This window comes from Streptomyces sp. NPDC055243, from assembly GCF_044544025.1.
Classification (GTDB): Bacteria; Actinomycetota; Actinomycetes; order Streptomycetales; family Streptomycetaceae; genus Streptomyces.
In genome coordinates, this window is the sequence record NZ_JBITWR010000004.1 from 536,010 (window position 1) to 592,285 (window position 56,276).

Here is a 56,276-nt window from a genome sequence, read left to right on the forward strand (position 1 = left end):
GATCGTTTCCGCACGCCCGCCGAGACCGGCCTGACCGGCGACCAGTTCCGGCTCTACGAGCTGATCTGGAAGCGGACCGTCGCCTCCCAGATGAAGGACGCGGTCGGCAACTCCGTCACGGTCAAGATCGGTGGCACGGCCGCCGACGGCCGCGACGCAGAGTTCAACGCGTCCGGCAAGACCATCACCTTCCACGGCTTCATGAAGGCCTACGTAGAGGGCGCGGACGACCCGAACGCCGAGCTCGACGACCGTGAGCGCAGGCTCCCGCAGGTCAGCGAGGGCGACGCGCTGTCCGCCGACGAGATCTCGGTCGACGGCCACGCGACCAAGCCGCCGGCCCGCTACACCGAGGCCTCGCTGGTCAAGGAGCTCGAAGAGCGCGAGATCGGCCGCCCGTCGACGTACGCGTCGATCCTCGGCACGATCCTCGACCGCGGCTACGTCTTCAAGAAGGGCACGGCCCTGGTGCCCTCCTTCTTGTCCTTCGCCGTGGTCAACCTCCTGGAGACGCACTTCGGGCGGCTCGTCGACTACGACTTCACCGCACGCATGGAGGACGACCTCGACCGCATCGCGCGGGGCGAGGCCCAGGCCGTGCCGTGGCTGCGGCGCTTCTACTTCGGCGAGGGCGACGACGCGGGTGCCGCCTCCAACGCGGGCAACGGCGACGGCGACCACCTCGGCGGGCTCAAGGAACTGGTGACCGACCTGGGCGCGATCGACGCCCGGGAGATCTCCTCCTTCCCCGTCGGTGACGGCATCGTGCTGCGGGTCGGCCGCTACGGCCCGTACATCGAGCGCGGCGAGAAGGACGCGGAGGGCCACCAGCGCGCCGACGTGCCCGACGACATGCCGCCGGACGAGCTGACCGTCGAGTACGCCGAGGAGCTGCTCGCCAAGCCGAGCGGCGACTTCGCGCTCGGCACCGACCCCGCGTCGGGCCACGAGATCATCGCCAGGGACGGCCGCTACGGCCCGTACGTCACCGAGGTGCTCCCCGAGGGCACCCCGAAGACCGGCAAGAACGCGGTCAAGCCGCGGACGGCCTCGCTCTTCAAGTCCATGTCACTCGACACGGTGACGCTCGAGGACGCCCTGAAGCTGATGTCCCTGCCGCGCGTGGTCGGGACGGACGCCGAGGGCGTGGAGATCACCGCGCAGAACGGCCGCTACGGCCCGTATCTGAAGAAGGGCACGGACTCGCGGTCCATCGAGACCGAGGAGCAGCTCTTCAACATCACGTTGGACGAGGCCCTCGCGATCTACGCCCAGCCCAAGCAGCGCGGGCGGGCCGCCGCCAAGCCGCCGCTGAAGGAGCTCGGCGAGGACCCGGTCAGCGGAAAGCCGGTCGTCGTCAAGGACGGCCGCTTCGGGGCGTACGTCACGGACGGCGAGACGAACGCGACGCTGCGGGCGGCCGACAGCGTCGAGGACATCACCGCCGAGCGGGGCTACGAACTGCTCGCCGAGAAGCGGGCGAAGGGTCCGGCCAAGAAGACCGCCAAGAAGGCGGCCAAGAAGGCTCCCGCCAAGAAGACGGCAGCGAAGAAGACGGCCGCCAAGAAGACGACGGCCGCGAAGAAGACCACTACGAAGACGGCCGCCGCCAAGAAGACCGCGGCTTCGGCCGCGCAGGCGTCCGACGCCGAGTAGGCAGTCGGCCGTACAGGCAGTCGCGCGGCTGCGTACGTCACCTGGTGACGGCGCTGTGAAGGTGTGAACCGAAGGGGCGCCCGTTTGTTCGGGCGCCCCTTCGGAGTGTCACACCGTGCGGATAGGCTGGACGGATGACGCGTGCCGAGCAGCCACAGGCCGGAAACCCGGCCCCCGACGACGCCCTGGTCGCAGATTCCCGAGAGCGTGCTGTCCGCGCCTTGCTGCGCGTGCCGCAGCTGAAGCGCCTCTGGAGCGCTCAGCTCGTCGGCGGTGTCGGCGATGCCCTCGCCCTCCTTGTCCTGGTGGTGCTCGCGCTGCAAGCGGCCATCGCCGAGGGGGCGTTCGGGGGCGGCTATCGGGGGGTGGCGTTCGCCGTCACCGCCGTCTTCGGAGCACGCGTTCTCGCGACGCTGCTCTTCGGGGCGGTACTTCTGGGACCACTGAGTTCGATCACCTCGCCGGACGGTCCGCTCGACCGGCGCTGGACGATGGTCGTCTCGGACGGCCTGCGGGTCGCGCTCCTGATCGTCGCGCCGCTGTGGATCGACTGGACGCCGGACAACGCGCTGGCGGTCCTGCTCGTCACCGCCTTCGTGATCGGCGTCGCCGAGCGCTTCTGGACGGTCTGCCGGGAGAGCGCGGCGCCCGCGCTGCTGCCCGCGCCGCCCCTGGAGGGCGCGACGGTGCGGCCGCTGCCGGACCACATGGACGCACTGCGGCGCCTGTCGCTGCGTACGGGATTCATGGCGCTGCCCATCGCGGCCGCCGCGCTCGTCGCCGTCACGCTGATTGGGAACCTGCTCGGCGCCGGACTCGACTGGTTCGAGGTTCACCAGGCAGGGCTCGGCTCGTTCGTCGCCGCGGGACTCTTCGCGGCCTCGCTGTCGATCGTCTACTTCCTCGAACTTCCCGCCACGCAGACGCCACGCGCGCGTAGCCCGCTCGAAGGGCTGCGCAGGCCGCGCACCGGAAGCGGCGCAGACAAGGGCCGCACCGGCGCGATCCCGCTCCTGGTCGCCGCCTGCGCCGCGGTCGCCGGGGCCGTCGCGGCCTCCGTGGCGGTCGCCGTGCTGCACGCCAAGGACCTGGACGGCGGGCCCGTCACGTACGGCCTGATCGTCCTCGCGCTGACCGGCGGCACCGCCGTCGGCATCCGCACCGCACCGTCCCTGCTGCCCACGCTCCCGCGCCGCCGGCTGCTCGCGCTCGCGATCGCCCTCACCGGCGTCGCGCTGCTCGCCGCGGGCCTCGTGCCCGACGTGACGACCGTGCTGCTGCTCCTGGTGCTCACCGGAGTGGCCGCGGGCGTCGCCGCGCACACCGGGCACGCGCTGCTCGACCAGGAGGTCGAGGACTACCGCAGGGCGCGCACCACGGAGCACCTCCAGGCGGTCGTACGCCTCTCCGTCGCGCTCGGCGCGCTCGTGGCCCCCGTGGTCGCGGCGGCGATCGGGCCGCACCGCTTCGTCAACGGCAAGTTCGTCTTCGACCACGGAGGCGCCGCCTTCACGCTGATGCTGGTGGGCGCGCTGCTCCTGCCGGTGGCCGCGCTGGTGCTCGCCAAGATCGACGACCGGCAGGGAGTGCCGCTGCGGCACGACCTGCGGGACGCGCTGCGCGGCGGCGACGACCCCGTGCAGGGGATTGCGGCCACGGGCTTCTTCATCGCCCTGGAGGGCGGCGACGGCGCGGGCAAGTCCACGCAGGCCGAGGCGCTCGCCGAGTGGATCAGGGCCAAGGGCCACGAGGTCGTCGTGACGCGCGAGCCGGGTGCCACGCCGGTCGGCAAGCGGCTGCGGTCGATCCTGCTCGACGTGTCGTCCGCCGGACTCTCGCACCGGGCCGAGGCACTTCTGTACGCAGCCGACCGCGCCGAGCACGTCGACACGGTCGTACGTCCCGCTCTTGAGCGAGGCGCGGTCGTCATCTCCGACCGGTACATCGACTCGTCCGTGGCCTACCAGGGCGCGGGGCGCGATCTGTCCCCGACCGAGATCGCCCGCATCTCGCGCTGGGCGACCGCGGGGCTCGTTCCGCACCTGACGGTGCTGCTCGACGTCTCCCCGGAGGCCGCCCGCGAGCGGTTCACCGAGGCGCCCGACCGTCTCGAGTCGGAGCCCGCCGAGTTCCACACGCGCGTGCGGTCCGGCTTCTTGACGCTCGCCGCGGCCGACCCGGGGCGCTATCTGGTGATCGACGCAGCCCAGGAACCGGAGGCGGTCACGACCGTCGCCCGGCACCGGCTCGACCTGATGCTGCCGCTCTCCGAGGCCGAGGTGAAGGCGCAGGAGGAGGCCCGCAAGGCGGCCGAGGAAGAGGCGCGCCGCAAGGCCGAGGAAGAGGCCGCGCGCAAGGCCGAGGAGGAGCGCGTCGAGCGCGAGCGCCAGGAACAGCTCGCCAAGCTCCTCGCCGAGGAGGAGGAGCGCAAGCGCCGCGAGCTGGAGGAGGCGCAGCGCCGCGAGGCCGAGCGGCAGGCCGAGGAGGCCAGGCAGCGCGCCGAGGAAGCCAAGCGCAAGGCCGAGGAGGAGCAGGCGCGACTGCTCGCCGAGGAGAAGGTGCGGGCGGCCGAGGAGGCGCGGCGCCGCCGGGAGGCGGAAGAGGAGGCGCGGCTTCGGGCCGAGGCCGAGGCGCGACGGGTCGAGAAGCAGCGCAAGGCCGAAGAGGCGTTGCTGCGGGCCGAGGAGGCGCGGCGGTTGGCGGCGGCTTCGGCGGCCGCGGCCGCGGCGGCTTCGACGGCGACGTCTGCTTCCGCTTCGGCTTCCGCCTCCAGGCCGACCGGCGGTTCGGTCTCCAAGCCGGCTTCCAAGCCGGTCTCGAAGCCGGCGCCTGCTTCTGCGCCTGCTTCTGCCGCCGGGGACGCCCCGGACAACGAGACGACCGTGCCTACGCCCATCGTGAAGCCCGGCGCGGCTCCGGCTTCCGGCGCGGCTCCGGCTTCCGCCGCGGACGAGACGGCGGTGCTGCCCGCGGTGCGCGATGCCTCCGCCGCGGACGAGACGGCGGTGCTGCCGCAGCCGCCGGTGCCGGGGGCTGCCGACGAGACGGCCGTGCTGCCTTCCGTGCAGGAGGACAAGGTGCCGCCGGGCTACTTCCGCGACGAGCGGCCCGCGTCATCGCCCGAGCAGGGGTCCGCGTCCTCGTCCGGTGGCGGGAACGACCAGACCCGTGAGCTGCCCCAGGTCGACGAGCACGGGACGCCTCGACAGCGGCCCCGCTCGGACTGGGCGGAGGAGACTCCGCTGGACGATCTGCCCTCTCTGGCGGACGAGTTGCTGGGCGACCGGGATGAGGACGAGGACGACCGGGGGCGGAACGGCCGCAACGGACGCAGGGGGCGCTGAGCCTGTCTGAGAGCTCTCTGCGCCTCGCTGAACCGGCTCCCGCCGCGGGTGATCACACTGCCCGCGGCGGGAGCCGGTCCGCGTTGGCAGCGGGAGCCGGTCCGCGTTGTCAGTGGTGTGCTCCACAATGAATTCGACAGGGCGACGTGCGAGGTGCGAGGTGCGACGCAGGTGCAGATGCAGGATGTGCAGCGTGTTGCGGGGCGGAGGCGGTGACCTATGACCGTATGGGACGACCTGGTGGGCCAGGAGCGGGTGAGTGAGCAGCTCGGTGCCGCGGCTCGGGACGCCGACACGCTGGTCACCGCCGTGGCCACGGGCGCTCCGCGGCCCGAGTCGTCGAAGATGACGCACGCCTGGCTGTTCACCGGCCCCCCCGGCTCCGGGCGGTCCACCGCCGCCCGCGCCTTCGGCGCCGCGCTCCAGTGCACGAGCCCGGACCGCGCGCTCGGCGGCGTCCCCGGCTGCGGCTTCTGCGACGGGTGCCACACGAGCCTGGTCGGCACGCACGCCGACGTCGAAGTGGTGCGTACGGACCTGCTGTCCATCGGCGTCAAGGAGACCCGCGAGCTGGTCAGGCGGGCCCAGTTGTCGCCCGCGGGCGGCCGCTGGCAGGTCATCGTCCTGGAGGACGCCGACCGCCTCACCGAGGGCGCGGGCAACGTCCTGCTGAAGGCCGTGGAAGAGCCCGCCCCGCGCACCGTATGGCTGCTCTGCGCGCCCTCGCTGGAGGACGTGCTGCCCACGATCCGCTCCCGCTGCCGCCATCTGACGCTGCGTACGCCTCCGGTGGACGCCGTCGCGGACGTACTCGTCCGGCGCGACGGCATCGAGCCGGACGTCGCCGCGGCCGCCGCGCGCGCCACGCAGGGGCACATCGGCCGCGCCCGCCGCCTGGCGACCGACCCGAGGGCGCGCGAGCGCCGTGCCGCCGTGCTCAAGCTGCCCATGCGGGTGCAGGACATCGGCGGCTGCCTCAAGGCCGCGCAGGAGCTGATCGACACGGCGGGCGACGACGCTAAGCAGGTCGCCGAGGACGTGGACGTCAAGGAGACCGACGACCTCAAGGCGGCGCTCGGCGCGGAGAAGGGCGGCCGGATGCCGCGCGGCACGGCGGGCATCATGAAGGACCTGGAGGACCGCCAGAAGCGCCGCAGGACCCGCACCCAGCGCGACAGCCTCGACCTCGCACTCATCGAGCTGACCGGTGTCTACCGCGACGTGCTGACCCTTCAGCTCGGCTCCCGCGTGGCGCTGGCCAACACGGAGGTGCTCGACATGCTGGAGCGCCTGGCGCGCGGCACATCGCCCGAGTCCACGCTGCGCCGCATCGAGGCGATCGGCGCCTGCCGCGTCGCGCTGGACCGCAATGTGGCGCCGCTGCTCGCGGTGGAGGCGATGGCGGTGTCGCTGCGGGCGGGCTAGCAGCTCCTGGGCTGCGGACCTGAGGGTTGACGAAGTCACCCATACGAGCACTTCGCGTCACCGCGCCAACGCATAGAGTTAGTCTCGCGTGATGCGCATCAGAGGACTCCGCACCCCCGCGACCGTGTTCTTGGCCGCCGGACTGCTCATTTCCGGCTGCTCGGCCGGGAGCTCGACGGCGGACGCGTCCATGGCCGCGCTGCCCCGCGCCACCCCGCAGGAGCTGTCCCCGTACTACGGACAGAAGCTGAACTGGCGCGAGTGCGGCGTCCCCGGCTTCGAGTGCTCCTCGATGAAGGCGCCGCTGGACTACGCGAAGCCGGACGGCGAGGCCATCGAGCTCGCCGTCTCCCGGAAGAAGGCCACGGGCCCCGGCAAGCGCCTTGGCTCGCTCCTGGTCAACCCGGGCGGACCCGGCGGCTCGGCGATCGGCTACCTCCAGTCGTACGCGGCGCTCGGCTACCCCGAAGAGGTCCGCGCCCAGTACGACATGGCCGCAGTCGACCCGCGCGGCGTGGCCCGCAGCGAGCCCGTCACCTGCCTCGACGGCAAGCAGATGGACGCGTACACGCAGACGGACGTCACCCCGGACGACGAGCGCGAGACCGCCGAACTGTCGGACTCCTTCGCGAAGTTCGCCGCGGGCTGCGAGAAGCGCTCCGGTGAGGTGCTGCCGCATGTCTCCACGGTCGAGGCGGCCCGTGACATGGACATCCTGCGCGCGGTGCTCGGCGACGAGAAGCTGAGCTACGTGGGCGCTTCGTACGGCACGTTCCTGGGGGCGACGTACGCCGGGCTCTATCCCGACCGCGTCGGGCGCCTCGTCCTGGACGGCGCGATGGACCCGTCGCTGCCGGCCCGCCGTATGAACCGTGACCAGACGGCGGGCTTCGAGACGGCGTTCGGGTCGTTCGCGAAGGACTGCGTGGGCCGGGCGGACTGCCCGCTGGGCACCAAGAGCGAGTCGGACGCGGGCAAGCGCCTCAAGTCCCTCTTCGACGACCTGGACCGCACGCCGATCCCCGCCGGCGACTCCGACGGCCGCAAGCTCGGCGAGGCGCTCGCCACGACGGGCGTGATCGCCGCGATGTACGACGAGGCGGCCTGGCCCCAGCTGCGCACGGCGCTGACGGCCGCGATCAAGGACAAGGACGGCGCGGGCCTCCTCTCCCTCTCCGACAGCTACTACGAGCGCGACGCCGACGGAACGTACGCGAACCTCATGTTCGCCAACGCCGCCGTGAACTGCCTGGACCTGCCCCCGGCCTTCGCCACGGCGGCCGAGGTGAAGAAGTCGGTCCCGGACTTCGAGAAGGCGTCGCCGGTCTTCGGCGAGGGCTTGGCCTGGTCCTCGCTGAACTGCGCGTACTGGCCGGTGAAGGCGACGGGCGAGCCGCACCGCATCGAGGCGGACGGCGCGGCCCCGATCGTCGTGGTCGGCACCACCCGCGACCCGGCGACCCCCTACCGCTGGGCCGAGTCCCTGGCCGACCAGCTCTCCTCCGGCAAGCTGCTCACGTACGAGGGAGACGGGCACACGGCGTACGGACGGGGCAGCGAGTGCGTGGACTCGGCGATCAACGAGTACCTGCTGGACGGCAAGGCCCCGGAGGACGGAAAGCGCTGCTCGCAGGGGTGACGAGGGCCCCGGGCCCGCGCCCGCCGAGGGTGTGCGGAGCACCCCCGGAAACTGTGTAGACTTGGCCCCGCTGCTGATCGCACCATAGGTGCGGGACGCGTGCCGCCTTAGCTCAGATGGCCAGAGCAACGCACTCGTAATGCGTAGGTCTCGGGTTCGAATCCCGAAGGCGGCTCTGTGGAAGCCTCAGGACTCACTCGCCGTGACCTGGGGCTTTTGCTTTTGACGGATGCGGCGACGGCGCTGGGCACGAGCCGCGCGAGTGCCGCCGGTCGTCGATCCCGGTTTCCTCGAGCAGCTCCTTGAACTCTTCGTAGTCGGCGCGAGGGTCGCGGGGGCGTCCGTCCGGCCGTGAGAAGACGGCCTCACGGGGCGAGCGCGGTTCGCTGGGCGACTGGTATTACTGGTGCATGCAGGAAGAGACCGCGCGATCCGCGATCGACACGTTCATCTCCGCGTTCAACGCCTCGGACGACAGCTATGTGACTGGGCTGCTCTCCCAGGCCCTAACCTCTGACGTGGTCTTCTGGGGACCGTTGGGCCGCAGTGAGGGGATCGAGGCGGTCGAGCGGTTCGTGCTGGACATCCGGCGCCACCCCGCGGGGACCGGCACGATGGTGCGCTGTTCGGCGGTGGACATGCCGGACGAGTGGGCCCGGTACCAGTGGGTCTTCACGACGCCGGATGGCGGCCCCCGCCTGGCGGGTACGGACGTCGTCCATCTGCGGCGGAGCCTCATCGACCAGGTCATCGTCTTCGCGGGGGAGATCGAGCCGTCCGCCTCCTGAGTTGAGACCGGGCGGCGTCGGCGAACCTGGCGGCGTCGTCCCAGGCGCCGCCACCGCCAGTGCCAAGCGCCACGTCAGGCGCACTGCACCCTTACGAGCAGCCCGGCGCCCTGGTCCGGCCGAGTGCTGGACCAGGGCGCCGAGAGTGCACAGCCGTCGGACTTACAGGTACTCAAGCAGCCAGCTGACCGGAGCGTCGTCCACCGAGTCCGTGCCGCTGGTCTTCACACGCCCAATGCTGATCTTCTGGGCGCCCGCGGGGAGCTTCTCGGCGAGGCGTCCACTGGCCGCCTTGATGTCCCAGTTCTTGACGAGGGCCCAGATCTTGCCGTCATGGACAGCCACCCGAAGCCGCACATCCGCCCAGTCGGAGCCGAAGCTCAACCAGGCGTCCCCCCAGGTATTCGCCTGGTTGGCGGCCGGGACAGCCAGGGTGACGGTGTGCTTGTAGTGGATGAGTCCACCGTCTTCGTTGAACGCGAAGCCGTGCGGGATCTCGCCGGTCTGGAAGTTGGGCATCTGTTCTCCTTGTCTGTCCGGCGATCGGCACCGCTCGGGGAGCGGCGCCGGACACCGGAGGATCGGAGGTGCGCCTGTGATCAACGTGCGCCTCCCATCATCGGGCTGCCGATGACGACGTGGATGGCTTAGGCGCTTTTCTGCTGAAAAACTGGCGCAAAGCCGCGTCGAGGCACGAAGTGGGCGCCGTCGAACCTGTGGTGACCGTGCAAGCCGGAGACTCCGTGTCGCGGGGTGGTCTGCGCGGGCTCAGTTGTGGTCCCGGTTGGCCCGCCATCCGCAGTGGTGCAGATCCGTCCGAAGGCGTCCGGTGACCTAACTGGCCTGGGCTTTCGTGGGCTCGGTGGACTGTCCCGGATGGCACAGGAACAAGATCGGACAAACTCGTGATGCGCAGGAGTCAGCGGGCGTAGGAGCCCAGGCCCACCAGGCAGTAGACGTACTCGTTGATCGTGGAGCCGTTGAGGGTGTAGCGGTAGGAGAAGGCGTACTGCGTCTTCGGGTTGTCGTTGCAGCGGCTCATTTCTGAGGTCATGGGGATCGTCTGGATCACCTTGTAGTGGGCGTCGGTTGCCGAGCAGGACACCTCTTCTACGTCGTTGACCTCTTGCGCCGTGGTGGAGTCCGGGAGTGTGCCGTTGAGGCAGGTGCCCGACTCGAAGGGGGTGGGGGGCTCGCTCGTGGGCGTGGCGATCGGGGCTGTCGCTGTGGCGTAGGGGTCGTCTGTGGCCTGATCGGCGGTGGGTGGGGCGGCTGTGTACGGGGTGCTTGTCGAGGGGGTGTACGACTCCTGGCTTGTCGTGGGGGCTGGTGCGGCGCTGTCGTCGTCGCCCTGGTTCAGCAGCAGGATGACCACGAGCACGGCGCCGATGGCGCCGAGTGATGCCAGGCAGCCGCGGGCGGTGGAGCCGGGTGCGGGGCCGGGGCGTGGCGTGGGCGGTATGGGTTCGGGCACGCGGTCAGTATGGTTCAGGGGGTTGTTTTCGTGGAGTGGTTTTCTAGAAAATCGCTCTAGAAGTGATGTGCTCTAGGCTGGGTGACACCATGAGCCCCAAGCAGCAACGCGGTGAAGAGACCGCCGACCGACTCCTGGATGCCGCGCTCCGGGTGTACGCCGAATCCGGAGAGCAGGGCGTCACCGTCGGTGCGCTCACGAAGGCCAGCGGTGTCAGTCTCGGCAGCCTCTACCACCACTTCGGCAGCGTCGACGGGCTCATGAACGCCCTGCTGTTGCGCTGGCTCGGGCGTCTTCTTGCCGAGCTCGGCGCTTCCGTGGAGCGGTCTCGTACGGCTCGGACCGGTGTCCGTGCCCTTGTGCGGGCCTATCTGAAGTTCATCAAGGAGAACCCGGACGCCGCCCGGCTCCTGCACTCCTCGTACGCCGATCGGCTCGGGATGGCGCAGGCCAGGCAGCTTCGTGACGCTCAGGAGGCGCGGCTGTCTCCCATGACCGAGTGGATGCAGCGGCATGTTGACTCGGGTGAGGTCGCTGACTTGCCCATGTCCTTGATCGAGGGGCTTGTTCTGGGGCCCGTCGTCGCCACCGCGCGGCGCTGGCTCGCCGGCTTCGACGACGTCGATCTCGATCAGGCCGCGCGGGTGCTGCCGGAGCGGATCTGGCGGTCGCTCGTTCCTTGAGTGGGCGGCCTGCGAATTTCAGTGGCGTAGTGCCTTGCCGATCTCTGCCTTGGGTGTGCCGTCGAGGGAGCGGTTGCTGCGGGCCGTGCCGGACTTCGACTGGGCGGCTTCCACGTCGGTGATGTTGAGGACTGCCGTGTCGAGGAGGTTGCCGTCCTTGTCGCGGAAGTTGACGGAGACGGTGTAGTCCGCCTTCTTGTCCGTGGCGTTGGTGGCCGTGATCTTGGCTGTGGTCCGGCTGTCCTCGGATTTGGTGGGGCCGTCTACCTTCACGTCCGCCTTCGCGTCCACGCCGTCCTTCACTTCGGCCATCTTGGAGGCGGCGGCTTCCGTGGCGGACGAGACGGCTTCGCCCGCCTTGGCCGTGGCGGAGGCGGCCCTGTCCTTGGCCTTGTCCACGTCGCTCTCCGAGCAGGCGGTGGTGGTGAGGGCCAGGAGCGCGGTGACGGCTGCGGCGGTGGCCAGGCGGGCACGGGTGCGGATGCGGATGCGGGTGCGGGTGCGGTTCATGCGGACCACCTTCGGGGTGGTGGGGCGTGTGCGCGAGGTGGGGCGGCCGTATGGGTGCGGGTTCGCGGGGCGGGCCGTCGGTAGGTGTGGGGCGTCGGTGGGTGTGGGGTGTCGGTAGGTGTGGGGCGTCGGTGCTGGCCGTCTGTGGGTGCGGTGCCGCGCCGGTATGTCCGTCCTCGCTGTCGTCCGGTGGCCGCCTTGGTGCTTCGGCGCCGGAGCGCCGGGAACCGTGCTCCGGGCGGACAGACCGGCGCGTCCCCTCGCGTCTCGCTGCCGGCTGCGGCCCGTCGGTCGTCGCTGTGGGTACTCCGGGGGGCTCCCGGTCCCGCTCGACGCAGTGCGAAGATGCCGCGATGAGTGCTGACGGTGTTGCCGCCTACGTTCGTTACGAGTCGCCCGTGCGTCATCCGCGGGGGCACTTCCCCGGGGTCTTCGTGCTGGTCAACGGGCTCGCCAAGGAGGGGAAGTTGACGCCGGAGCAGGAGAGGTTCCGGCGGGTCAACAACGACTGGTACGACGCCGCGTATCCGATCCCCTCGAAGGTCGACCCCAGCGTCTACGACCGCGATGCCATGCCCGGCGCCATGGCCTGGTTCAAGGTCACCGCCACGCATCTCATCGAGCGCGTACCCGGGTATCTGGAGATTCTGGACGCGCACGGCATCGAGTGCCGGGTCGTGCGGTCCTCGGATCCCGGGCGGATCGTCTACGAGGACGAGTTCCAGGTCGTGGTCATGCCGTACGAGGCGTAGGCGCACGCCGCCGGAGTCCGGCGGGGAGTTATGAGGATCCTGTCAGGCCGCTGTCCGGATTCCGTCAGGCCCGTGACGCCCCGCCTATGCTCCACACCATGTGCGCTTTTGTCCTGGTCGCGGAGGACGACGAGAAACAGGCCGAGCTGGTCCGCCGCTATCTGGAGCGCGAGGGCCACACGGTCGCCGTCGTCCACGACGGGCGCGCCGCGATCGACGAGGTGCGGCGCAGGCCGCCGGATCTGCTCGTGCTCGACGTGATGATGCCGCGGGTCGACGGGCTCGGTGTCACGCGTGTCCTGCGGGGCGGGAGGGGGCCGGAGGTCGGGATTCCGATCTTGATGTTGACCGCCCGTACCACCGAGGACGATCTGTTGCTCGGGCTCGATCTGGGGGCCGACGACTATCTGACGAAGCCCTACAGTCCGCGCGAGTTGATGGCCCGTGTCCGCACGCTGCTGCGGCGTTCCCAGGGCACTCATCATCCGGTCGTCGAGGGGGCCGACGCCGTCTCGCGTGTGCTGCGGGTCGGTGGGCTCTCCGTTGATCCCGTGCGGCACGAGGTGACCGTCGACGGGCGGCTCGTCGAGTGCACGCCGGGGGAGTTCGAACTGCTCGCGGCGCTGGCCGCGGAGCCCGAGCGGGTGTTCACGCGGCCTCAGCTGCTGGACCGTATCCACGGGTCGTCCGGATACATATCGGTGCGCACCGTCGACGTACACGTACTGAATCTGCGCAAGAAGATCGAGGTCGATCCGCGCAGACCCTGCCATCTGGTGACCGTCTTCGGCGTCGGGTACAAGCTCACGGGTGCGGCCTTCGGCGCGGCTCTCGGGGCGGCGGCGCGTCGTGGCGCGTGACATACCGTTCCGCAAGAGCCTGCTGCCCCGGCTGCTTGCGGTCTCCGTGCTCGTCTCCGTCGTCTCGATCGCCGCCACCGCCTGGCTCGCCGCGCAGACCACCTCCGGCGCGATCCGGCAGGAGCAGGGGCAGGTGCTCGCCGATGACGCGCGTGTCTACGACGAACTGCTCGGTCTCGGGGCCGGTGCGCCCGGGTGGCGGGGTGCCGAGAAGACCGTGCGGGAGCTGTCCCGGCAGACCGGGCGGCGCATCGCCCTGACCACCCAGAACCGTGTCGTCATCGCCGACTCGCGGAGCAAGGGCGGCAAGGGCGCGGCCGGTGTCGAACTGCCGTCCAAGGCCTCCGCCGTCGTCGATCCGCTCGCCGTCGACGGGGCGCTGACCGCCGGTGCGGGGAACGCGGACGCGGCGGGCGGCGGCCAGGACCGCATCGATCCGCGCGCTGTCGGGCCCTTCCGGCTGCCGGGGGCGGAGCGGAAGGAGCTGGCGAAGGTGGCGGCGAGTGTCGTGGGCTGCATGCACGACCTCGGGGTTTCCGCGCGGGCCGTCCAGGGGCCCAGCGGGCGGCCGCGGGTCGAGGCGCCCAACGACCCGTCCCAGTACCTCGACTCCACCTGCCGTGACTACCGTCTCGACATGCCCACCCGTACGGAGAGCAAGGCGCTCGACCGTCTCAACGAGCTGACCAACGCGTGCCTGCGGCGCGGTGACGCCCCGCCCGTCAAGGTCGGGCTCGATCTGACGTGGTGGCAGTCGGTGGGCGAGTTCGACCGGCGCTCCGGGCGCTACATCCCCACCGAGACCGAGGCGCCCACCGAGGCGGAGACGCCCACGCCCACGGAGCCGGATGCCGGGACGGGCCCCGCCGAGCCGGGTGCTCCTCCCGAGGGTGGGCGTACGCCCACCAGTACCCCCGCGGAATCGCCGGCCCCCGAGCCGTCGGGCGGTGTCAGCCGCGTCGACAGCAAGTTCGACACCAAGACCGCGGCCTGCGTGGGCAGCGCCCGGCGCGAGCAGCTCGGGTCGTACGTCTCCGCGCCCGCGCTCCTCTTCGTCACCAGCTCCGACGGTTCGCGCAGCGCGGCGGCCCGCGCGGGCGAGAACTCGGGGTTCAGCCTCTCCGGGGCCAACACCACCCGGCTCGCGGGCCTCTCGGCGGCCATCCTCGCGGTGACGGTCGCCGTGACCGCCTTCGCAGCGACCCGGCTGACCCGGCCGCTGCGGGCGCTGACCGCCGCGACCCAGCGGATGAAGACGGGCGAGGCGGCCGAACCCGTCACCGCGCGCTCGGCGGGATCGGCGGGGGAGATCCGCCAGCTCGCCGACGCCTTCAACGACATGGCCGCCCACCGCAAGGCCCTTGAGGACCAGCGCCAGGCCATGGTGAGCGACGTCGCGCACGAGCTGCGTACGCCGCTGTCGAACATCCGCGGCTGGCTGGAGGCGGCCGAGGACGGCGTGGTCGCCACCGATCCGGAGCTCGTCTCCTCGCTCCTGGAAGAGGCGCTGCTGCTCCAGCACATCGTCAACGACCTGCAGGATCTTGCCGCCGCCGACGCCGGTACGCTCCGGCTGCACCGCGAGCCCGTGCACGCGTCCGACGTCGTGGACCAGGTCGCGGCGGCGCACCAGCAGGGCGCCGAAGCGGCGGGCGTACGGCTGAGCGCGACGACGCTCGGCGACCCCTGCTTCACGGCCGATCCGCTCCGGCTGCGGCAGGCCATCGGGAACCTGGTGTCCAACGCGATCCGGCACACCCCGGAGGGCGGCAGTGTCACGATCAGCTGCCGCGCCACGCTCGACGCGGTGGTGGCGGAGGTCGCCGACACCGGTACCGGCATCGCCCCCGACGACCTGCCGCACGTCTTCGACCGCTTCTGGCGCGCGGACAAGTCGCGTACGCGGGCGACGGGTGGCAGCGGGCTCGGCCTCGCGATCGTGCGGCAGCTGGTGGAGGGGCACGGCGGGACCGTGACGGCCCGGAGCACGCCGGGGGAGGGGGCGGTGTTCACGGTGCGGGTGCCGTCGGAATGACGGACGCTGTGGGTGTTACCGGTGGATACCACGGCGGGGCGTCAGGGCGGGGCTCGTCCACGTGAGCGAATGGTGGGCGATCGGTGAGCACCTGGTGTCGGAATCCGGACTACGGCGCCGGTGACCGGCAGCGGCCGGGGTCCGCGGACCGGTGCCTCTCGCGTGGGCACGGCGACTCGCTCGCGACTGACCCGATTCCGCGAGCACCTCAACTTCTCTTCCCCGTAAGGAAGTTGAGGATGCCTCGCAGGAACTGATCGGGCCCGGCCGCAACGGTGACACTCCCCCGAGTTACGCGCTTGGCGCGAGTACCGGCGGGGCCGGGCCCGATGTCTTCATCCCATCAGGGGCCGCCAACCGATCGCTAACATGTGGCCAACGGTTGGCGGGAGATGGCGTGGACGTGCGGTGCGACGGGTTGCGGTTCGGACTCCTGGGTGCGCCCGCCGTGTACGACGCCGACGGCGAGCCCCAGCCCGTGCAGAGCGCCAAGGGCCGTGCGCTGCTGGCCGCGCTGCTGCTCGAACCGGGCCGGGTGGTCTCCGTCGACGCCCTCAAGGACGCCCTGTGGGGCGGCGCCCCGCCCGCGTCCGCGCACGCCTCGCTGCAGAACCACGTGACGCGCCTTCGCCGGCTCCTGGACGATCCGGAACGGCTGCGGGCGGTGCCTCCGGGGTACCGGCTGCGGGTGGCCGAGGGCGAGCTCGACGTACGGGTCTTCGAGCAGCTGGTCGCGCGGGCTCGGGCCGCGCACGCGGAACGTGACTGGGAGGGCTGCGCGGACGCCGCGTCCGGCGCGCTCTCCCTGTGGCGCGGTACTCCGCTGGGCGGGCTGCCCGCGGACTCGGCGGGGCACGCGCTCGTACCGCGCCTGGAGGAGGCGCGGCTGCTCGCCCTCGAACTGCGCTACGACGCCGAACTGGCGAGCGGGGCCGATGGCGGAGGGCTCGTGCCGGAGCTGGCGGAACTGGTCGCCGAGTACCCCCTGCGGGAGACCTTCCACCGGCAGCTGATGCTGGTGCTGCACCGCACGGGCCGCCAGGCGGAGGCGCTCGCCGTCCACCGCGAGCTGCGGCGCAGGCTGGTGGACGAACTGGGCGTGGAGCCGGGCGCCTTGGTGCGGGAGGCGCACCGCGAGGTGCTGCGGGAGCCTGCGGGGGCGGGGTTGGGGGGACGCGAGAGGGGCGCCTCGGGGGGCTTGGCCTCGGGACGCTTGACCTCGGCGGGCTCGGCCTCGGGGGGCTCGGCCTCGGTCCCGGCGGGCGTGGCTCCGGCGGACGTGGCTCCGGCGGACGTGGCTCCGGCGGGCGTGGTCCCGGCGGGCGTGGTCCCGGCGGACGTGGCCCCGGGGGGTGATGCGGCGTCCGCCGCGCGTCTCGCCCCTGGGGGCGACGCGGCATCCCCCGCACACCCCGCCCCAGTACCCCAAGCATCCGCAGGTCCGGAAGCCCAGGCGCCCGCCCCTCAGGGCTCCGGCACGGTGGCCCCCACAGCCGTGCCAGCAGCCGTGCCCGCGCCCGCGCCCACGCCCGTATCCACCCCTGCCCTCACCCGCCCAGCCCAACTCCCGCCGTCCCCGCCCCACTTCACCGGCCGCGAGGAAACAGTCCGCTCCCTGGCGCAGCTCCTCACGGGGCAGGGCGGCAGTGACGAAGCGCCCGGCCGGGCGACCGGGGCCGTGCCCCCGGTCGCCGTGCTGTCCGGCATGGCGGGCGTGGGGAAGAGCGCACTGGCCCTGCACGTGGCGCACCGGCTGCGCGAGCACTTTCCCGACGGGCAGCTCTACGTCAATCTGCGCGGGGCCACCCCGGGCATGACGCCCCTCACGCCCGAGCAGGCCCTCGCCGCCCTGCTCCGCGACCTCGGCGTCGAGTCCAGCCACAGCCCCGAACACCCGGACGCCGCAGCCGCGTTGCTCCGCTCGCTGCTCGCGCCCACCCGTACCCTGCTGGTCCTGGACGACGCGGCGACCGCCGCGCAGGTGCGGCCGCTGCTGCCCGCGGGCCCCGGCTGCGCGGTCATCGTCACCAGCCGTTCGCCGCTCACCGCGCTCGACGGCGCGGGGCGCTTCCCGCTGGCTCCGCTCTCCGACGGGGACAGCGCCGCCCTGCTGCGTGCCGTCTCCGGGCGCGCGGGGCTCGACGCGGGGCACCGGCTGGTCGAGCTCGCGGGCCGCCTCCCGCTGGCCCTGCGCATCATCGCGGCCCGCCTCGCCGCCCGCCGCGCGCTCACCCCGGACGCACTCGCCGAGCTGCTCACCGTCAGCGGCGGGCGGCTGCACCACCTGGAGCACGACGACTTGAGCGTGCGGCGCTCGCTCGCCGTGGCCCTGGACGCGCTGCGTACGTCGGAGCGCGAGTCCGACCGGGACGCGGCCGCCGCCCTCGCCGCGATCGGTGCGCTGGACCTGCCCGCGTACGGAATCCCGCTCGTCGCCCGGCTGTTGGGGGTGGAGGAGTGGCGCGCGGGTGCCGCCCTCGACCGGCTCGTCGACGTCGCGCTCCTCGACGAGACGGCCTACGGCCGCTACGCCCCGCACGATCTCGTACGCGACTTCGCGCGGGAGGCGGCCCACCAGGACGGGACAGCGGCTGCGGACGTCGTGGAATCGGCGCTCCAGTGGTACGCGGAGTCGGCGCGCGAGACCGTGCTGGCGATCATGCCGGAGGGCCTGGACCGCGACGACCGGGTGCGGGGGGTCGAGGAGTGGCTGCCGCCTCGGCGCACCGCCGACGGCGCCCCGATCCCCGCCGTGCCGCCGATGTCCACCGACGACGCCTACGCCTGGGGCGACACGGAGCTCGCCAACGTCATCGCCCTCGCCGAACGCCACGGCCGCTCATCGGCCCTGCTGCCCCTGCTGGTCCGCTGTTTCTTCTCGTACCTCAAGCGCCGTGGCCGGCTCACCGAGGCGGACCTCCTCAACCGCCTCGCGGTGACCGCCGCCCGGCGCCGGCGCGACACCGCGGGCGAGGCGCAGGCCCTCACCGACCTCGCGGGCCTCAACTACGTGTCGGGGCGCAGCGGTGCGGCGCTCGCGCTGATCGACGAGGCGCTCGACCTGTGGCGCCGGCTCGACCGGGTGTCGTTCGTCCACCGCGCCGTCCTCAACCGCAGCCTCCTGCTCGAAGCCCTCGGCCGGTACGAGGAGGCGGCCGAGGCGCTGCGGCAGAGCCTGGAGCTCGCCAAGACCATGGACGATCCGCTGAGCGAGGCGTTCGCCCTCAGCCACCTCGGCAACATCTACGAGCACACCGACGTGCGCACCGCGATCGACCATCACCAGCGGAGCCTGGCGATCGGCGAGGCCCTCGCGCACGCCGGTGTCCGCCAGGAGGCGCACTGCGACATCGGCTACGCCTACCTCCTCCTCGACGAACCGGACGTCGCGCTCACGCACTTCGAGGAGAGCCTGCGCATCCACGGCGAGGCCGAGGACTGGCACAACGAGTCCAAGGTGCGCCTCGGCGTGGTCCGCGCCCTGCGCGAGGTGTCCCGGGCGCGGGACGCGGCGCGCGAGTGCGCCGACCTCCTGGAGCGTGCGGAGCAGCGGGCCGACGCGCACATGGCGGGGCTCGCCCGCCATCAGCGCGGGCTTCTGCTGTACGCGGAGGGGCGCGCCGAAGAGGCGTACGCCTTGTGGAGGTCGGCGCTCGCGGCGCTCGACGGCACGGACAGCAGCGAGGTCGTCGGCGAACTGAAGGACTTGCTCGCGGGTTCGGCGGCGAGCTGAAGGACTTGCTCGCGGGTTCGGCGGCAAACTGAAGGACCTGCTCGCGGGTTCGGCGGCGGGCTGAACTTCCGCTGACCGCAGGCTACTTCGCGCCTACTTCCCGGCTTCTCTACTTCCCCGCTTCCCTACTTCGCGTCCGCGTAGCACTCCACCACGGCGACGGAGAACGGGAAGCGCACCGGCGTCTCGCCGAACGTGATGCGCCCCGCCAGGTCACCGGCCGCGCGGATCGCCTCCGTGACCGCCGCTGCCTCCTCCTGCGGGCAGTGCACGATGACCTCGTCGTGCTGGAAGAAGACCAGCTCGGCGCGGAGACCGGCCGCGGCGATGGACTGCCGCAGCGCGGCCAGCATCAGCAGGGCCCAGTCGGCGGCGCTGCCCTGGACGACGAAGTTACGGGTGAAACGGCCGCGGGCGCGGGTGTTGGAGGAGGCGTACCCGGGAGTGAACTCCCCATCCTGAGCGGGAATTTCAGCAGGCTCCTCCTGTGGGATGCCCGCCTCGTCGAAGTCGTCCGCGCCGGCCGCCGGCGGGCTCGTCCGTCCCAGCCAGGTCCGTACGAGCCGGCCCTCCTCGCCCGCTTTCGCCGCGTCGTCCACGTACGCGACCGCTGCGGGGAATCTGCGGCGCAGTGCCGCCAGGTTCTTCAGGCCGTCGCCCGAGGTCTGCCCGTACACAGCGCCGAGCAGCGCGATCTTGGCGTGGTCGCGGTCGCCGGAGAACGCGCGGTCCGAGAGGCGCGTGTAGAGATCCTCGTGGCTGCCCGCCACCTCCATCAGGCCCCGGTCGCGGGAGATCGCGGCGAGGACCCGCGGCTCCATCTGGTCGGCGTCGGCGACCACGAGGCGCCAGCCGGGGTCGGCGACGACCGCACGCCGGATGATCTTGGGGATCTGCAGCGCGCCGCCGCCGTTCGTGGTCCAGCGGCCGCTGACCGTGCCGCCCGGCGTGTACTCGGGGCGGAAGCGGCCGTCGCGCACCCAGTCCTGGAGCCAGCTCCAGCCGTGCGCCGTCCAGATCCGATACAGCTTCTTGTACTCGATGAGGGGCCGCACGGCCGGGTGGTCGATCTCCTCCAGCGCCCAGCGGCGGGTGGACGTGATCCTGATCCCGGCCTGCGCGAAGGCCTTGATCACGTCGTTCGGCAGGTCGGGGCGGACGCGGCGGCCGAAGGCGGCGGAGATCTCGTCGGCGAGCTCGGCGAGGCGGCGGGGCTCGGCCGCTCCCGCGTTCCTGCCGCCGCCCGCGTACCGCTCGCCGAGGAGCTCGGTGAGCAGGGCGTGGTGGACGTCGGCGCGCCAGGGCAGGCCCGCCACGTTCATCTCGGCGGCCACCAGCATCCCCGCCGACTCGGCCGCCGTGAGCAGGCGCATCCTGCCGGGGTGCTCGGCGGCCTCGTGTCTTCGCTGCTGCGCGGCATACACCTCCAGGAGGGCATCGAAGGGGAGGGAGGTCACGGGGGAGGGCTCGAAGAGGGAGTCCTGGGCGCCGGGGGCGGCGGCTCTGGGGGGCGGATCGTTCGGCACGGGCGCGTTGTGCAGGCGGGCCCAGGCGGCGGCCGCCGAGCGGGGTTCGCCGAGGCGGCCCTCGTGGCCGAGCAGGAGCAGCTCGGCGTCCTCGATGTCATAGCACCGGCTCACCCGGACGCCGGCGCCGAGCAGGGCGGGATAGATCTCGGCGGTGGACCGCCAGACCCAGCGGCTCGCGCCCGGCCTGTCGCGCACGGCCCTGGCGAGATCCGGCTCGTGCAGGACCGGCCCGGAGGGCAGGCCGTCTTCCCCGAGGGGGGCGAGGGTGGCGCCTCCGGCCTCGGTGGCGGCGAGGGCCCACCTTTCGGTCATGCGGTCGAGTGTCTCAGCCGCCACTGACAATCCCGCGGAGAAGGCTTCGGGCGGGCCCGCCCGGTCACTCCCCCCGGTGGTGCGGGACCACGTCCGGGGGTCCCCGACATGCGGGGGGTGGCCGGCGCTGCGAGGCTCTGAGCCATGAGAGTGGCCCTTGCGCAGACCGACTGTGTCCTCGGCGAGGTGGACGAGAACCTCGCGGAGGCCCGGGACCAGGTCGGTCAGGCGGCGGCGCAGGGTGCCGACCTCGTCGTCTTCCCCGAGCTGAGCCTGCACGGCTACCACTTGGGCGGCCTGAAACGGGACACGTCGCTGGACGCGAAGGACATCCGCCTCCTGGAGCTCTCCTCGCTCGGCCCCGATGTGATCGTGGGCCTGCACGAGCACACGAGTCTGCGCGCGTACAACACGTCCGCGTACTACGCGGAGGGCCAACTCCTCCACGCCCACCGGAAGTTGTACCTCCCCAACTACCTGGCCTGGGAGGAGCGCAAGCACGTCAGCCCGGGCCAGCACCTGCGTGCGTACGACCTGCCGGGCGGGCGCGGGCGCGCGGCGACCCTCGTCTGCAACGACGCGTGGCAGCCGGTGCTGCCGTGGCTTGCGGTGCAGGACGGGGCGGAGGTCATCGTCATCCCCACGAACAGCGCGGCGAGCCTGGACCCCGAGTCGATGGACACGGGCCTGTACTGGGACACGCTGCTGTCCTACACGGCCCGCATGCTCCAGTGCTGGGTGGTCTTCGTGAACCGGGTCGGGAACGAGAACGGGGCGTCGTTCTGGGGCGGTTCACGGGTGGTGGACCCGCGCGGGACGGTGGTGGCGCAGGCGCCGAAGTGGGAGCCGGGCCTGGTGACGGTCGACATCGACGTCCACGAGGCGCGGCGGCATCGGCGGGCGGTGCCGTTGGTGGCGGAGGCGCGGCTGGGCCTGATCGACCGGGAGGTACGGCGGCTTATCGACGAGGGCGGCGACAGCTGAGGGGTTGCCTGCGGCGGGCTGGGCGGTCTTTTCTGTTGCCGCGGGCGGCTGGGGGCCCCTCCTGAACGGGGCCCTCCCACCCACCCGCCCGATCACCCGGCAGCTTTGCCTGCGCCGAACAGGCCTCTCCCACCCGCCCGCCCGATCACCCCGAAGCTCTGCCTGCGCCGAACGGGCCTTTCCCGCCCACCCGCCCGATCACCCGGCAGCTTTGCCCGCGCCGAACGGGCCTCTCCCGCCCACCCGCCCGATCACCCGGCAGCTTTGCCCGCGCCGAACGGGCCTCTCCCACCCGCCCGCCCGATCACCCCGAAGCTCTGCCTGCGCCGAACGGGCCTTTCCCGCCCACCCGCCCGATTGCCCCGCAGCCTTGCCCGTGACGAACAGGCCTCTCCCGCCCGCCCGCCCGATTGCCCCGCAGCCTTGCCGGTGACGAACGGGCCGGTCCCGCGCATCCGCAGTCGGCGGCGAGACGTGAGGGGACGTGCCGGTATGTCCGCCCGGAGCACGGCTCGCGGCGCTCCGGTGCCGAAGTACCCTCGCGGCCACCGGACGATAGCGAGGACGGACATACCGGCGCGGCCCCGCCCCCAAGGTCAGCGTCACCGCCTCGCCCCCCAGGGTCAGCACCCCCCCAGGGCCAGCAGCACCCCCGCCCCCAGGGCCAGCAGCACCCCCGCCCCCAGGGCCAGCAGCACCCCCCGCCCTCAGCGCCGCCGCAACCCCATCACCCCCGCCACCCCCACCCCCGCACCGACCACCGCGCAGACCCCCGCAGCCACCCCCACCATCCCCCACGGCACCGCCACCCCCGCCGGTGCCGACAGTCGCGCCAGGCCCGCGCTCAGCGTGCCCAGGTTGAGGAGCGTGACCGCCAGGCCCAGTGCCGTGCCTACCGCCACCGCGAGCAGGGCCTCCCCGGCGATCACCAGCCGCACTTGCCCCCACGTGGCCCCGGCCATCCGCAGCGAGCGCAGCTCAGGGCCCCGTACCGACGTAGCCATCAGCAGCGTTCCCGCCAGTGAGATGACCGTGTAGACCAGAGCGATACCCAGCAGCACCATCAACCCCAGCCGCGTCTGCGGCTTCGTAGCGGGATGCGTATCCGCCAGCCATTCCTCCGCCGACCACACCCGCACATCACCACCATCGCCGCCACCATCGTCGCCGCCACCATCGTCGCTGCCATCACCCCAGCCGCCATCACCACCCCCGACCCGCGCCCGCAGCGCCCCCGCGGCCTCCTCCCGCTCCGCACCCGCCGCCGCCCCCTCCCGCAGCCCCACATCAATCCGGTCCACCCGAGCCCCCGCCCCCGCATTGGCCGCCGTCACGTACGCACCGCTGTCCCCCGTCCCCCGCGCAAGCACCGCAACGATCCGCAGTCGCGCCGGCCTCCCGTCCCCGAGCCAGACGTCGACCCGCTCGCCCACCCGCCGCCGCTCCCACTCCTCGTTGACGACGATCGACCGGTCGTCCAGGTCACGCACGTCCCCCGCCACCACCGGCAGCCGCGACACCGAGGCGAACGCCGACGCATCGCTCACGGCCCGCGCATCCGAGCGGATCAGCGCCGTGCCTTCCTCCCGCACGAACACGGCCGTGGACCCGGACGACGCGGCCACCGCCACCCCATCAACTCCGCCCACCTTCTCCAGCAGACCGGTCTTCTCCAGCGGGCCCGCCTTTCCCAATGGCCTCAATGGGCCCAATGGCTCCAACGGGCCCAGCGGCCCCAAGTCATCGCCCGTCACCACCAGTTCCGCCCCCATACGCCCCCTCGCCTCCGCCGCCCTCGCCTCGCCCACCGTCTCCGCCGAGCCCAGCAGCGAACCCGCAAGCGCCACCGTCACCAGGACCGGCGCGGCGACCGCCGCAGTCCGGCGCACCGACGCGGCGGAGTTCTCGCGGACCAGGAGCCCGACCGCGCCGGGAAGGCGGACGGCGCGCAGGGCGGGACGTACGAGAAGAGGAGTGAGCGCGGCCAGAGCGATGATCAGGATCATCGGCTGGGTCGTGTACGTCTTCCGCTTCAGCAGCGCCGACGGGTCCGTCCACACCGTCCAGCCCAGCATCCCGACCCCCACCGCCAGCAGAACGCCGCCCACGATCCGCCGGCTCCACGGCATGACGCCGGTGTCGACGGACGCGTCCCGCAACGCCTCGACGGGGCCGATCCGCCCCGCCCGCCGCGACGCGATCCACGCACCCGCGAAGGCCACCGACACCCCGACCCAGAAGGCGAGATGGAAGGGCCAGACCGCCCCGCCTATCCCGAACCACTCCGGAGCGATCTCCGCGTCCACCAGCGCTCGCGCCAGTACCGGCGCACCCCACGCGCCCAGCACACACCCCACCCCGGAGGCCGCGACCCCCACCGCGAGCGCCTCCGCGAGCAGCATCCTGCGCACCTGGCCCGGCGTCGCTCCGGCCATCCGCAGCAGCCCGAACTCGCGCCGCCGCAGCGCCACGACGAAGGCGAAGGTGGACGCCGTGACGAAGACCGAGACGAAGGCCGACACCCCGCCCGCCGTCCCCAGGAACGAGTTCACCGCGACCAACGCCTCCGCGTCCCGGCCCGGCTCCGGATCTGCGAGCCGCCGATCATCCCCGGTCAGGACCTGGACCGGGACCCCAGCCCGCGCCGCCCCGACGGCCTCCCGCACGGCCTCCCGCACGTCCTCAACCGGGGCATTCACCCCCACCGCATCTCTTTTCGCCCCGTCCAGCTGAACCGGCCCGAGGCGTCGAAGCTCGCGCAGAAGTTCGATATCCACAGGCTGTGGATGAGCGAGCGGTTTTGTCACATGCCCGGTGTCCGGCCCACGCCGTACCGGGACAGTCAGGGATTTCTGTCCCATAACGACCACGGGTGACGCGGCGAACCGCACGGGTTCCCGCTCCGGCGCACTGAACGTCGAGGCGAGCCCGAGCCCCATCGCGGCGATGAGCGTCACACCCAGCGCGACGGCGACGAAGGCGCCGAGCAGGCCGGCCCAGCGGGTACGAAGGGAAGCGAGGAACATCATCGAGCAGCCACCTCCCCGCGACCCAAGTCCCCGCGAGCCGCTTCCCCGCGAGCCGCTTCCCCGCGACCCAATTCCCCGCGAGCCACCTCGCCGCGAGCCGCTTCCCCGCGAGCCACCTCCCCGCGAGCCGCTTCCCCGCGAGCCACCTCCCCGCGAGCCGCTTCCCCGCGACCCGACTGAGGGGAGGAACCCGCCTCAAGCCCCGCCATCCGCCGGGCCACCTTCCCCGCATCCGGCGCGAGTACCTCGTCGGCCACCCGCCCGTCCACCAGGAAGACCACCCGGTCCGCATGCGCCGCCGCCACGGGATCATGCGTGACCATCACGGTCGTCTGCCCTTCCCGGTCGACCAACTCCCGCAACAGGAGCAGCACTTCACGGCTGGTGGTCGTATCCAGCGCGCCGGTCGGCTCGTCGCCGAACAGCACCGCGGGCCGCGTGACGAGCGCCCGCGCCAGAGCCACCCGCTGCTGCTGCCCGCCCGAAAGCTCCCCCGGCCGATGCCGGGCACGGTCGCCCAGGCCCACCCGGCCCAGCGCGTCCCCCACCTCCGTACGCGATGGGCGGCGGCCCGCAAGCCGCAGCGGCAGGGCGACGTTCTGGGCCGCGGTCAGCGACGGGAGGAGGTTGAAGGACTGGAAGACGAAGCCGATGCGGTCCCGCCGCAGCAGGGTCAGCCGCCGCTCGCTCAGCCCCGTCAGCTCCGTACCGCCCACTTCCACCGAACCGGACGTCGGCCGGTCGAGCCCGGCGGCGCACTGCAGCAGCGTCGACTTGCCGGAGCCGGAGGGCCCCATGATCGCGGTGAAGGTGCCGGCGCGTATCGCGAGGTCGACGCCGTCGAGGGCGGTCACGTCGCGGTAGAGACGGCGGACGGCGGTGAGCCGTACGGCAGTTGAGGTCATGCCCCAACCCAACCGGCCACGGCCTCGCCGGGCACGACCACTGGGGGGCGTCCTGAGGGTATGGCCAGCCATACCCTTGACGTATGGATGATCCGGTGAACGAGGTGATCGACAAGGCGTTCGCGGCAGCGCTGTACGCGGGCGGCGACGAGGGCCTCGACACCGGCGCGTCCCTCCTGGCGGCCGCTCCCGAGGCCGACGCGGAGCTGTGGCGCAGGGGCGAGGAGCTGGTGCGCCGCGCGTGGGGGCGGGGCTGGCAGCCGGCGGACGTCATACGGATGGTCGGCCGTGCCCAGGACGACGCCGCGCACGGGACGGACCGTGCCCAGCAGACACAGCTGGCCGCCGAGCTGATCACCACAGAGACCAGGCGGTACGGGGACACGCTGCCGCCCCGCTGGAGGGCGCAGCTGGCCGAGCTCGCTTCCGGGGGCGGCGCGCGAGCCGACCGGTTCTCCCGGGCGACGACCGCCCTGGCCCTCTACCGCCTCCTCCTGCGCCTCCCCGCGATCGAGCCGGTGGGCCCCGCCCCCGGCGCCCCCCTCCACGCGCCTCCTCCTCCCGGCCACGAAGAGCCCCGCATCCTCACCCGCATCCGCGCGCTCCTGGCCAAGGCCGAGGCGACCGGATTCCCCGAGGAGGCGGAGGCGCTGACCGCCAAGGCGCAGGAGCTGATGGCCAGGCACACCATCGACGAGGCCCTGCTGGCGTCCCGTACGCACGCCAAGGACACTCCCGGGGCCTGCCGCATCGGCGTGGACGCCCCGTACGAGACGGCGAAGGCGATCCTGCTGGACGCGGTGGCGTCGGCGAACCGTTGCCGTGCGGTGTGGAACGAGGCGTACGGCTTCTCGACCGTCGTCGGCTTCGAGCCCGACCTGGAGGTGGTCGAACTCCTCCACACCTCGCTCCTCGTGCAGGGGACGGCGGCGATGACTAGGGCGGAGGCGGGGCAGCGGGCGGGCGGCCGGAAGCGTACGAAGACGTTCCGTCAGGCGTTCCTTCTGGCGTACGCGAACCGGCTCGGCGCGCGGCTGGCCGCGGCGGCGGAGGACGTCACCGCGGAGTCCCCGGAGGCGGGGGAGTTGCTGCCGGTCCTGGCCGCGAGGGACGTGGCCGTCACGGCCCAGGCGGAGCGGATGTTCCCTGAAACGAGCACCACCCGTGTCCGGGGCGCGACGGACCTCGAGGGCTGGACCCACGGCACGGCGGCGGCCAACGAGGCCCAAATGCCCCCGCCCCGCCGCCCCCTCCCGTAAGAACCCCACTCCACCCCCGCAGCCTCGCCCGCAACGAACAAGCCCCTCCCGCCCACCCGCCCGATTGCCCCGCGTGGCACGGGGGAGTGGGGAGCGGGTGTAGCAACGGCATGGGTGGTAGTGCCTGGGAGGGGCGGAATGCAATCTGCGCGGTGAGGGTGGGCGGGGATCGGCACGAGGGAGGGGGCGGATCGCGGTATGCGTGGGCGATCCGCGATCCCGGGAGTGGGGGAAACGGCGGTACGCGTACGACATGCACCAGCCCCGCGAGCCCGGCTCCCGCACACCCGCAGTCGGCAGTGAGACGCGAGGGGACGTGCCGGTGTGTCCGCCCGGAGCACGGCTCGCGGCGCTCCGGTGCCGAAGCAGCCCCACGGCCACCGGACGATGGCGAGGACGGACATACCGGCGCGGAACCGTCCCCACAGACGGACCAGCCCCGCCCCCCCTCCCCCCGGGCCCCCGCCCAGGTTCAGCCGAAATGCCCCGTATCATCACAGAGTGACCTGGCTTCGAGCGCTGAAGGAGACCAGCCGCTCGGGGCTGAGCGTCGAGCGGAAGCGGCTTGAGCCCCTCATCGCTCTGCGCGGCGCAGCCGGCCTCGCCATCGTCATCGGCGTCAGCCTCACCCTCTTCGGCCCCGCCGTAGCCGCCAGCTCGGCCTTCGGCGCCTTCCAGGCAGCCATCGCCACCTTCCAACGCAGCTGGCGCCCCCGCCCGGAACTGGCCCTCGCCTCCGGCACGAGCCTCGCCGTCTCCACCTTCCTCGGCTACCTCACCGGCTCCCACACCCTCCTCTTCCTCGCCCTCCTCTCCCTCTGGACCTTCCTCTCCGGCCTGAGCTGGGCCGCGGGCCCGACCATCGGCATCATCGCCTCCTCCAACGTCGCGATCATGCTGGTCACGGTCACCCTCCCCGGTTCCATCGCCGCCGCGGCGGGCCACGCCGCGATGATGGTGGTGGGCGGCGCCGTCCAGGCCGCCCTCGTCGTCCTGTTCCCCGTACGCAGATGGGGCGCCCACCGAGACGCCCTCGCCGACGCGCTCGCGGCCGAGGCCGACTACGCCCGCCGCCTCCGCCACGACCCCCACGCAGACTTCGACCCCGAACCCCTGATGGCGGCCCGCGACGCGGCGACCATCACCCCGCGCCAGGCCCGCACCCGCCCCGCCGAACTCCACGGCGCCCGCGGCGTGGCGGAACGCATCCGCCCCGTACTCGCCTCCCTGGCCGACCCGGCGGTCGGCGTACCGGAAGAAGGCCCCGAACGCGACCGCGTACGCGAGATCCTGGCCGCGTCCGGCGCCATCCTGGACGCGGCGGCCAGAGCGATCCGGCAGGGCGAACCGGTGAAGATCCCACCCGCGGCCGTATCCACCCTCCGGACCCCGGACACCGGAGCGATCCTCACGGGCCCGGCGCAACGAGCGGCGAAACGCCTGGCGGCACTGCTCCGTGACGTCATCGAAACAGCAGGCAGACCCCCCGACAAAGCGCCCCCACCTCTCCCCGGCTCCCCCACAGCAACCACTCCCACCACCACCCCCACAGCAACCACTCCCACCACCCCCACCACCCCCACCCCCCTCCTACGCCCCACCTTCCCCGCCCTCCTCCCCGCCGCCCTCCGCGCCATAAGGACCGAACTCCGCCGCCGCCACGAATCCCCCATCACCCGCCACGCCATCCGCGTCACCGCCGTGGCCGCCGCCGGCTATCTCCTGGGCACCTGGCTCCCCCTCGGCCACGGCTACTGGGCCCCCATGGCCTCCGTGATGGTGATGCGCCCGGACTTCTCGCAGACGTACTCCCGCGCGGTGGCCCGCTTCGGTGGCACCCTCGTGGGCGTCGCCCTGGCCACCGGCCTGGTGCAGCTCGCGGACCCCGGCACCGAGCTCTCCGCGGCACTCGCCGTCCTCTGCGCCGGAATGATGTACCTGCTGATGCGCACGGGCCAGGTCGCCGCCCAGGCCTGCGTCGCCGCGTACGTCGTGTTCCTGCTCGGCATGGGCGGCGAGCAGTGGACGCAGACCGTGCCGGAGCGCGTCGTGCTCACCCTCCTCGGCGGCGTCCTCGCGATGATCGCGTACGCCGTGTACCCGGCCTGGGAGACCCCGCGCCTGCGCAACCGCCTCGCCGACTGGCTGACCGCGGACGGCCGCTACGCCGCAGCCGTCGTCAGCCGCTACGCCGACCCCGCGGGCAGCTCCTGCCCGGACGTGCGCGAGGCGCTCCTCGCCGCCCGCGACGCCCGCATCGCCTGGCAGGAAGCCGCCGCCCGCGCCAAGCACGAACCGGTGCGCCACCGGGGCGTCTCCCGCGCCGCGGCCACCGACGCCGAGGAGGCCCTCGCCCAACTCGGCCGCGTGGCGATGCTGATGGAGGCCCACCTCCCGGACCGCGACGCGACCCCCGTCCCCGCCGCCGCCCGCCTCGCGGAGGCCCTGCGCAAGTCGACGGAGGAAGGCGCGAAGGCCGTACGCGAACGCCGCGTCCCGAAGTGGGAAGCCGTGCGCAAGGCCCTGGACGAGTGGGACGGCGAGGGCGTCCCCGACCGGGTCGTACGCAGAGGAGCGGGCCTCCTGCTCGCCACCCTCCAGGAGCTGTCGGACGCCCTGGACACGTCACCGCCGCCGATGCTGGTGGACGGATCGGAGACAGGCGCACAAAAGGACAGCGGACCGCAGGACCCCGAACAAGGTCCCACGGCCCGCTGACAGCGCACCCGATCAAGCAGCAGAGAGCTCAGGCAAGCAGCAAAGAGCTCAGGACTGCGGAATCCCCGCAGTGGGCAGCCCCGCAGTAGGCAGCCCTTCAGGCAGCTTCCCGCCCTTGGTCCTCGTGAACTGATCCTTGCCCGCGCCCTGCCAAGCGACCGTCATCGACGTGCCGTTGACCGACTCGACCGTGCCCTCGGTCCCGGTCCGAGTCGCCCTTGGCGCACTTGAGCTTGATCGTCTCGCCGGCGGCGGTCCCGCTGCACAGGACGTTCTCCCCGAGCAGCGTGGCCTTCTCCCCGGCGATGACCAGCGCGAGCGGGTTACCGCCCGCGGTGGCGACCCAACTGCCCTCGGAGCCACCGTCCTTCGCACCGGAGTCGGCCCCGCCCTCGTCCGGCGTATCGGAACCGTCGGACCCGTCGGCCCCGGCGGAGCTGCCCGCCGAGCCCTTGTCCTTGTCCTTGCCCGCGTCCTCACCGTCGCCGCCGTCACTGCTGCAACCGGTCAGGACAAGGGCGGCGACAAGACCCGCCGCCGCGGCACCGATACGTACGTTCCGGACGTGCATGCGCACCGAAATCCCCCTACACGAAGCTGTGTGACGCTCGTCGCTCAAACCAGGCCAGTGAATCGCGCGCCAAGCTACCAGGACGACTTGCGCACCCCGGGGAGGAATCCGGCGTGCGCTTGGTCACGCAGCTTCACCCGGGAGAGGCCGAACTTCCCCACGTATCCGCGCGGGCGCCCGTCGACGCTGTCCCGGTTGCGTACGCGCGTCGCACTCGCGTCCCGCGGCTGCCGCGCCAACTCCGCCTGAGCGGCCAGCCGTTCGGCCTCGCCCGTGCCGGGCCTGCGGACGATCTCCTTCAGCTCGGCCCGCCGCGCGGCGTACCGCGCGACGATCTCGCGCCGCTTCTCGTTCTTCGCGATCTTGCTCTTCTTGGCCATCAGACCCTCACTCCGCGCGCACGGATCCTGGCGACGGCGGCCTCGACGCCGATCGCGTCGACGGTCTTGATGCCCTTGGCGCTGAGCCGCAGCCGTACGTAGCGGCCCTCGCTCGGCAGCCAGTAGCGCTTGCGCTGGACGTTGATGTCGAACCGGCGGGACGTGCGCCGGTGCGAGTGGGAGATCTGGTTGCCGAAGCCCGGCGTGGCGCCGGTCAGCTGGCAGTGGGCGGACATGGTGACGCACCTCTCGGTCGTGGGGCGGAGAACCCCTGCGGAACCGTTTTGAAAACGGGATTCATTTTCATACACTAACTCCATGGCCCGCAACGAACTCCGCCCGATCATCAAGCTCCGGTCCACGGCCGGCACCGGCTACACGTACGTGACCCGCAAGAACCGCCGTAACGACCCCGACCGCATGACGCTGCGCAAGTACGACCCGGTCGTCGGGCGCCACGTCGATTTCCGAGAGGAGCGCTGACCCTCATGCGCAAGGACATCCACCCGCCGTACGGCCCCGTCGTCTTCCGCGACAAGTCCGCCGGCTACGCCTTCCTCACCCGCTCCACCGCGACCAGCGAGAAGACGGTCGAGTGGGAGGACGGGCGCACCTACCCCGTCATCGACGTCGAGGTCTCCTCCGCGAGTCACCCCTTCTACACGGGCACGGCCAAGGTCCTGGACACGGCGGGCCGCGTGGAGCGCTTCGAGCGCCGTTACGGCGCGCGATGACCCCGCCGACTCCTCCGAACCCGCCGAACCCTCCCGCCTCACCGACCCCGCCGAACCCGCCGACCCCGGGCCGCTCGATGGACGTCGCGATCGTCGGCGGGCTGCACTCCGACGCCCGTAAGGACGCCGTCGAGCGGCTCCTCACCACCGTCCCGGGGAGCGTGGCGCTCCACCACGACCTGGCGACGGCCGTGCGCGGCACCGTCGTGCGGACGGTGCGCGATGCCACCGGAGTGCTCTCCACGGGCGAGGCGCCGCTGGTCAACGACTGTGCGTGCTGCGCCCTGCGCGAGGACCTGGTGCCCGAGCTCGAACGGCTCGCGGACTCCGGTCTCACGCGGCTCGCGATCGTCGAGCTGTGGGACTCCGTCGAGCCCAAGGCGATGGCGGAGGTCATCACGGCGCACGCGCCCGAGGGGCTGCGGCTGAGCGGCGTGATCACGGCCGTCGACCCCGCACTCCTCCTGCCCTACCTCGGCAACGGTGACGACCTCATGGAGGCCGGGCTCGCCGCGGCCTCCACGGATCAGCGCACGGTGGCCGACACGTGGGCCCGCCAGCTGGAGTACGCGCCCGTGCTCGCCGTCGCGGATTCCCCGGACGCCGACGACGAGGACCGCGCGCTCCTCGCCCAGCTCCACCCGACCGCCCGTCAGGTCCCGATCAGCGGTCACGGGGACCTGGCGGGTGCCGCGCTCGCCGGATTCGACGTCGAGGCGGCAGCCGCCGCCCAGCATCCGTCCTGCGCGCTGCTGCCGATCGACGCCGACGAGGCGGGGGTGGCCACCCTCGTGTGGCACCGGGACCGGCCCTTCCACCCGGAGCGGCTCTACCAGGCCCTGGAGGACCTGACCTGCGCGGCGGCCCGCAGCCGCGGCAGGTTCTGGCTGGCCGACCATCCGGACACGCTGCTTGGCTGGGACGCCGCGGGCGGCGCGCTCTGTGTGGAGAGCGCGGGGCCCTGGCTGGCCTCGCTGCCGGACGCCGCCTGGGAGATGGTGCCGCCGGTGCGCCGTGCCGCGGCCGCGCTCGACTGGCATCCGGAGCACGGCGACTGCTGCCAGCACCTGGTGTTCATCTCGCCGGGCCTGGACCGCGAGGGGCTCGAAGAGGTCCTGGAGTCATGCCTGTTGACGGACGAGGAGTACGCCGCGGGGCGCGAAGCCTGGAAACACCTGCCCCCTGCCTTCGACACCCTCCTGGAGGTCTGAATGTCCCCCCGCAAGCCGTCCGACCGCGTGCAGAAGCCCCGCCCCAACCCCCTGGACCAGGCGAAGATCACGTACATCGACTACAAGGACACGGACCTGCTCCGCAAGTTCATCTCGGACCGGGGCAAGATCCGCTCCCGGCGGGTCACCCGCGTGTCGGCCCAGCAGCAGCGCCTGCTGACCCGCGCGATCAAGAACGCGCGGGAGATGGCGCTGTTGCCGTACGGCACGAGCCGCTGACCTGCGCCGCCGCTGTGCGGCGCGTCGTTCCGGGCAGGGCGTTCCCCGCGGTCACCGCGGGGGCGCCCTGCTTCTCGTTCGGTGCGCAGGCCTTCGTGCGAAGGCCTTCGTGAAGGCCGCCGTCGAGGCCTCCGCGCACGCCGTTACGCGGACGTTGGAACAGGAAGGGCCCGGTACGCGTCTCTTCCTAGAGGCGGGGGCGGCGTTCGCATGTCATGCGGGTACCCGGGCAGGTGCTGACGGAGCTGTAACCAAGGGACCACCCCGCGTGCACGTGCATCTGCCCATGCATCGGCATGTGAACACAGCTATGATCCCGGACAGTTGACCATTGCATCTAGAGCCGCATCAGGCACTGCACCACCGGGGAGCGACTGTGCACCACGTGTTTAACGGCATGGCTGCCACGGAGCTGCACGGGGTGGCCTGGCAGAAGAGCAGGCACAGCAACTCGCAGGGCGCCTGCGTGGAGTTCGCGAAACTGCCGGGCGGCGACGTCGCCGTACGCAACTCGCGCTTTCCCGACGGTCCGGCGCTCGTCTACACGCGCGCCGAGATCGAGGCGATGCTGCTCGGGATGAAGGACGGGGAGTTCGACCACCTGATAGGTGGTTAGCCGTCGTGCCCGCTAAGCCAGCTGGAACAACGCCCACACGACCTTGCCCCGCAGCGCGCCCGCGAGCGGGTGCCAGCCCCAGCTGTCGCTGAACGAGTCCACCAGGAACAGGCCGCGGCCCGACTCGGCCGAGAAGTCGTCGTCCGTCTCGCGCGCGACCGGACTGTCGTCACTGGGGTCGCGCACCGCGCACACCAGACGCGAGGTCCAGCGCATCAGGTGCAGCCGCACCGGCGGCCCCTGCTCGCGTGGAGTGTCGGACGGCAGCGCGTGTCTCAGGGCGTTGGTGACCAACTCGGAGACGACCAGGGCGATGTCGTCGAAGCGATCTTCCAGTTCCCACTGGCACAGGGTCTTGCGGGTGAACTGCCGCGCGCTGCCCACCGCTTCGTAGCGGGCGGGCAGGGAGCAGGACGCAGCGCTGGAGACCGCTGAGGGGTCGAGTGGGGGAAGCCCCTGCCGTAACGGCTCGAGCATGGTCGATCCATTCGTCCCCATGCGAGGCACTCCCCGGTTTCGCGGTACATAGCGATGGAGCGGTGGTGCGGTCGGTACAGCGACGCTGCGGCACATCGGTACAGCTCGGCCCGATGGTGATACAGCGGTGGCGCGCGGACCATGGTTCCGAATGCGTACAGCAGATGCAAGGGCAGATGCACGTGCACGCGCCGGACTTAGTCGTTCCCGTGCCACTTCTTGCCCATTTCTTCCTACGACTTCTTGTGGAGGACTTCCGAAGGCTTTCCGTTTCTGTAACCGAACGAGTACGGCCTGAAGCGTTTAATGGCAGACTGCTGGCTTCCAAGTGATGGGGAGGATTGAGCGAAGTGACCGCAGGGGAGTCGAGCGGCTCGGTCGTACGGCGCATGCTCCTTGGCTCGCAACTCAGGCGCCTGAGGGAATCGCGCGGCATCACCCGTGAAGCGGCCGGCTACTCGATCCGCGCCTCCGAATCGAAGATCAGCCGCATGGAGTTGGGACGGGTGAGCTTCAAGTCCAGAGACGTAGAGGACCTGTTGACGCTCTACGGCGTCAACGATGAGGCCGAGCGGGTCGCACTGCTCTCGCTCGCCAAAGAGGCCAACCTCGCCGGCTGGTGGCACAGTTATTCGGATGTCCTGCCGGGCTGGTTCCAAACATACGTTGGTCTCGAAGGCGCCGCTTCGCTCATCCGCGTCTACGAAGTCCAGTTCGTCAACGGCCTGTTGCAGACCGAGGCGTACGCCCACGCGGTCGTCGCGCGCGGCATGAAGGGCGCGAGCGAGGCGGACATCGAGCGCCGCGTCGCGCTGCGCCTCGAACGCCAGAAGCTGCTCGTCGCCGAGCGCGCGCCCCGTTTCCACTGCGTGCTCGACGAGGCGGCGCTCCGACGCCCGTACGGCGACCGGGAAGTGATGCGGGGTCAGATCCAGCACCTGATCGAGATCTCCGAACGGCCGAATGTCACCCTCCAGGTCATGCCGTTCAGCTTCGGTGGGCACTCGGGCGAGAGCGGAGCGTTCACCATGCTGCGCTTCCCGGAGTCGGACCTATCGGACGTCGTGTACGTGGAGCAGCTGACGGGAGCCCTGTACCTCGACAAGCCCGAGGAAGTCGGCCAGTACGAGCGGGTGGTCGGTCAGCTCCAGAGCGACAGCCCCAATCCGGCCGATAGTCGCGATCTCCTCCGTGGTCTGCTCCAACTCACCTGAGACGTCAGTACGATGACGTGAAATCAGATGTCTGCAGACTGCGGCAAGGGGTCTCATGTCCTTCTTCACTGACCTGGCTCACCAGTTCATCGACGGTGAGTGGAAGGCCGGTTCCGGCTCCTGGGACATCATCGACTTCAATCCGTACAACGGGGAGAAGCTCGCGTCGATCACCGTGGCGACGGCCGACGAGGTGGACCAGGCCTACCGGGCGGCCGAGCGCGCGCAGAGGGAGTGGGGCCGGACCAGCCCCTACGCCCGGCGCGGAGTCTTCGAGCGCGCCCTGCGCATCGTCGAGGACCGTGAGGAAGAGATATCCGAGGCCATCGTCGCCGAGCTGGGCGGCACCCGGCTCAAGGCCGCCTTCGAGATCCACCTCACCAAGGAGTTCCTGCGCGAGGCCGTGCACGTCTCGCTCCAGCCCGAGGGGCGCATCCTCCCCTCGCCCGGCGAGGGCAAGGAGAACCGCCTCTACCGCGAGCCGGTCGGCGTGGTCGGGGTCATCAGCCCCTTCAACTTCCCCCTCCTGCTCTCCCTGAAGACGGTCGCCCCCGCGCTCGCCCTGGGCAACGCCGTGGTGCTCAAGCCGCACCAGAACACGCCCGTGATGGGCGGCAGCTTCCTTGCGAAGCTGTTCGAGGAGGCGGGTCTCCCGGCCGGCGTCCTGAACGTGGTCATCACTGACATCGCCGAGATCGGTGACGCGTTCATCGAGCACCCGGTGCCGAGCGTCATCTCCTTCACCGGCTCCGACCGCGTGGGCCGTCACGTCGGCACGGTCTGCGCCGCGAACTTCAAGCGGTCGATCCTGGAGCTCGGCGGCAACAGCGCCCTCGTCGTCCTGGACGACGCGGACGTCGACTACGCCGTGGCCGCGGCGGTCTTCAGCCGCTTCGTGCACCAGGGCCAGGTCTGCATGGCGGCCAACCGCATCCTCGTGGACCGGTCGCTCCAGGAGGAGTTCACCGAGAAGTTCGTCGCCAAGGTCGCTGCCCTGAAGGTCGGCGACCCGGCGGACCCGGGGACCCACATCGGCCCGCTGATCAGCTCCTCGCAGGCGGACGCGGTGACGAAGACGGTCGACCAGGCGGTGGCGGCGGGCGCCAAGGCGCTCCTGCACGGGAGCACCGAGGGCAACCTGGTGGCGCCCACGGTCCTGACCGACCTGGCGGCCGACGCCCCGGTCCTGCACCAGGAGATCTTCGGCCCGGTGGCGCTGCTCGTGCCCTTCGACGGCGAGGAAGAGGCCGTACGGATCGCCAACGACACCCCGTACGGGCTCAGCGGCGCCGTCCACACGGCCGACGTCGAGCGCGGCGTGCGGTTCGCGCGGCGGATCAACAGCGGCATGTTCCACGTGAACGACGGCACCGTGCACGACGAGCCGATCGTGCCCTTCGGCGGCGAGAAGCACTCGGGCATCGGGCGCCTCAACGGCGAGTCGACGGTGGACGCGTTCACCACGCAGAAGTGGATCTCGGTGCAGCACGGCCGCTCCCAGTTCCCCTTCTGAGGACCTCGCGCACTGTGCTGCGCTCGCTTCGAACGCTTCGAACGCTGCGTACGTCGTGATTTCCCGGACCCTTGCGGACAGAAGCTGACCGCAAGGGTCCGTAACGTCTGTGGTGTCGGAAAGCCCGGCAGGCTCCACGGCTCGGAGAGGCGGACCCCATGGTCACCCACGTCAACGCAGAGGCCCCCGGCGACGAGCGCGGCGCGCTGCTCGCCTTTCTCGACGCCGAGCGAGGCGGCATCCGGCGGGCCCTGATCGGCCTGACCGACGAGCAGGCGGCGACGAAGCCCAGCGCCAGCGAGCTCTCGCTCTCCGGGCTGCTCAAGCACGTCGCCGAGGTCGAGGAGAGCTGGATCTCGCGGGCGAAGGGCGTCGCCCCCGCGGTCGAGCGCACCGAGGCGAACTGGGACGAGTGCTTCCGTCTGATCGAGGGCGAGACGGTCGCGTCGGCGCTCGCGTACTGGGGCCAAGTCGCCGACCGCACCGAGGAGTTCATCCGCGCCTTGCCCACCCTCGACGAGACCTTCGCGCTGCCCGATCAGCCGTGGTTCCCGAAGGAGGACGTGTCGATGCGGTGGGTGCTGCTCCGCCTGATCACCGAGATGTCCCGGCACTCGGGCCACGCCGACATCATCCGCGAGACCCTCGACGGCAGGACGGCGTTCGAGCTGGTGGCCCTGGAGCGCGGCGAGAGCTGGGGCTGACCCTCCTCTAGCCCTCCTCTTCGGGGTGTGTGGCGTCGGGGTGTGTTGCGTCGGGGCGCGCGGCGTCGACGTGCGCGGCCATCTCCGCCCGCAGGGCGTGCAGCTCCCGGAGCTGTTCGGGGGTGGGGGTGCCGTCCGCCGCCAGCGCGCGGTCGATGATGCGCAGGGCGGTCGCGTGGTCCTGCTTGGACTCGCCGATGAGGGTGGCCTGGTGCAGGGCGCGCGCGTACCTCTCGCGGGGCACCGGGGCGTGCTCGAAGGACTCGGCGATGGGCTGCCCGACGCGGACGCAGTTGCCCGCCGGGTCCGTCATCAGGAACTGCCGCACCCCGTACGTCATGTCCTTCACGGCCCCGAGGCGGGGCAGGCCGCGCGTCGGTATCCGCCCCAGGGTCTCCTTGAGCCCGGTCCGGAAGGACTCGTGGAGGGTGTCCACGTCGTCGGTCGTCACGTAGCAGGTGCTGTACGAGGTGGCGGGGTCGTAGCCCTTGATCCGGAAGAACTGCAGCTCCATGTCGCCGCGCCGGACCACGGCGTACGGATTGGGCGACCGCTGGTAGTACGTCACCTCGAAGCCGATGGCTTTGTAGAAGTCGAGGGTCTCGTCGAGCTCGTGACAGGGGAACAAGGGGATCATTGTCTCGGCCATACCGCTACTCTAATCAAAATTGATTAGAAGGAGGTGACTTTGATGTCGGCGATCCGACTCCTTGTCCTTGGTGCCGTCCGTCAGCACGGGCGGGCCCACGGCTATCAGGTGCGCAACGACCTGGAGTACTGGGGCGCCCACGAGTGGTCCAACGCCAAGCCCGGCTCGATCTACCACGCGCTGAAGCAGATGGCCAAGCAGGGCCTGCTGGTCGCGCACGAGATCGCGCCGTCGACGGCGGGCGGCCCGCCGCGCACGGAGTACGAGATCACCCAGGCGGGCACCGAGGAGTTCCTGAACCTGCTCCGGTCCAACCTGGTCTCGTACGACCAGCGGCCCGACATGCTCTCGGCGGCCCTCGGCTTCATCGTCGACCTGCCCCGCGAGGAGGCGGTCGAGCTGCTGAGGCGGCGGGTGCGGGGCATCGAGGAGTGGCGCAGGTCCGTCACGGAGTACTACACGCCCGAGGAGGGTCCGGAGCAGCTCGGGCACATCGGCGAGATCATGAACCTCTGGGTCCACACGGCCGACGGGGGCGTGGAGTGGACGCGCGGCCTGATCAAGCGCATCGAGGGCGGCGCGTACACGTTCGCGGGCGAGGGCGAGCCGTTCGTCGCCGTCCTGGGCGAGGGTGAGGTGAACCCGTACGCGACCGGGGAGCCGCACGCGGGGGACGATCGCTGATCAAGTTTGACTAATCCTGGATTCGGGGATACCTTCCTTCGCGTTGAGCTTGTAGTCAAGTTTGACTACGAGGGTGGCAGGGGATCGAGGGGAGACGGATGACAGACGCGATCGTCGTCGAGGGCGCACGGAAGCGGTACGGGGAGAAGTGGGCGCTCGACGGTTTGGACCTGGCGGTCGGGCGCGGCACGGTGCACGGCGTGCTCGGACCGAACGGCGCGGGCAAGACCACCGCGGTGCGGGTGCTCGCCACGCTGCTGCGGGCGGACGAGGGCCGGGTGGAGGTCGCCGGGTACGACGTGCGCAGGCAGCCCGACGAGGTGCGGCGGCGCATCGGTCTGCTGGGCCAGCACGCGGCGCTGGACGAGGAGTTGAGCGGCCGGCAGAACCTGGACATGTTCGGGCGGCTCTACCATCTGGGTGCCCGGCGCGCCCGCGTGCGGGCCGATGAGCTCCTGGAGCGCTTCGGGCTCGGGGACACGGGCCGCAAGGCGGTCAAGCAGTACAGCGGGGGCATGCGGCGCCGCCTGGACCTCGCGGCCTCGCTCATCACGGAGCCCGACGTGCTGTTCCTGGACGAGCCGACGACCGGCCTCGATCCCCGGGGCCGCACGGAGGTCTGGGACGCGGTGCGCTCGCTGGTCGACGGCGGCACGACGGTGCTGCTCACCACGCAGTACCTCGAAGAGGCGGACCAGCTCGCCCACCGCATCTCGGTGATCGACCGGGGCCGGGTCATCGCGGACGGCACGGCGGACGAGCTGAAGTCGAAGACGGGCGGCGACCGGATCGACGTGGTGGTGCGGGACGCGGCGCAACTGGAGCTCGTCGCGCGCCTGCTGCCCGGCGACGCCACCCTGGACACGGACCGGCGCCTGGCCAGCGCGCCGGTGGTGGACCGCATGGAGGCCCTCACCGGCGTCGTCCAGGCGCTGCGGGACGCCGGCGTAGAGGCGGAGGACATCGCGGTCCGCAGGCCGACCCTGGACGAGGTGTTCCTGCGCCTGACGGGCCGCACGGAGGGCCCGTCAGGCCAGGCGGAGGACCAGGAACGTACGAAGGAGGCCGTGTGAGTACGACGATGACGAGCCGTACGCCGGTGGGCCGCACGCCGGTCGCCAAGGGCGCGCCCCTCTCGTGGGCCGTGATCGACTCCTGGACCATGACCCGGCGCGAACTCGCGCACTGGGTGCGGCAGCCCGTGCAGGTGCTCGTCGGTCTGGTCTTCCCGGTGATGCTGCTGCTGATGTTCAACTACCTGATCGGCGGCGGAAAGGGCATCGCGGGCGACTACGCCGAGTTCCTGGTGCCCGGCATGTTCGCGCTGACCATGGCCTTCGGCCTGGACGCGACGATGGTCGCCGTCACGCAGGACCTCAACAAGGGTGTGATCGACCGCTTCCGGTCCATGCCGATGACCAACGGAGCTGTCCTGGTGGGCCGTTCGGTCGCGGACATGCTGCAGTCGCTCGCCTCGCTGATCGTCATGATCGGCGTCGGCCTCGCGATCGGCTGGCGCTGGCACGGCTCGTTCGCCGCGATGCTCGGCGCGGTGGGTCTGCTGCTCCTGCTGCGGTTCGCGATGCTGTGGATCGGCATCCACCTGGCGATGGTCGCGGGCAAGCCGGAGCTGGTCATGGCCGTGCAGATCCTGGTCTGGCCGGTCGGCTTCCTCTCCAACGCCTTCACGGTCCCGCAGAACATGCCGGGCTGGCTCGGCGCGATGGTCGAGTGGAACCCGATGTCGGCGACGGCCACGGCGGTGCGCGACCTGTTCGGCAACGACCCCGGGGTGGTGGGCACTTCGTGGGCCGCGGAGCACGCGGGGCTGCTTGCCGTGGTCTGGCCCGTGGTGCTCGTGGGGGTGTTCATGCCGCTGGCGGTGCGGAGGTTCGGGGGGCTCAGCAAGTAGCCGCGCTCCCTGAGGTCCTTCGGGCCCCTTAGTGGTGGAACCCCGTGGCCGCGTCCCTGTCCCGGGTGAAGGGGTGTGGCTGCCGCCGCAGTTCGGGCACCAGGTCGCTGAGATCCGCCAGGAAGAGCTCCGCGAGGTCGGCCGTGAAGCCGTTGCGGCAGACCACGCGGAGGACCGCCAGATCCTCGCGGTGGGCCGGGAAGGTGTACGCGGGCACCAGCCAGCCGCGCTCACGAAGCCGCCGGGACACGTCGAAGACGTCGTACGCCTGTACGTCGTCCCGCGTCGTGAAGGCGAACACCGGCAGCTGGTCGCCCCGGGTGATCAGCCGGAAGTCGCCGAGGGCCTCGACGCGTTCCGCCAGGCCCTCGGCGACGTCCCTGGCCGCCTGCTGGACGGCGCGGTAGCCCTCGCGGCCCAGGCGCAGGAACGTGTAGTACTGCGCGACGACCTGCGCGCCGGGCCGGGAGAAGTTCAGTGCGAACGTCGGCATGTCACCGCCGAGGTAGTTCACCCGGAACACCAGCTCCTCCGGCAGCGCGTCCGCGTCCCGCCACAGCGCCCAGCCGACGCCCGGATAGACCAGGCCGTACTTGTGGCCCGAGGTGTTGATCGACGCCACCCTCGGCAGCCGGAAGTCCCACTCCAGGTCCTCGTCGAGGAAGGGCGCCACCATCGCGCCGGACGCGCCGTCCACGTGCACCGGAATGTCGAGGCCGGTGCGCTCCTGGAGGTCGTCAAGGGCCGCGCAGAGCTCGGCCACCGGCTCGTAGGACCCGTCGAAGGTGGAGCCGAGCACGGCCACGACGCCGATCGTGTTCTCGTCGCAGAGCTCGGCCGCCGCCACCGGGTCGAGGTGGAAGCGGTCGCCCTCCATGGGCACCTGGCGCGCCTCGACCTCCCAGAAGTTGCAGAACTTCTCCCAGCAGACCTGGACGTTCACGCCCATGACGAGGTTCGGGCGCGCGGTGGGGGAGGGATAGCGGTCGACGTTCCGTGCCGCCTTGGCCCAGCGGCGCTTGAGGGCCATCCCGGCGAGCATGCAGGCCTCGCTCGACCCGGTCGTCGAGCAGCCGACGGTGCCCGAGGGGTCCGGCGCGTGCCACAGGTCGGCGAGCATGGCCACGCAGCGCCGCTCCAGCTCGGCGGTGTGCGGGTACTCGTCCTTGTCGATCATGTTCTTGTCCCGGCACTCGCCCATGAGGACGCCGGCCTGCGGCTCCATCCACGTCGTGACGAAGGTCGCGAGGTTGAGGCGCGAGTTGCCGTCCAGCATCAGCTCGTCGTGCACCAGCTGGTACGCCGTCGTGGGCGGCAGCGGCCCGTCGGGGAGTCGGTGCTTGGGCGGCGCCTCGGTCATGCCGCCGACCGGGTTGGCCTCTCCGTAGAAGGGGTTCACCGCGAGAGTGCGCCCCTTCGAGTCGCCGTTCGGGTCCTCGCTGTGGTGGAGCGGCATGGGCGGTCTCCTCGTGGCTGAGGTTTTCTGTCCCTGTCCGGGGCTTTCGCGTCCCTGCTGGCGAGGATATGGGCGGCTGCCGGGGTCTGCACTTGCACCTCACGTGACGTGAGGACCCAGGCTGGGGCGCGTACCGAGAGAGAGGGCACAGGCCATGAGCTACTCCGTGGGACAGGTAGCCGGTTTCGCCGGAGTGACGGTGCGCACACTGCACCACTACGACGAGATCGGCCTGCTCGTGCCCAGCGGGCGCAGCCACGCGGGCCACCGGCGCTACGGCGACGACGACCTGGACCGGCTGCAGCAGATCCTGTTCTACCGGGAGCTCGGCTTTCCCCTCGACGAGGTGGCGTCCCTCCTGGACGACCCGGACACGGACCCGCGCGCGCACCTGCGCCGCCAGCACGACCTGCTGACCGCCCGGATCACCAAGCTCCAGGAGATGGCCGCCGCCGTCGAGACCGCCATGGAGGCGAAGAAGATGGGCATCAACCTCACGCCCGAGGAGAAGTTCGAGGTCTTCGGGGACCACGACCCCGACCAGTACGCGGAGGAGGTCGAGCGGCGCTGGGGCGACACCGACGGCTACAAGGAGTCGCAGCGCAGGGCCGCCTCGTACACCAAGGAGGACTGGCAGCGGATCAACGACGAGTTCGACGCGGTGCACGCGCGCATGGCCGGCCTGCTCGACCGGGGCCTGCCCGCGGACTCACCGGAGGCGATGGACGTCGCGGAGGAGCACCGCGGCTCCATCTGCCGCTTCCACTACGACTGCACGCACGAGATCCACACCTGTCTCGGCGAGATGTACGTGGCGGACGAGCGGTTCGCGGCCACCTACGAGGCGATCCTGCCGGGGCTCGCGGTCTACATGCGGGACGCGATCCTGGCGAACGCGGCGCGTAACGGCTGAGCGGAGCAACCGGAGCAACCGGAGCAACCGGAGCACCGGTAAGTAGCGGTAAGTAGCGGTAAGTACTGGTAAGTACCGGTAAGGGGCGGCCACCACGGGGGGCCGCCCCTTACCGCTGTGTCACTGCTCCTGTGCGATCACGACCGCCGTGCCGTAGGCGCACACCTCGGTGCCCACGTCCGCGGCCTCGGTGACGTCGAAGCGCATCATCAGGACCGCGTTGGCGCCTCGCGCGCGTGCCTGCTCGATGAGGCGCTCCATGGCCTGGTTACGCGTCTCCACCAGCGTCTTCGTGAGTCCCTTCAACTCGCCGCCGATCATGGACTTGAGGCCCGCGCCGATCTGGCTGCCCAAGTGCCGGGAGCGCACGGTGAGGCCGAAGACCTCACCGATAACCTGTTGTACGCGGTATCCCGGTACGTCGTTCGTCGTCACGACCAGTACGTCGGAGTGCGGATCGGTGCCGCCGCCGAAATCTTCGATACCCATGGCACACAGCTTTGTCCCGGATCACGCACAGTGCACCCTGGGGGAAGCAGTGGAACCTGGGCGCTTCACCTCGCGTTGATAGCTTTGGGCGGCCATCCGCGCCGCATACCCGCCGCATCCCCCTCTCACCCTCAGGAGCCCGGAACCGTGACGACGCTTGCGCTCGGACCAAGCTGGCTGGATCCGGATTACCTCCTGAACACGTTCGGGGTCTGGGGTCTGCTGGCGATCGTGTTCGCCGAGTCGGGCCTGCTCATCGGCTTCTTCCTGCCCGGTGACTCGCTGCTGTTCACGACGGGCCTGCTGATCACGACGAACCAGCTGGACTTCCCGCTCTGGCTCTGTGTCATCCTCATCTGCATCGCCGCGATCCTCGGCGACCAGGCGGGCTACCTCTTCGGCAAGAAGGTCGGCCCCGCGCTCTTCAACCGCCCGGACTCCAAGCTGTTCAAGCAGGAGAACGTGGTCAAGGCGCACGAGTTCTTCGAGAAGTACGGCCCGAAGTCCCTGGTCCTGGCCCGCTTCGTGCCCATCGTGCGGACGTTCACGCCGATCATCGCGGGCGTCAGCGGCATGCGGTACCGCTCGTTCATCACGTTCAACATCATCGGCGGCATCCTCTGGGGCGCCGGTGTGACGATGCTCGGCGCGTGGCTCGGCAAGATCGAGTTCGTGCACAAGAACATCGAGGCGATCCTCATCCTGATCGTCCTGATCTCGGTGGTGCCGATCGTGATCGAGTTCCTGCGGGCGCGCGGCAAGAACAAGAAGGCGGCCGCGGCCGAGGGCGGTGCCCCCGGGGCGGCCCCGGCGTCGCGCGGCCGGCACGCCAAGCGGTAATCCGGCGTCCGGCCCCCACCGGGGCCTGCGGTCAGGTCAGAAGCCGCGCGTGCGCTTGGCCGCGCGGCGGTTCGCCGCCGTGGTGGCGCCCGGGATCTTGAGGATCAGGCGCGAGACCTCGCTGCCGAGGTTCACGCCGATCGCGATGGCCAGCGCCGTCGCCGCCGCCTTGGTGAGCGAGTTGATGCCCGTGTTCATGTCGTTCTGGGCGAGGGCCAGCAGACCGAAGTACGTCGCGCTACCGGGCAGCAGCGGGCCGATGGCCGCGGTGACGTACGGCAGTGAGGACGCGAAGCGGTAGCGCGAGAAGAGCTGCCCGAACAGGCCCACGAGCCCGGCCGCGATGGCCGTCGCCGCGACCGGCGAGAGCTTGAGCGACGTCTGCGCGAGCGCGCCGAACATGACCCAGGCGATACCGCCGTTGAGGGTCACGATGAGCACGGTGTGACGTTCCTGCTGGAGCAGTATCGCGAAGGCGAGGCTCAGCGCCATCGACGCCAGGATCTGGATCACCGGGCGCGAGTCGACCGCTACGAACGTGGTCTCCGGCTGCAGGCTCGTCGCGTCCAGCATCACGCCGAGCGACAGCACGAGCAGCACGCCGCAGACGATGCCCACGACGAGGTAGCAGACCTCCAGGAGGCGGGCGGCCGCCGTGATGTAGTAGCCGGTCAGGCCGTCCTGGACGCCGGCCACCAGGGCCCGTCCGGGGATCAGCGCGAAGAGACCACCGGTGATCACCGCGGACGCGTTGACCTCCTGGGAGTGCACGAGGCTGAGCGTGACGCCCATCGCGGCGGGCGGCATCGCGGCGCCCACGAACTGGTAGAACTCCGGCAGCCCGCGGCCCGCGCAGAGCCAGGCGAGCCGGTCGCCGAGCATCGCGCCGACCGCCGCGATCACGAAGACCAGGGCGCCACCGCCGACGAGCACGGAGGCCGAGCCGGCGAGCAGCCCGCCGGCCGCCGTGAGCGCCCAGCCGGGGTAGGGGTGGCGATTACGGCGGATTGCCGCCAGACGGCGGTACGCCTCCTCCAGGGAGACGTCGATGTCCGTGTCGCTGATGTCGTCCACCAGCTGGAAGACGGCCGCGAGCCGGGTGTAGTCGGTGCCCCGGCGGCGCACGGTCCTGGAGGCCGTGACCGGGTCGTCCACCAGGGACGGCTGGTGCGAGATCGAGAGCAGCGTGAACGTCACGGTCGGCTCGCAGCGGTCGAGGCCGTAGCTGCGGCAGACGGCGAACATCGCCGCTTCCACGTCCTCGGCGCCCTCGCCGCCCGCGAGCAGCAGCTCGCCGATACGCAGCGTCAGGTCGAGCACGCGGGGCACTGCGGGCCCGGTCTCGTCCTCGTGCTTCTGGGAGGCCTCCGGGGTGGGCCGCTCGGCCACCGGCATGCGCAGCATCGTGCGCATCTGGTCCTGCCAGGGCGTCTCCTTGGTGAGTTTCACCAGGGGTATGCCGTGCGGGGGAGTGAACGCGGGCGGCGCGTTGCGCGAGCTGTAGGTGTGCGGCGTGGTGAACGCCGACTTCTCGGTCTCCTGGGTGGTCGAGGCCGACGCGAGGTTCGGCAGACCCGTCGGGATCGCGAACTCGGACGTCGTCTGGGACTCGTCCTCGGGCGCCGGTGGCTGCGGCATCACGCCGGCGGGCTGAGTGAACGCACTCCGTGCCTCGTCCGACTGTGGCTTTCGGTCTTCGGCCTCCTGATCAGCCACTTTTACTGCCTCGCTCCCAACATACGAACCGTGCGCACCTCCAGTACGAACAGTATGCGCACAGATACGCGAACGGGCCGCGCGGTCTTCGTGAAGATCGCGCGGCCCGTCAGCGTCGGAGAAGGATCACTCAGTGACCCTGCGCCTCCGCACGCTTGTACGACTTCTCGATCTCGGCCTCGGCGTCCGTGCGGCCGACCCAGTCGGCGCCCTCGACGGACTTGCCGGGCTCCAGGTCCTTGTAGACCTCGAAGAAGTGCTGGATCTCCAGGCGGTCGAACTCGGAGACGTGGTGGATGTCGCGCAGGTGCTCCACGCGGGGGTCCGATGCCGGGACGCAGAGCAGCTTGTCGTCGCCGCCCGCCTCGTCGGTCATCCGGAACATGCCGATCGCGCGGCACTTGATGAGGCAGCCCGGGAAGGTCGGCTCGTCCAGGATGACGAGGGCGTCCAGCGGGTCACCGTCCTCGCCGAGGGTGTTCTCGACGAAGCCGTAGTCCGCGGGGTAGCTGGTCGACGTGAAGAGGCGACGGTCCAAGCGGATCCGGCCGGTCTCGTGGTCCACCTCGTACTTGTTCCGCGAACCCTTCGGAATCTCGATGGTGACGTCGAACTCCACGGGTGGCTCCTCCATGATCAGCACATACTTCGGGTGATTAAGTGTCCCTCACGCAGATGTGTGATCGCGAAAGGGGCTGGTCGTCGTGCCTGAGCTCAAGCCTTGGCAGCAGACCCGGCAGCACGTCGGGAAGCTGCTGCGGCAGCTTCCCAAGCCTCCGGCTCCCAAGATCCCTGCCGCTCTCAAGACTCCTGCGAAGCTCAAGACCTGGCAGCTCACGGCGGGTGCCGCCACCGTCGGAATCGCGATCGCGGCCGGTGCGGTGGCCGCGGCCGGCCCCTGGGACTCCTCCGGTCAGCGTACGGCGGAGCGGGACTGGGCGGCCTCTCAGGAGGCCGGGGGTGGCACAGATCACGCAGGTCGTACGTCCGGACGGGCGCCCGCGGCCGCCCCGAGCGCCCCCTCCGTGCTCCGGGGGCTCGGCGCACCCGTGGGTTCCACGCACGGCGGCTCCGTGCCCGCTCCGGACGGCAAGGCGCTCGCGGGCGTCCTCGATCCGCTCCTCAAGGACAAGGCCCTGGGCCCCGAGCGCTCGGCGGTCGTCATCGACGCGGGCACCGGGCGGCGGGTCTACGGCAAGGGCGGCGGCGACACGCTGACGCCCGCGTCCACCACCAAGATCGCCACCGCGGTCGCGGCGCTGACCTCGGCGGGGGCCGACCACCGCATCACCACGAAGACGGTCATCGAGCCGGACTCGAAGGACGTCGTCCTGGTGGGAGGCGGCGACCCCACGCTCACCGCCCGCAAGGACGGCCCCTACGCGGACAGCGCCGCGAGCCTGCGCGAGCTGGCCGAGGACACCGCGCGCGCCCTGAAGGACCGCGGCGCGGACAAGGTGACGCTGTCGTACGACACCTCGCTCTACACGGGCGAGCAGCAGCACCCCATCGGCCCGAACGAGAACCTCACGCTGGTCAGCGCCCTGATGGCCGACGAGGGCCGCCTCGACGACTCCTCCAGCGGCCCCGCCCCGCGCTCGGGCGACCCGGCGGGCGACGCGGCGAAGAAGTTCGCGGAGCTCTTGGACGAACAAGGCATCGAGACGGGCACAAAGGACAAGAAGGACCCGGAGCCCTCCAAGGCGACCGACCGGGCCCAGTCCCTGGCCAAGGTCGAGTCCCCGCCGCTGTCCGCGCTCGTCGAGCGGATGCTGACGCACAGCGACAACGACATCGCCGAGGCGCTGGCCCGCCAGACGGCCCTCGCCGCGAAGGAGCCGGTGAGCTTCGACGGCGCGGGCAAGGCGATCGACGCCCAGCTCAAGAAGGCCCGCATGCCACTGTCCGGCACGAAGTTCGCGGACGGCAGCGGCCTGGACCGCGCCGACCGCAGCTCCGCCGAACTGCTCGCCGCGCTGCTGGCCCGCGCCGCCGACCCCGCCCACCCCGAGCTGCGCTCCGTGGTGACGGGCCTGCCGGTGGCCGGCTTCACGGGCACGCTGGTCGACCGCTACCCGAAGGACTCCCCGGGCACCGGCGTCGTACGCGCCAAGACCGGCACCCTGACGGGCGTGAACACCCTCGCGGGCACGGTCGTCGACACGGACGGCCGCCTCCTGGTCTTCGCCTTCATGACAACGGGCACGACGGACCCGAAGGCGGCACAGGGGGCACTGGACCAGATGGCGTCGGCGGTGGCCAAGTGTGGGTGCAGGTAGCGGGCCCCTGGGCCTACCGCGCCCGAAGGGGCACGGGGAACTGCGCGACCGGCGACGACGGTGTCACGGACGACGAACGGTCTGGCCCCTTGCTGGCGCAGGGGGGAGCACCCGGCGGTGCGGGGTGTGTCGGTCTCAGGGGGCAATTGCTTCTCGTTGACCCCTACGGGCCCGGAGTAGGGCAATGTCGGGGGCTGGGCCTCCTGCGTGGGTGGAGTCGACGGCGTATTGCTGGCGCAGGGGGAGCATCGGTGGTGCGGAGATGGTCGACTGGCTGTGTTTTTCCGGGGGCGACCCCCGGACCCCCGGCCGTGGGGCGGGGTGTGTCCGTATCAGGGGGCAATTGCTTCCCGTTGACCCCTACGGGCCCGGAGTAGGGCAATGTCGGGGCTCAACCCCCTCCGTAGGCGGAGCCGACCACGTACCGTTGACGCATGACGAGCATCGGTGGTGCGGAGATGGTCGACTGGAATCTCGCGGTGGCGACCGCGACCCGGCTCGTCCGGCCGGGTCCAGAAGTGAGCCGGGACGAGGCGCGGGCCATCGTCGCCGAGCTCCGGAAGCATGCGAAGTCCTCGGAGGAACACGTCCGTTCCTTCACCCGGATGGGCACGGAGGACACCCACGACACCCCGGTGCTCGTGGTCGACAGGGCCGGGTGGATCCGGGCGAACGTCGCCGGGTTCCGGGAGATCCTCAAGCCCCTCCTGGACAAGATGCAGGACCGGCGCAGCGGCCCCGGGGGCGCCATGCTCGGCGCGGTCGGCGGCAAGGTGACGGGCGTCGAGCTCGGAATGCTGCTCTCCTTCCTCGCCTCCCGCGTCCTCGGGCAGTACGAGACCTTCGCCCCGGCCAGCCGAGACCTCCCCGCGGGGGAGAACGGCGGCGGCAGGCTCCTCCTCGTGGCACCGAACATCGTGCACGTCGAGCGCGAACTCGACGTGGACCCCCATGACTTCAGGCTCTGGGTGTGCCTGCACGAGGAGACCCACCGCACCCAGTTCTCGGCCGTGCCGTGGCTGCGGGACCACCTCGAAGGTGAGATCCAGTCATTCCTCTCGGAGACCGAGGTCGACCCGATGACGGTCCTCGAGCGCATCCGGGAAGCGGCCCAGTCGCTCGCCGGCGGCCGCCCCGAGGGCGAGGAGGACGACGGGGGCCGCTCCATCGTGGAGCTGGTGCAGACCCCCGCCCAGCGCGAGATCCTCGCCCGGCTCACGGCGGTCATGTCGCTCCTGGAGGGCCACGCGGACTTCGTGATGGACGGGGTCGGGCCCGACGTGGTGCCCTCCGTCGGCGAGATCCGGGAGAAGTTCCAGCAGCGCAGGGCGCGCGGGGCGAGCCGCCTCGACCAGGCCCTGCGCAAGCTGCTCGGCCTGGACGCGAAATTGCGCCAATACCGCGACGGCGAGCGTTTCGTGCGCGCGGTCGTCGGCGAGGTCGGAATGGACGGCTTCAACCGGGTGTGGACCTCGCCGAACACGCTGCCCACCAAGTCGGAGATCGCCAAACCGGCGGACTGGGTCGCGCGGGTGCACCGTAAGGGAGAGTGAGGGCAGGAGGGGAGCGAGTTGCGGCCGATGGCAGGAGAACGCCCCCGCAATCACCCGTCCGAGGGACCGTGAGCCATGGGTAGGCGTGCAATGCTCGGGGAACGGCTCGGCTCTGTCACCATCGACACACTCTGAGTGACTAACCTCGTGGGATCTGCCTGAGGCCCGATCTCCCGAGTGTGGTCCTGAGTGACAGGTCCGAGGCTCACCCCCGAACTTCATGAAGGGAACCGGACATGGGTCCCCATCCTGCGGTCGCGGCGATACGCCTGGCGGTCCGCCGCGTACTCCACGACGTACTGACCGACGTACAGCGCACCGACGCCCAGCGCGCCGACCTACGGCGCCCCGAAGCACAGCGCAGCCCCGAGCGCGTCCCCGCACGCCCCTCTCACCCCCACCCTCCACGCGAGCAGGCCACGACGCCACTCGTCCTTGTCGCGTGCTCCGGCGGCGCCGACTCCATGGCACTCGCCTCCGCCCTCGCCTTCGAGGCCCCCAAGCTCGGCATCCGCGCCGGCGGCGTCACCGTCGACCACGGGCTGCAGGACGGCTCCGATCTGCGCGCCGCCGAGGTCGTCTCGCGGCTCACCGCCCTCGGCCTCGAACCGATCGAGTCCGTCGCCGTCGACGTCGGCCGGGACGGCGGCCCCGAGGCCGCGGCCCGCGACGCGAGATACGGCGCGCTGGACGCCGTCGCCGAGCGCCACGGCGCCGCCGCGATCCTGCTCGGCCACACCCGCGACGACCAGGCAGAGACCGTGCTGCTCGGGCTCGCCCGCGGCTCCGGAATCCGCTCCCTGTCCGGGATGGCGGCCGTGTCCGGCGGGCCGGGGGCCGACCGCCGCTACCGCCGCCCCTTCCTGCACATCGACCGGCAGACCGCTCGCAAGGCCTGCATGGTCCAGTCGCTGCCCGTCTGGGACGACCCGCACAACACCGACCCCGCCTACACCCGCTCGCGGCTGCGGCACGAAGGTCTGCCCGCCCTGGAGAAGGCGCTCGGCAAGGGCGTCGTGGAAGCACTCGCCCGTACGGCCCAGTTGTCCCGGGACGACGCCGACGCCTTGGACCACTGGGCCGCACAGGCGGAAGCTTCCGTGCGCGACGCCGCCGGGCTCCTGGAGTGCGCCAAGCTCTACGCCCTGCCGCCCGCCGTGCGCCGCCGCATCGTGCGCCGCGCCGCCATCGAGGCGGGCGCGCCGGCGGGTGCGCTGTTCGCCCGGCACCTCGAAGAGGTCGACCGGCTGATCACGGGCTGGCGCGGCCAGGGGGCCATCAATCTCCCGGGCAAAGTCGTCGCTCAGCGCCAGGGTGGCAGACTGGTGATCCGGCAAGGCTGTTGACCGAGGGGCCCCTGGTCCCCGCGCAGCCGGTGGGACGGACGACCGAAAGTGATGCGGGTGGACGCGAAAGACATGGGCACCGACCTTCAGTCGGTGCTCATCACCAAGGAAGAGATCGACGCGAAGCTGGCTGAGCTGGCGGCGAAGATCGACGCGGAGTACGCGGGCAAGGACCTGCTGATCGTCGGAGTGCTCAAGGGCGCAGTGATGGTCATGGCGGACCTGGCGCGTGCGCTGTCCACCCCGCTCACCATGGACTGGATGGCCGTGTCGTCTTACGGCGCGGGCACCCAGTCCTCCGGTGTGGTGCGGATCCTCAAGGACCTGGACACCGACATCAAGGGCAAGCACGTCCTGATCGTCGAGGACATCATCGACTCCGGTCTGACGCTGTCCTGGCTGCTCTCCAACCTCGGCTCGCGTGAGCCCGCGTCGCTGAAGGTCTGCACGCTGCTGCGCAAGCCCGAGGCGGCCAAGGTCGCGATCGACGTGGAGTGGGTCGGCTTCGACATCCCGAACGAGTTCGTCATCGGGTACGGCCTGGACTACGCGGAGAAGTACCGCAATCTGCCGTTCGTCGGCACCCTCGCTCCACACGTCTACGGCGGCTGATCCCCGGTCGTCCCGGGTCCTCCCGGCCAACTCCACGGAGGCGGCCGGGAACCCTCACCCGTTTCCCGGCGTTGGAGCATGCGAAGACGGGTTTGTCAGCCGTCCCGTGCGGTATCGGGTGACAATGCTGGGGTACCGTCCGAAGAACAGTCTTTATCAAACTCACTATGGCAGGAGGGACGGGGCGTCATCGCTCCGTATGGATGGACGTGAAGCGATACTTCCGTGGGCCAGTCATGTGGATCGTGTTGGCCGTCCTTGCCGTGGTCGTGTTGATGCAGGTCGTCGGTTCGTCCGGCGGCTACAAAACGGTGGACACCGGCCAGGTCGTTCAGGCGATCAACGACAACAAGGTCGAGTCCGCCAAGATCACCACCGGTGACGAGCAGACCATCAAGGTCGAGCTCAAGGATGGCCAGAAGGTCAAGGACAGCAGCAAGATCCAGGCGAGCTACATCGGCGACCAGGGTGTCGCCATCGCCAAGACCTTGCAGGACAAGTACCAGGACAAGCAGATCCCGGACGGTTACACCGTCTCGCCGTCGAAGCAGAACCCGTTCGTCGGCATCCTGCTCTCCCTGCTCCCCTTCGTACTCATCGTCGTTGTCTTCCTGTTCCTGATGAATCAGATGCAGGGCGGCGGCTCCCGGGTCATGCAGTTCGGGAAGTCCAAGGCCAAGCTGATCACCAAGGACACCCCGAAGACGACGTTCTCCGATGTGGCCGGATCTGACGAGGCGGTCGAGGAACTCCACGAGATCAAGGAATTCCTCCAGGAGCCGGCGAAGTTCCAGGCCGTCGGGGCCAAGATCCCCAAGGGCGTGCTCCTGTACGGGCCGCCCGGTACGGGCAAGACGCTCCTCGCGCGTGCTGTCGCGGGTGAGGCCGGCGTTCCGTTCTACTCGATCTCCGGTTCCGACTTCGTCGAGATGTTCGTCGGTGTGGGTGCCTCGCGTGTGCGTGACCTCTTCGAGCAGGCCAAGGCGAACGCCCCGGCGATCGTCTTCGTCGACGAGATCGACGCCGTCGGCCGGCACCGCGGTGCCGGTATGGGCGGCGGTCACGACGAGCGCGAGCAGACGCTGAACCAGCTGCTCGTCGAGATGGACGGCTTCGACGTGAAGGGCGGCGTCATCCTGATCGCCGCCACGAACCGCCCCGACATCCTCGACCCGGCGCTCCTTCGCCCCGGCCGTTTCGACCGCCAGATCGCGGTCGACCGTCCGGACATGCTGGGCCGTCTGGAGATCCTCAAGGTTCACCAGAAGGGCAAGCCGGTCGCCCCGGACGTGGACCTGGGCGCGGTGGCGCGGCGTACGCCGGGCTTCACCGGCGCCGACCTGGCGAACGTGCTGAACGAAGCGGCGCTCCTGACGGCGCGCGGCGACAAGAAGCTCGTCGACAACCACTCGCTGGACGAGGCGATCGACCGCGTCGTGGCCGGTCCGCAGAAGCGGACCCGGATCATGTCCGACAAGGAGAAGAAGATCACCGCGTACCACGAGGGCGGACACGCCCTGGTCGCGGCGGCGTCTCCGAACTCGGACCCGGTCCACAAGATCACGATCTTGTCGCGCGGCCGGGCCCTCGGTTACACGATGGTCCTGCCGGACGAGGACAAGTACTCGACCACGCGCAACGAAATGCTCGACCAGCTGGCATACATGCTGGGCGGGCGCGCGGCCGAGGAGCTCGTCTTCCACGACCCGACGACGGGCGCGGCGAACGACATCGAGAAGGCCACCGCGACCGCACGGGCCATGGTCACGCAGTACGGCATGACCGAGCGGCTCGGCGCGATCAAGTTCGGTGGCGACAACACCGAGCCGTTCCTGGGCCGCGAGATGGGTCACCCGCGCGACTACTCGGAAGAGGTCGCGGCGCTGGTCGACGAAGAGGTCAAGAAGCTCATCGAGACCGCGCACAACGAGGCCTGGGAGATCCTCGTCGAGAACCGCGACGTTCTCGACAACCTGGTCCTCCAGCTCCTTGAGAAGGAGACCCTGAACAAGGAGCAGATCGCCGAGGTCTTCGCAGGCATCGTGAAGCGCCCGGCACGCCCGGCGTGGACCGGTTCCACGCGGCGCACGCCCTCGACCCGCCCGCCGGTGCTCTCCCCCCGGGAGCTGTCGCTGACGAACGGTGCGAACGGCGCCACGCCCGCGGTGACCGCAGGCCCGACGGAGACGCCCATCGAGGTGACCAAGGAGGATCGCCCCGAGAGCTGATCCCCGGCGCCTCAGCAGGCCCGGAATGGAAGCTGCGCCCCCCTGGTTCTAGCCTGGGGGGCGCAGTTTTTCGTACGTACTGACGCGCTGGTGCGTGGAACGCAAGGAACGAGGCACAGATGACCGACCCCGTGACGCTGGACGGCGAGGGCACGATCGGCGTGTTCGACGAGAAGCGGGCCGAGAACGCCGTGCGCGAGCTGCTGATCGCGGTCGGGGAGGACCCGGACCGCGAGGGCCTGCGGGAGACTCCCGGACGCGTGGCACGCGCGTACAAGGAGATATTCGGCGGTCTGTGGCTCAAGGCGGAGGACGTCCTGACGACGACGTTCGACCTCGGCCACGACGAGATGGTCCTGGTGAAGGACATCGAGGTGCAGAGCTCCTGTGAGCACCACCTGGTGCCCTTCCACGGCGTCGCGCACGTCGGCTACATCCCGTCGTCCGACGGGAAGATCACCGGCCTGTCCAAGCTCGCCCGTCTCGTGGACGTCTACGCGCGCCGTCCGCAGGTCCAGGAGCGGCTGACCACGCAGGTCGCGGACTCCCTGATGGAGATCCTGGAGCCGCGCGGCGTCATCGTGGTCGTCGAGTGCGAGCACATGTGCATGACCATGCGCGGAGTGCGGAAGCCGGGCGCCAAGACGATCACGTCGGCGGTGCGCGGGCAGATGCGTGACCCCGCGACACGCAACGAGGCGATGAGCCTGATCATGGCGCGCTAGCGCCGACGACAGCGCGCCCGGCTCTAAGCGCCCCCGGCCCTATGCGGCCGGGGCCGCCCCGCCGTTCACGTCGTCGTCCTCCGGGAGCTTGCAGACCCGCTCCAGGAAGAAGGCGGCCGCTATGACGGCGATGCTCGCCACCAGGGAGAGGCCTGCGTAGATCGCCTGGTCGCGGCGGGACGGGACGTCCAGGTACTCCAGGAGGAAGGCGCCCGTGCCGCCGTACATCCCGGCGACCAGGGCGGCCACCAGGGCGCTCGCCTGGCCGAAGACGACCGCGCGTGCGGCCATCAGCGGCTCGACGCCCTTCGCGCCGGGGCGCCGCTCGCGCTGGGCGCGCAGCCGGGCCCGCAGCGAGAGCGCCGTGGCCAGCAGCACCGCGGCGATCACCGCGAGCACGATGGGGGCGGCCAGCGGGACCCGCGGCAGGGTGCCGACGGAGTCCCACAGGCGGGCGCCCGCCCAGGACAGCACACCGGCCACCACGAAGAGGCCGGCCAGTGTCCTGATGCGCAGCTGCTTCACGGATGACCCTTCATCGTCGTACGGACCCGCCTCTCGACTCGTGCGGGTCCGATAGACCCTAACGATTACTCGGGCAGGCGGAGTTCCAGGTCGACACGGGGCGTGACGCCATCGCGGGTGACCTTGGCGAGCAGCTCGGCGACCGGGCCGTGTCCCGCCAGCTGCGCCTCGGGCTCCACGTCGTGCCAGGGGGCCAGGACGAAGGCACGTTCGTGCGCGCGCGGGTGGGGGAGCGTGAGGACCGGGTCGTCCGAGACGACCTCGGCGTACGCCACGATGTCGACGTCGATCGTGCGGGCGGCCCAGCGCTCGTCCCGCACGCGGTGGAAGGCCTCCTCGACCGCGTGCGCCCGCTCCAGGAGCGAGGAGGGCGGCAGGGTCGTCTTCACCACGACGACCGCGTTGAAGTACGACGGCTGGGTGCCGGGCTCGACGCCCCAGGGCTCCGTCTCGTAGACCGGGGAGACGGCTTTGACGCGCAGGCCCGGGGTGTCCTCCAGGGCGTCGATGGCGCCCTGCAGCGTCTCCAGGCGGTTGCCGAGATTGCTGCCGAGGGAGATCACGGCGCGCTTGGGGTTGGAGAGGGTCGTGTCGGCGGCGTCGACCTGTTCCACCACGGCGGTCGGCACCGGCTGGACGGTCGGGTCGCTCTGCCCTTGCGTGGAAAACGCGGTCATACTCGGCTCCGGGTGATGGTGACGGTCACATCGTCGAAGGGGACGGTGATCGGGGCGTCCGGTTTGTGGACGCACACCTCGACCTCCAGGACTCCGTCGTGCTTCAGACACGTCTGGGCGATGCGCTCGGCGAGCGTCTCGATGAGGTCCACCGGGTCGCCCTCGACGGCGGCCACGACCTCCTCCGCCACGACGCCGTAGTGCACGGTCTTCGCCAGGTCGTCGTCGGCGGCGGCCGCACGGGTGTCCAGGCCAATAACCAGGTCCACGATGAAGGTCTGGCCCTCTTCGCGTTCCCGCGGAAAGACACCGTGGTGCCCACGGGCCTTGAGGCCGCGCAGCGCGACACGATCCACGCGAATCACTCCTGCAATCGT

Annotated in this window: 50 protein-coding genes and 1 tRNA gene (1 of these 51 only partly in view); 33 read left to right on the plus strand and 18 right to left on the minus strand. The window is 71.1% G+C overall.

Going from position 1 to position 56,276, the window contains the following annotated elements; genetic code table 11:
• The 6 genes from topA to ACIGXX_RS15330 all read left to right on the plus strand — a co-directional run.
• On the plus strand, positions 1-1,656 hold the 3' portion of the coding sequence (topA, locus tag ACIGXX_RS15305) for a type I DNA topoisomerase (protein ID WP_383816104.1). It extends 1,161 nt beyond the left edge of the window; only the last 1,656 of its 2,817 coding nucleotides appear in the window; its start codon lies beyond the left edge, outside the window; it ends in the stop codon at positions 1,654-1,656.
• A gap of 134 nt (positions 1,657-1,790) precedes the next feature.
• Positions 1,791-5,000: a dTMP kinase gene (gene tmk, locus ACIGXX_RS15310; protein ID WP_399975856.1), complete on the plus strand. Its 3,210-nt coding sequence runs from the start codon at positions 1,791-1,793 to the stop codon at positions 4,998-5,000.
• Positions 5,001-5,219: 219 nt separating this feature from the next.
• The gene (locus ACIGXX_RS15315; RefSeq protein ID WP_351166873.1) at positions 5,220-6,425 is read left to right on the plus strand and encodes a DNA polymerase III subunit delta'; all 1,206 of its coding nucleotides are present in this window, start codon (positions 5,220-5,222) and stop codon (positions 6,423-6,425) included.
• Between the two features lie 91 nt (positions 6,426-6,516).
• Complete coding sequence (locus ACIGXX_RS15320) at positions 6,517-8,064, plus strand: alpha/beta hydrolase (protein ID WP_399975860.1); 1,548 nt, start codon at positions 6,517-6,519, stop codon at positions 8,062-8,064.
• 101 nt (positions 8,065-8,165) lie between these two features.
• Positions 8,166-8,239: transfer RNA gene (locus ACIGXX_RS15325), tRNA-Thr, on the plus strand.
• Positions 8,240-8,474: 235 nt separating this feature from the next.
• The gene (locus tag ACIGXX_RS15330) at positions 8,475-8,852 is read left to right on the plus strand and encodes a nuclear transport factor 2 family protein (RefSeq protein WP_351166839.1); all 378 of its coding nucleotides are present in this window, start codon (positions 8,475-8,477) and stop codon (positions 8,850-8,852) included.
• Positions 8,853-9,014: 162 nt separating this feature from the next.
• Here ACIGXX_RS15330 and ACIGXX_RS15335 read toward each other — a convergent pair whose 3' ends face one another.
• The gene (locus ACIGXX_RS15335; RefSeq protein ID WP_351166838.1) at positions 9,015-9,371 is read right to left on the minus strand and encodes a hypothetical protein; all 357 of its coding nucleotides are present in this window, start codon (positions 9,369-9,371) and stop codon (positions 9,015-9,017) included.
• Between the two features lie 400 nt (positions 9,372-9,771).
• Positions 9,772-10,326, minus strand: a complete 555-nt coding sequence (locus ACIGXX_RS15340) for a hypothetical protein (RefSeq protein WP_399975864.1) — start codon at positions 10,324-10,326, stop codon at positions 9,772-9,774.
• A gap of 89 nt (positions 10,327-10,415) precedes the next feature.
• Between ACIGXX_RS15340 and ACIGXX_RS15345 the strand changes: the two genes are divergently transcribed.
• Complete coding sequence (locus ACIGXX_RS15345) at positions 10,416-11,009, plus strand: TetR/AcrR family transcriptional regulator (protein ID WP_351166834.1); 594 nt, start codon at positions 10,416-10,418, stop codon at positions 11,007-11,009.
• Between the two features lie 18 nt (positions 11,010-11,027).
• Here ACIGXX_RS15345 and ACIGXX_RS15350 read toward each other — a convergent pair whose 3' ends face one another.
• The gene (locus ACIGXX_RS15350; RefSeq protein WP_399975868.1) at positions 11,028-11,519 is read right to left on the minus strand and encodes an FxLYD domain-containing protein; all 492 of its coding nucleotides are present in this window, start codon (positions 11,517-11,519) and stop codon (positions 11,028-11,030) included.
• Positions 11,520-11,872: 353 nt separating this feature from the next.
• Between ACIGXX_RS15350 and ACIGXX_RS15355 the strand changes: the two genes are divergently transcribed.
• The 4 genes from ACIGXX_RS15355 to ACIGXX_RS15370 all read left to right on the plus strand — a co-directional run bounded on the left by ACIGXX_RS15355 (position 11,873) and on the right by ACIGXX_RS15370 (position 18,899).
• Positions 11,873-12,271: a hypothetical protein gene (locus tag ACIGXX_RS15355; RefSeq protein ID WP_351166831.1), complete on the plus strand. Its 399-nt coding sequence runs from the start codon at positions 11,873-11,875 to the stop codon at positions 12,269-12,271.
• 98 nt (positions 12,272-12,369) lie between these two features.
• Positions 12,370-13,131 (plus strand): response regulator transcription factor, encoded by a 762-nt coding sequence (locus ACIGXX_RS15360; protein WP_351166829.1) that lies wholly within the window; start codon positions 12,370-12,372, stop codon positions 13,129-13,131.
• Positions 13,121-15,166 carry an ATP-binding protein gene (locus ACIGXX_RS15365; protein WP_399975873.1) on the plus strand — a complete coding sequence of 682 codons (2,046 nt, stop codon included), beginning with the start codon at positions 13,121-13,123 and terminating at the stop codon, positions 15,164-15,166. Before ACIGXX_RS15360 ends, ACIGXX_RS15365 begins: the two co-directional genes overlap by 11 nt.
• A gap of 403 nt (positions 15,167-15,569) precedes the next feature.
• Positions 15,570-18,899 (plus strand): BTAD domain-containing putative transcriptional regulator, encoded by a 3,330-nt coding sequence (locus tag ACIGXX_RS15370; RefSeq protein ID WP_399976007.1) that lies wholly within the window; start codon positions 15,570-15,572, stop codon positions 18,897-18,899.
• Positions 18,900-19,024: 125 nt separating this feature from the next.
• On the opposite strand, the gene ACIGXX_RS15375 is transcribed toward ACIGXX_RS15370, so the two are convergent.
• Complete coding sequence (locus ACIGXX_RS15375; RefSeq protein ID WP_399975876.1) at positions 19,025-20,740, minus strand: bifunctional 3'-5' exonuclease/DNA polymerase; 1,716 nt, start codon at positions 20,738-20,740, stop codon at positions 19,025-19,027.
• Positions 20,741-20,884: 144 nt separating this feature from the next.
• On the opposite strand from ACIGXX_RS15375, the gene ACIGXX_RS15380 reads away from it, so the two are divergent.
• A complete protein-coding gene (locus ACIGXX_RS15380; protein ID WP_351166823.1) occupies positions 20,885-21,724 on the plus strand; it encodes a nitrilase-related carbon-nitrogen hydrolase in 840 nt (279 codons plus the stop codon).
• 707 nt (positions 21,725-22,431) lie between these two features.
• Here the strand turns inward: ACIGXX_RS15380 and ACIGXX_RS15385 are convergent.
• Both ACIGXX_RS15385 and ACIGXX_RS15390 read right to left on the minus strand, forming a co-directional pair.
• Complete coding sequence (locus ACIGXX_RS15385; RefSeq protein WP_399975880.1) at positions 22,432-24,753, minus strand: FtsX-like permease family protein; 2,322 nt, start codon at positions 24,751-24,753, stop codon at positions 22,432-22,434.
• Positions 24,750-25,658, minus strand: a complete 909-nt coding sequence (locus ACIGXX_RS15390; protein ID WP_399975883.1) for an ABC transporter ATP-binding protein — start codon at positions 25,656-25,658, stop codon at positions 24,750-24,752. Before ACIGXX_RS15390 ends, ACIGXX_RS15385 begins: the two co-directional genes overlap by 4 nt.
• 83 nt (positions 25,659-25,741) lie before the next feature.
• Here ACIGXX_RS15390 and ACIGXX_RS15395 point away from each other — a divergent pair, with 83 nt between their 5' ends.
• The gene (locus ACIGXX_RS15395; protein ID WP_399975886.1) at positions 25,742-26,917 is read left to right on the plus strand and encodes a DUF2786 domain-containing protein; all 1,176 of its coding nucleotides are present in this window, start codon (positions 25,742-25,744) and stop codon (positions 26,915-26,917) included.
• Between the two features lie 501 nt (positions 26,918-27,418).
• Positions 27,419-29,635, plus strand: a complete 2,217-nt coding sequence (locus ACIGXX_RS15400) for an FUSC family protein (protein ID WP_399975889.1) — start codon at positions 27,419-27,421, stop codon at positions 29,633-29,635.
• 97 nt (positions 29,636-29,732) lie between these two features.
• Here the strand turns inward: ACIGXX_RS15400 and ACIGXX_RS15405 are convergent, their stop codons facing one another.
• The 3 genes from ACIGXX_RS15405 to rpmB all read right to left on the minus strand — a co-directional run bounded on the left by ACIGXX_RS15405 (position 29,733) and on the right by rpmB (position 30,822).
• Entirely contained in the window at positions 29,733-30,206 is a 474-nt protein-coding gene (locus ACIGXX_RS15405; RefSeq protein ID WP_399975892.1) for a hypothetical protein, read from the minus strand.
• A 74-nt stretch (positions 30,207-30,280) separates the two neighbouring features.
• Complete coding sequence (gene rpsN / locus ACIGXX_RS15410; RefSeq protein WP_361467656.1) at positions 30,281-30,586, minus strand: 30S ribosomal protein S14; 306 nt, start codon at positions 30,584-30,586, stop codon at positions 30,281-30,283.
• Positions 30,586-30,822, minus strand: a complete 237-nt coding sequence (gene rpmB / locus ACIGXX_RS15415) for a 50S ribosomal protein L28 (protein WP_351171976.1) — start codon at positions 30,820-30,822, stop codon at positions 30,586-30,588. The genes rpsN and rpmB overlap by 1 nt, the downstream gene beginning before the upstream one ends.
• An 82-nt stretch (positions 30,823-30,904) precedes the next feature.
• Here rpmB and rpmG point away from each other — a divergent pair, with 82 nt between their 5' ends.
• The 5 genes from rpmG to ACIGXX_RS15440 all read left to right on the plus strand — a co-directional run bounded on the left by rpmG (position 30,905) and on the right by ACIGXX_RS15440 (position 33,387).
• Positions 30,905-31,069, plus strand: coding sequence for a 50S ribosomal protein L33 (rpmG, locus tag ACIGXX_RS15420; protein ID WP_009719228.1), 165 nt, complete (start codon positions 30,905-30,907; stop codon positions 31,067-31,069).
• A 5-nt stretch (positions 31,070-31,074) separates the two neighbouring features.
• The gene (locus ACIGXX_RS15425; RefSeq protein ID WP_351171972.1) at positions 31,075-31,320 is read left to right on the plus strand and encodes a type B 50S ribosomal protein L31; all 246 of its coding nucleotides are present in this window, start codon (positions 31,075-31,077) and stop codon (positions 31,318-31,320) included.
• A 77-nt stretch (positions 31,321-31,397) separates the two neighbouring features.
• Positions 31,398-32,531, plus strand: coding sequence for a GTP-binding protein (locus ACIGXX_RS15430; protein ID WP_361467652.1), 1,134 nt, complete (start codon positions 31,398-31,400; stop codon positions 32,529-32,531).
• On the plus strand, positions 32,532-32,771 hold the full coding sequence (gene rpsR, locus ACIGXX_RS15435; RefSeq protein WP_351171966.1) for a 30S ribosomal protein S18: 240 nt from the start codon (positions 32,532-32,534) through the stop codon (positions 32,769-32,771). It abuts the gene before it with no gap.
• 376 nt (positions 32,772-33,147) lie between these two features.
• Entirely contained in the window at positions 33,148-33,387 is a 240-nt protein-coding gene (locus ACIGXX_RS15440) for a DUF397 domain-containing protein (protein ID WP_190083999.1), read from the plus strand.
• Between the two features lie 12 nt (positions 33,388-33,399).
• On the opposite strand, the gene ACIGXX_RS15445 is transcribed toward ACIGXX_RS15440, so the two are convergent.
• A complete protein-coding gene (locus tag ACIGXX_RS15445; protein WP_351171962.1) occupies positions 33,400-33,885 on the minus strand; it encodes an ATP-binding protein in 486 nt (161 codons plus the stop codon).
• A gap of 329 nt (positions 33,886-34,214) precedes the next feature.
• Here ACIGXX_RS15445 and ACIGXX_RS15450 point away from each other — a divergent pair, with 329 nt between their 5' ends.
• From ACIGXX_RS15450 to ACIGXX_RS15460, 3 genes are all read left to right on the plus strand, one after another.
• Complete coding sequence (locus ACIGXX_RS15450) at positions 34,215-35,078, plus strand: helix-turn-helix transcriptional regulator (RefSeq protein ID WP_361467647.1); 864 nt, start codon at positions 34,215-34,217, stop codon at positions 35,076-35,078.
• Positions 35,079-35,133: 55 nt separating this feature from the next.
• Complete coding sequence (locus tag ACIGXX_RS15455; protein WP_366461528.1) at positions 35,134-36,591, plus strand: aldehyde dehydrogenase family protein; 1,458 nt, start codon at positions 35,134-35,136, stop codon at positions 36,589-36,591.
• 158 nt (positions 36,592-36,749) lie between these two features.
• Positions 36,750-37,295, plus strand: coding sequence for a DinB family protein (locus ACIGXX_RS15460; protein WP_351171953.1), 546 nt, complete (start codon positions 36,750-36,752; stop codon positions 37,293-37,295).
• A gap of 7 nt (positions 37,296-37,302) precedes the next feature.
• On the opposite strand, the gene ACIGXX_RS15465 is transcribed toward ACIGXX_RS15460, so the two are convergent.
• Entirely contained in the window at positions 37,303-37,944 is a 642-nt protein-coding gene (locus ACIGXX_RS15465) for a VOC family protein (RefSeq protein ID WP_351171950.1), read from the minus strand.
• A gap of 42 nt (positions 37,945-37,986) precedes the next feature.
• Between ACIGXX_RS15465 and ACIGXX_RS15470 the strand changes: the two genes are divergently transcribed.
• From ACIGXX_RS15470 to ACIGXX_RS15480, 3 genes are all read left to right on the plus strand, one after another.
• Positions 37,987-38,628, plus strand: coding sequence for a PadR family transcriptional regulator (locus ACIGXX_RS15470; RefSeq protein WP_351171947.1), 642 nt, complete (start codon positions 37,987-37,989; stop codon positions 38,626-38,628).
• A gap of 98 nt (positions 38,629-38,726) precedes the next feature.
• Positions 38,727-39,701, plus strand: a complete 975-nt coding sequence (locus tag ACIGXX_RS15475) for an ATP-binding cassette domain-containing protein (protein ID WP_366461525.1) — start codon at positions 38,727-38,729, stop codon at positions 39,699-39,701.
• An 8-nt stretch (positions 39,702-39,709) separates the two neighbouring features.
• Positions 39,710-40,540, plus strand: coding sequence for an ABC transporter permease (locus tag ACIGXX_RS15480; RefSeq protein ID WP_361467859.1), 831 nt, complete (start codon positions 39,710-39,712; stop codon positions 40,538-40,540).
• A gap of 28 nt (positions 40,541-40,568) precedes the next feature.
• Here ACIGXX_RS15480 and ACIGXX_RS15485 read toward each other — a convergent pair whose 3' ends face one another.
• A complete protein-coding gene (locus ACIGXX_RS15485) occupies positions 40,569-41,996 on the minus strand; it encodes a glutamate decarboxylase (RefSeq protein ID WP_351171941.1) in 1,428 nt (475 codons plus the stop codon).
• A gap of 154 nt (positions 41,997-42,150) precedes the next feature.
• Between ACIGXX_RS15485 and ACIGXX_RS15490 the strand changes: the two genes are divergently transcribed.
• A complete protein-coding gene (locus ACIGXX_RS15490; protein WP_351171938.1) occupies positions 42,151-42,909 on the plus strand; it encodes a MerR family transcriptional regulator in 759 nt (252 codons plus the stop codon).
• Between the two features lie 120 nt (positions 42,910-43,029).
• Here ACIGXX_RS15490 and ACIGXX_RS15495 read toward each other — a convergent pair whose 3' ends face one another.
• A complete protein-coding gene (locus ACIGXX_RS15495; RefSeq protein ID WP_351171935.1) occupies positions 43,030-43,398 on the minus strand; it encodes a YbjQ family protein in 369 nt (122 codons plus the stop codon).
• A gap of 147 nt (positions 43,399-43,545) precedes the next feature.
• Between ACIGXX_RS15495 and ACIGXX_RS15500 the strand changes: the two genes are divergently transcribed.
• Positions 43,546-44,238: a VTT domain-containing protein gene (locus ACIGXX_RS15500; RefSeq protein WP_351171932.1), complete on the plus strand. Its 693-nt coding sequence runs from the start codon at positions 43,546-43,548 to the stop codon at positions 44,236-44,238.
• A gap of 36 nt (positions 44,239-44,274) precedes the next feature.
• Here ACIGXX_RS15500 and ACIGXX_RS15505 read toward each other — a convergent pair whose 3' ends face one another.
• Positions 44,275-45,954, minus strand: coding sequence for a threonine/serine exporter family protein (locus ACIGXX_RS15505; protein ID WP_351171929.1), 1,680 nt, complete (start codon positions 45,952-45,954; stop codon positions 44,275-44,277).
• Between the two features lie 130 nt (positions 45,955-46,084).
• Complete coding sequence (locus tag ACIGXX_RS15510; RefSeq protein ID WP_351172006.1) at positions 46,085-46,573, minus strand: inorganic diphosphatase; 489 nt, start codon at positions 46,571-46,573, stop codon at positions 46,085-46,087.
• 85 nt (positions 46,574-46,658) lie between these two features.
• Between ACIGXX_RS15510 and dacB the strand changes: the two genes are divergently transcribed.
• The 6 genes from dacB to folE all read left to right on the plus strand — a co-directional run bounded on the left by dacB (position 46,659) and on the right by folE (position 54,697).
• Positions 46,659-48,233, plus strand: a complete 1,575-nt coding sequence (gene dacB / locus ACIGXX_RS15515; protein ID WP_399975908.1) for a D-alanyl-D-alanine carboxypeptidase/D-alanyl-D-alanine-endopeptidase — start codon at positions 46,659-46,661, stop codon at positions 48,231-48,233.
• Between the two features lie 434 nt (positions 48,234-48,667).
• Positions 48,668-49,786, plus strand: a complete 1,119-nt coding sequence (locus ACIGXX_RS15520) for a zinc-dependent metalloprotease (RefSeq protein WP_351171926.1) — start codon at positions 48,668-48,670, stop codon at positions 49,784-49,786.
• Positions 49,787-50,022: 236 nt separating this feature from the next.
• On the plus strand, positions 50,023-51,132 hold the full coding sequence (gene tilS, locus ACIGXX_RS15525) for a tRNA lysidine(34) synthetase TilS (RefSeq protein ID WP_351171923.1): 1,110 nt from the start codon (positions 50,023-50,025) through the stop codon (positions 51,130-51,132).
• A gap of 51 nt (positions 51,133-51,183) precedes the next feature.
• Positions 51,184-51,744 carry a hypoxanthine phosphoribosyltransferase gene (hpt, locus tag ACIGXX_RS15530; protein ID WP_135330538.1) on the plus strand — a complete coding sequence of 187 codons (561 nt, stop codon included), beginning with the start codon at positions 51,184-51,186 and terminating at the stop codon, positions 51,742-51,744.
• Between the two features lie 203 nt (positions 51,745-51,947).
• Entirely contained in the window at positions 51,948-53,972 is a 2,025-nt protein-coding gene (gene ftsH, locus ACIGXX_RS15535; protein WP_351171920.1) for an ATP-dependent zinc metalloprotease FtsH, read from the plus strand.
• 119 nt (positions 53,973-54,091) lie between these two features.
• The gene (folE, locus tag ACIGXX_RS15540) at positions 54,092-54,697 is read left to right on the plus strand and encodes a GTP cyclohydrolase I FolE (protein WP_351171916.1); all 606 of its coding nucleotides are present in this window, start codon (positions 54,092-54,094) and stop codon (positions 54,695-54,697) included.
• 39 nt (positions 54,698-54,736) lie between these two features.
• Here the strand turns inward: folE and ACIGXX_RS15545 are convergent, their stop codons facing one another.
• The 3 genes from ACIGXX_RS15545 to folB form a co-directional block, all read right to left on the minus strand.
• Positions 54,737-55,222, minus strand: coding sequence for a DUF3180 domain-containing protein (locus tag ACIGXX_RS15545; protein ID WP_351171913.1), 486 nt, complete (start codon positions 55,220-55,222; stop codon positions 54,737-54,739).
• Positions 55,223-55,287: 65 nt separating this feature from the next.
• Positions 55,288-55,899: a 2-amino-4-hydroxy-6-hydroxymethyldihydropteridine diphosphokinase gene (gene folK / locus ACIGXX_RS15550; RefSeq protein ID WP_351171910.1), complete on the minus strand. Its 612-nt coding sequence runs from the start codon at positions 55,897-55,899 to the stop codon at positions 55,288-55,290.
• On the minus strand, positions 55,896-56,255 hold the full coding sequence (folB, locus tag ACIGXX_RS15555; protein WP_351171907.1) for a dihydroneopterin aldolase: 360 nt from the start codon (positions 56,253-56,255) through the stop codon (positions 55,896-55,898). Before folB ends, folK begins: the two co-directional genes overlap by 4 nt.
• Between the last annotated feature and the right edge of the window lie 21 nt (positions 56,256-56,276).

What these genes read in the sequence shown, in the direction of transcription:
- ACIGXX_RS15315 (WP_351166873.1), top strand. Translation starts at nt 5,220, where the DNA reads ATGACCGTATGGGACGACCTGGTGGGCCAGGAGCGGGTGAGTGAGCAG.
- ACIGXX_RS15455 (WP_366461528.1), top strand. Translation starts at nt 35,134, where the DNA reads ATGTCCTTCTTCACTGACCTGGCTCACCAGTTCATCGACGGTGAGTGG.
- ACIGXX_RS15355 (WP_351166831.1), top strand. Translation starts at nt 11,873, where the DNA reads ATGAGTGCTGACGGTGTTGCCGCCTACGTTCGTTACGAGTCGCCCGTG.
- ACIGXX_RS15520 (WP_351171926.1), top strand. Translation starts at nt 48,668, where the DNA reads ATGACGAGCATCGGTGGTGCGGAGATGGTCGACTGGAATCTCGCGGTG.
- rpmG (WP_009719228.1), top strand. Translation starts at nt 30,905, where the DNA reads ATGGCCCGCAACGAACTCCGCCCGATCATCAAGCTCCGGTCCACGGCC.
- folE (WP_351171916.1), top strand. Translation starts at nt 54,092, where the DNA reads ATGACCGACCCCGTGACGCTGGACGGCGAGGGCACGATCGGCGTGTTC.
- ACIGXX_RS15470 (WP_351171947.1), top strand. Translation starts at nt 37,987, where the DNA reads ATGTCGGCGATCCGACTCCTTGTCCTTGGTGCCGTCCGTCAGCACGGG.
- hpt (WP_135330538.1), top strand. Translation starts at nt 51,184, where the DNA reads ATGCGGGTGGACGCGAAAGACATGGGCACCGACCTTCAGTCGGTGCTC.
- ACIGXX_RS15345 (WP_351166834.1), top strand. Translation starts at nt 10,416, where the DNA reads ATGAGCCCCAAGCAGCAACGCGGTGAAGAGACCGCCGACCGACTCCTG.
- tilS (WP_351171923.1), top strand. Translation starts at nt 50,023, where the DNA reads ATGGGTCCCCATCCTGCGGTCGCGGCGATACGCCTGGCGGTCCGCCGC.
- ACIGXX_RS15390 (WP_399975883.1), bottom strand. Translation starts at nt 25,658, where the DNA reads ATGACCTCAACTGCCGTACGGCTCACCGCCGTCCGCCGTCTCTACCGC.
- ACIGXX_RS15430 (WP_361467652.1), top strand. Translation starts at nt 31,398, where the DNA reads ATGGACGTCGCGATCGTCGGCGGGCTGCACTCCGACGCCCGTAAGGAC.
- ACIGXX_RS15475 (WP_366461525.1), top strand. Translation starts at nt 38,727, where the DNA reads ATGACAGACGCGATCGTCGTCGAGGGCGCACGGAAGCGGTACGGGGAG.
- ACIGXX_RS15360 (WP_351166829.1), top strand. Translation starts at nt 12,370, where the DNA reads ATGTGCGCTTTTGTCCTGGTCGCGGAGGACGACGAGAAACAGGCCGAG.
- rpsR (WP_351171966.1), top strand. Translation starts at nt 32,532, where the DNA reads ATGTCCCCCCGCAAGCCGTCCGACCGCGTGCAGAAGCCCCGCCCCAAC.
- ACIGXX_RS15350 (WP_399975868.1), bottom strand. Translation starts at nt 11,519, where the DNA reads ATGAACCGCACCCGCACCCGCATCCGCATCCGCACCCGTGCCCGCCTG.
- ACIGXX_RS15495 (WP_351171935.1), bottom strand. Translation starts at nt 43,398, where the DNA reads ATGGGTATCGAAGATTTCGGCGGCGGCACCGATCCGCACTCCGACGTA.
- ACIGXX_RS15480 (WP_361467859.1), top strand. Translation starts at nt 39,710, where the DNA reads ATGACGAGCCGTACGCCGGTGGGCCGCACGCCGGTCGCCAAGGGCGCG.
- rpsN (WP_361467656.1), bottom strand. Translation starts at nt 30,586, where the DNA reads ATGGCCAAGAAGAGCAAGATCGCGAAGAACGAGAAGCGGCGCGAGATC.
- ACIGXX_RS15425 (WP_351171972.1), top strand. Translation starts at nt 31,075, where the DNA reads ATGCGCAAGGACATCCACCCGCCGTACGGCCCCGTCGTCTTCCGCGAC.
- ACIGXX_RS15405 (WP_399975892.1), bottom strand. Translation starts at nt 30,206, where the DNA reads ATGCACGTCCGGAACGTACGTATCGGTGCCGCGGCGGCGGGTCTTGTC.
- ACIGXX_RS15465 (WP_351171950.1), bottom strand. Translation starts at nt 37,944, where the DNA reads ATGGCCGAGACAATGATCCCCTTGTTCCCCTGTCACGAGCTCGACGAG.
- ACIGXX_RS15445 (WP_351171962.1), bottom strand. Translation starts at nt 33,885, where the DNA reads ATGGGGACGAATGGATCGACCATGCTCGAGCCGTTACGGCAGGGGCTT.
- ACIGXX_RS15335 (WP_351166838.1), bottom strand. Translation starts at nt 9,371, where the DNA reads ATGCCCAACTTCCAGACCGGCGAGATCCCGCACGGCTTCGCGTTCAAC.
- ACIGXX_RS15490 (WP_351171938.1), top strand. Translation starts at nt 42,151, where the DNA reads ATGAGCTACTCCGTGGGACAGGTAGCCGGTTTCGCCGGAGTGACGGTG.
- rpmB (WP_351171976.1), bottom strand. Translation starts at nt 30,822, where the DNA reads ATGTCCGCCCACTGCCAGCTGACCGGCGCCACGCCGGGCTTCGGCAAC.
- ftsH (WP_351171920.1), top strand. Translation starts at nt 51,948, where the DNA reads ATGGACGTGAAGCGATACTTCCGTGGGCCAGTCATGTGGATCGTGTTG.
- ACIGXX_RS15385 (WP_399975880.1), bottom strand. Translation starts at nt 24,753, where the DNA reads ATGATGTTCCTCGCTTCCCTTCGTACCCGCTGGGCCGGCCTGCTCGGC.
- tmk (WP_399975856.1), top strand. Translation starts at nt 1,791, where the DNA reads ATGACGCGTGCCGAGCAGCCACAGGCCGGAAACCCGGCCCCCGACGAC.
- ACIGXX_RS15330 (WP_351166839.1), top strand. Translation starts at nt 8,475, where the DNA reads ATGCAGGAAGAGACCGCGCGATCCGCGATCGACACGTTCATCTCCGCG.
- ACIGXX_RS15395 (WP_399975886.1), top strand. Translation starts at nt 25,742, where the DNA reads ATGGATGATCCGGTGAACGAGGTGATCGACAAGGCGTTCGCGGCAGCG.
- ACIGXX_RS15375 (WP_399975876.1), bottom strand. Translation starts at nt 20,740, where the DNA reads ATGACCGAAAGGTGGGCCCTCGCCGCCACCGAGGCCGGAGGCGCCACC.
- ACIGXX_RS15485 (WP_351171941.1), bottom strand. Translation starts at nt 41,996, where the DNA reads ATGCCGCTCCACCACAGCGAGGACCCGAACGGCGACTCGAAGGGGCGC.
- folK (WP_351171910.1), bottom strand. Translation starts at nt 55,899, where the DNA reads ATGACCGCGTTTTCCACGCAAGGGCAGAGCGACCCGACCGTCCAGCCG.
- ACIGXX_RS15460 (WP_351171953.1), top strand. Translation starts at nt 36,750, where the DNA reads ATGGTCACCCACGTCAACGCAGAGGCCCCCGGCGACGAGCGCGGCGCG.
- ACIGXX_RS15320 (WP_399975860.1), top strand. Translation starts at nt 6,517, where the DNA reads ATGCGCATCAGAGGACTCCGCACCCCCGCGACCGTGTTCTTGGCCGCC.
- ACIGXX_RS15380 (WP_351166823.1), top strand. Translation starts at nt 20,885, where the DNA reads ATGAGAGTGGCCCTTGCGCAGACCGACTGTGTCCTCGGCGAGGTGGAC.